Here is a 44,720-nt window from a genome sequence, read left to right as displayed (position 1 = left end):
ATGACCTCCATACAACGTAGAGGTCTTTATACCGTATCTGAAAGATCGTTCAATTGATCGTCCAAATTATTAACTGACCAGTATTAGACCCTAATCCTTGCAATTTTTTACAATACCTTGATAGGGCTATGACTCAAAATGAAGGGTATCAACAATTGCATAAATGAGAAAAAGAACAATATGGATCTTGAATTACTCACCACACTGGCCATTATTCACAGTTTAGCATTAATGAGTCCAGGTCCAGACTTCGCCCTAACGGTAAAAATAGCCACTCAACAAACACGCCCTGTTGCACTGGCGAGTTCATTGGGTATTTCATTTGGCATTCTCATACTCACAAGTTTAAGTTTAACGGGGGTCAGTTTAGTCATTCATAATTCGCTCGTGCTATTTACTTTAGTTCAGCTTATGGGCGCTGCATATCTTGGCTGGTTAGGCACTCACGCATTAAAGGCGGCTTTTTCCCATTTTTCAGCCCAACAAACCACTAAAAATAATACTGTATCGGCTCCAGTTATCAATCTACTTCAAGGGTTTTGGCAAGGGCTGCTGACTAATTTACTCAACCCAAAAGCACTCATCTTTTTTATTACCTTATTTTCAACCCTCATCACGCCAGCCGTCAGCCTTAGCACTCAAGCGGCCAGTGTCGCATTGCTTTTTATCCTCTCCCTTTTATGGTTTAGTCTTCTGAGTCTGTTTCTGTCTAAAGCCCATATTCAAACTAAACTTCAACGCCTGACGCCCCTCATTAATCTGGTAACAGGCATTATTTTTACCGTTATTGCTTTAGGGATTATCTTTGAGATACTCGCCTCCTTAGCGACACACTAATACGATTAGTCACTATCGCCTAAGGGTTAACAATGGGGTAAATCAGACCTAAAACTGTCCATTTCTATTTAAATTTCAATCAATTCAACTTATATACAGCCTATGAAAGTTAATCTTTACATTCAAAAGAGTGCATCATAGGTTCTGTTTGCAACTGAATAAGCAATAAATCTCTATAAGGGAATAGGAACAAACACTCTTTTATGTTTTATGGACAATAAAGGAGCAAGATTCATGGATAATGCCCCAAAATATATCACTTCAAATAAAGTGACCGATTTAACATCCTCTTCAATGAAAAAAAGCGATGTCAAACCCATAGTCAAAACACATATCGCCTTTTGGGTACCCCTATATATTAATAGCCTACATTTTCTCTGCCATTTATTAGGTACCGAGCCGGATCCTGTCAAAAAACGCAAAATCATAGCCAAGGGGATCCGCTGGGAGCGAGTACAGTAACACCTTTTCAAATAAACACTTATTGGCTTAACCTGATGTGATACTCTCCTCACTCACTGCGGCATCACATCAGGTAACTTAAATTGAATTTATATCATCCTTTTAGTCGGCCGCCATCGTCTCAACGCCACAGGCAAGTTAATCCCTTGAGCAGTAATATGATTAATGCGGTTCAAATACGCGGCGCCATAAAGTAAATGTTTAGCAATATCAACTGCATGACGAGATTGGTAATCATCGAGATAACTGCCTTTAGCCCATTGGTTAAAAGCTCCAAGCGCAGGGCCTGCCCAAATTTGATAATCCATTTCTCGGCCCGCTTCCCCTATATTGGACCACCGACTGGATAATCCCAGATACCAACGAAAAATAAGCGCCATTTTTCGTTTAGGTTGACTTCTGGCTCGTTCAAGAACCTTAGGATCACGTTCCTTAAAAAAGTCGACCGTGCCCTGCCACACTTCATCTAAACTTCGCCTAAATATTTGCGTTTCTAACTTCTCTCGCTCATCACTGGGGATCGCTTCAATGGAATCATAACGGCTATAAATATCGTATAATTTATTGGCCCTCATAGGAAAGAAGGTTCCCCGTTTAACCACTTGTAATTTAACGCCCATTTCAAACATATCAGCAGCAGGTGCCATAGTGACATCGGCCATCTCGGTTGTTGATAAAAGCGCTCGTGTATGCTCACTGGCCCCAGCTTCTACACAGGCTTGATTGATTGATCCTGTGACAATATAAGCCGCTCCCATATTAAATGCCGCAAGTGCCGCACTGGGCGTGCCAATACCGCCACCCGCACCAACCCGTAATGGATTACTATATTGAAACTCTGCTTGAATACTATCTCTAAGTGCCAATAGAGTGGGCAACAAGGTGACCAATGGTCGGTTATCTGTATGACCACCAGAGTCCGCTTCTGCAGTAATATCATCTGCCATAGGCACTTTTTGCGCCAACAACATCTGCTGCTTAGTGATCAAACCTTGATTGACTAAATCTTGTAATAGATTAACAGGAGCGGGCTGCATAAAATGTCGCGCCACTTCGACGCGGCTCACTTTAGCTATCACTTTATTTTCAATACATATTTGTCCATCAGGAGTTTGACTTAAGCCCGCCGCTCGATAATGCACAATTTGAGGTGTTAACCCTAAAAAAGCCGACGCTTCCACTGTCCGTACTTTATATTTTAAAAATAATCCAACACTGGCTTTTTCCATCGCAGGCTCACTCGGACTATGCAATAGATTAAACGCATAAGGGCCATTAGGTAAGGCTGCTTGAATGTTTCTTATCGCCTGCTCCACGCGTTCTTTGACTAATCCGCCTGCGCCAAAAGAGCATAAAATACCAGCTTTACCTAAAGCAATAACCAGCTCTTCTGATGAAATGCCATTGGCCATAGAGCCTGCATAATACGCATATTTCACACCATGAACACGTCTGAAATGACGATCCCCTAAACTTTGTGTCCCCAACGCAGGTGAAAAAGCACTGACTGATAAATAAGTATTATGGGTAGAAACAGGCTCTTCATTCAAAGCAGTATGCTTATCAAAATCATGGGGATCCATAACGGATGCTTTTTGACTTATCCCTAAGCCTTTATTATTGTGATTGACCAAATAACATCCTAAACTCAATTTTTTAAGTTGCTTAGACATTTCTGCCAAATCAAAACTCACATTTGAGATATTTATTTGCCAAGGCCATGGAGATAAGGGGTGCTCACTGAGCTTGGTTTTTTCCATCGTTTAATACCTCATTTTATATGGATCTAAGGTGATAGGCTTAATCACTGGCTTCTTCAATACAAATGGCAATATTATTGATCTCATAGATCCGCAAACCATCTTTACTTAAATTCGCTTTACCAATAATGACTTTTCTGCCCAATTCATGACGAATATCGGTAATGTGAACATCCACTGACATATGCGTATTAAGCGGGTTTATTTGACCTCTGTATTTCCATTCAATTTCTGAGAGAATATGGTTAATTTTAGGGTTGTGAAAACTCGCGCCTAAATTTTGATTAATCACATAAACTTGCATTAATTCAATAATCGCTTCGACACCTAAAGAGCCAGGCATGACAGGATCTTGATGAAAATGACATTGGAAAAACCAATCACTGGGATCGATCTTTCGCTTTGCAAAAGCGTAACCCAAGCCATGACTTCCCCCCTTCTCAAGGATATCAACTTCATCAATGAAATGAAGTTGACCACCTGCAAGCCTGAAATAAGGCTGCTCGGCTCGACCAACAAAATAATGTTCAGGCTTTTTCAGCAAGTTAATTTGATGATCGGGTTTACAATCATGTTCATGGTGCCAAGCTTGTGTTTTGCGGCCATTATCCAACCCAAGTTGGTGAGTTAATGCTTCTTGAGTAAAATAACCAAAAGATGCTTCGCCCTCATAAAACACTTCATCATCGCAACTCAATGAAAAAGTAAAACGCTGAATAATATTCTTTCCAGCGATCACAGTCGATAACAGCACTGAACGATTCACTATGGTTTTTCCCCGTAAATCCACTTCACGAAGCAAGCCCCCTTTACCATCTAGATTACGAAAAAATAAATCCTCATCCATTATCGTTAAAGTGGTGCCAATATAAGCAGAAATAAAACCATTCGGCTGTAAGGAAATTTCCATTAAAATCGAATAAGGCATTTTAGCTGGGTGATTATTTTGCCTAAAATACCAAGCATCATGAGGTACTTCATATTCAGCAATACACCATGCCTCAGCATTTATCACACCTCGTGTCCCTTGTATATCAATCACTCTTGTGGTGAGTTGTAAATCGCCACAAGGCGTTCTTGGTTGGATCCTGCCCTTGTAAACTGCAAAATCTTTACCAAAACACTTTTCAATGTCTCCTGTTGCAAATTCAAAGAAATGATAAGGCGTAAAAGGTAAAGTATTGGGCTCACGATTTAAATAATCGGGTATCACTGGTGCGGGAACATGTTTAAACGGAATCACCCCTTTATTTTTATTCGCATGTAAGTCATTCATTTTATGCATTAAAGGCGCGTTATTCGAGGATCTTTGCGGGCCATTAGCAAATAACTGCTGATGACCTCGATAACGTCGACACTCTTGCTCTTCTTTTAACACAATCCCCAAATCCCTAAAATCCACCACCACTTTACCATTCAATAAAATATCAACATTCGCTTTTGCATAGGGCTTAGGCGTCAAGCCAATTTCAGTAATTTCCATTTGATAAGTGAGTTGACCAAATTGTGGCACGACTTGTCCTCGACATCTTACCTTTTGCGTAAGCTCTACCAGAGGTTGAAAGCGGCCCGATTGTGTTAATGTATGCATGCCTAAATACAACATGAAAAACTGCAATAACTGGCCACACCCTTCAGCCATGAGAGACCCCGCCATGACAGGATCATCTTTAAAATGGCAAGGAAAATACCAATGATCTGGCGCTAAAGATTTATGGGCCTCAATAAACCCAAGTCCCCAAGCCCCTCCATTGATATCGACTTGACTGACAGATTCAATCATTAAAAACTGTCGAGATGTAAAACTCAATGACCTTTGCTTAAGCCCATTAACAAGATGACTTTCGCCAAAACACCCAACTAAATTGGCCTCACTCAACTGACAGATCTCATCCAAATTAAAAGAGCGCTTTTCACAATGCAATAAAGGGGTAAACTTTTCTCGAACTTGCTTTCGCGCTTGTTCTCTAGCAGCCATATCTGCCTCAGTCTTAATCACCCCTTTTCCATCGGCTAATTCCCCATCAGTAAAAAAGCCTGCACATCCATCATCCATTTTCAAAATCATAATGTCATCAACAAAACACTCATAAGAGAAAAAGAACAACAAGGTGTCTCCATTACGAGCAAAATGGTTAATTTTAATATCATAGCGTAAGGTGTCTCCCGCTCGAGGTAGATCACCTAGAAAGGTCAAACTGCAATCCAACAATCGATAAACACGCTCGCCTTTATTCTCAAAATCTATGCCTAAATAGCTGATTAACATCAAATCACATTGACCCGACTCAACAGCAACTGCCCATAATATTTGCCCATCCAATAAATAAGGTGCATCGATTGGAATATCGTACTCAGTGGTCATCGAGCTAGGTTTAAATTCATGAATAGTGGCATCAAGTTTGGTTACCCTTGAGACCAGTAAATAATCTGTTGTAGGAAGACGAACGCGACGAGCATAAGTATCAATAATTGCATATTCAGGACCAAATACATTGGCAATATTGCCTTCTGCATATTCCTGTAAATCTTCAAAGTTCCAAATACAGCTTTTCTCTTTTGATGGCTCGCTCACTTGCAAAGAGGGCGTTTGTATTAAGTGATTATGCTCAATACTTGCCTTTAAATCATGCTCGGCTCCACAATACTTCAACTGTAACTCTTTGCTCCTTAATAACAAAGCTTGCTCGCTTGCTGTCAAAAAAGCACTGTGCACGTCTTGCATTGCATGACCTTGTGTTAAATAAGGCGGTAATAATGTCTGAAGATAAGTGTCTCCTTTGCTTTGAGTCAAATGACTGGCACTCAAGCCCATTTTACCTTTCCCTCGCCCCATTGCCTCCATCTCAAGTTCAGTGGCCAGAATACACTCATGATGTGATGCCATTAACTCGAAAAAACGAGACACTGACTTTTCCTGACAAGTCGCTACTGACAGTTTTTCAGATGGCACTATTGGACGACAAGCAAGCCATTCATTAATCTTTAATTGAATTGCTGCTTCTTCTTTTAGTTCGGCATTCAAAAGAGTCTGAAAAATATCTTTTCCTCCTAAGACCACTTCTTTTATGAGTTCTACAGAAGGTTTGTTGGGCTTAAGGTTATCCTCAGGTTTTATGCCAGATAAAACGCGCCTCTCAAGGAATTCTTGCTGCTGTTTAGTTTGCCTAACTAACAGTAAAGATTGTTCATCTTCACTCATCACATTCATCAAGCCATGCACATGATCGCTAATTTGCTGTTTAATAGGGATGGCACGCATGTGCAACAATAAATGCAGTAAACTTGCCATTCCAGCTGCCGCAAAGGTATGACCCGCCCTGTCACTCATTTTAGAATATTGAGCCTCTGGAAATTGCAACTTTAACGCCTCTAACTGAGCATTTAATGGCTTCACATGTAAACTAGGCGCAATACTCGATTCAATACATGACACCTCCTCTAACCTAGCCGCATCGAGATCAGGCTGCATCAATGCTTGCTTTCCATGAGAGACAAACTCTACTATTTCGCCATATACTTGTTTCAGCGCCAGATGATTTTGTGCTTGTACGACAAATGCCCCCGCCCCTTCTCCCACATTCCAATGAGAAGCAGCAGATGCATCAACCGACTCCTTAAGCCCTTTAACGGCATCATGAGGATCAATGGCCACAGGTTGCATTTGATTAGTGGTATACACTTTTTCGATACTGCCACTTAAATCCACAGCCGCAATAACCACGGCTTCTAATGGATCATTATCATCGATTTGAGAAAGCCAGTTATGCGCAATATCAAGGCAACGTGAAACAGACTGCTCCGCGGCCGAAACGGTAAAAGCAGGGCCAGAAAAATTCCAAATAGACGCCACACGAGAGGCCATTATGTTACCGATAAAACTCGTATACTGATTCAACTTAGCTGCAGGTAAAATACTATCCATACTGATAGCTTCTAATGCTTGATACTCTTCATTGGTCAGCGAAATGCCCTGTGCTTTTAAGCTTTGTAGCAATTGAGTGTGAAGATTGACTCTCCCCCTAAACTGATGTAATTCTAATTCAGTTTCCATTGCGACCAATACCGCAACATGCTGGCCGCTTTTCAAACCTGCATCACGTATCGCTTCGTCCGCCACTTTCATTAACAATAACTGTTGCGGGATCAACCTATCGTCTTCATTAGGGGGTAATTTAAAATGTAAAAAGTCTAATTGAAAGCGATCGATATAAGCCCCTTTCGGCACCGCTTTAAGACCGAAGTCAGCCAAAATATCAGCATGCTTATCTATGCCTTTCCAGCGCTGTGTTGGTAAGCGAATAAAACCATCTTGTTTGTTTTTTATCGCACTATCTAGCGCATAAATATCGTCAAAAGGACCAAAATGCGCAGCCAGTCCTGTCACAAACAAAGGTTGTACTGTTTGAACCTCCATTTCGGCTTGACTTGTTGAATCAATGGCAAACGCCTGACTTTCCTCTTCTGACACAGGCTGAAATGAAGACAACACCAAATGAGCATTACAGCCACCAAAACCAAAAACGGACACTCCTGCATTTCTTCTATGGCCATTTTGTTTATCTTTTTTATCAGGCCAATCTATCACCTCATTAAAAACAGAATGTTCAGCAAACAATCCATTAGGTGATGACATCACTTGTTCAATATGAATACTGGGAGGCAACTGACCAGTATTCATCGAATAGATCATTTTCATCATTCCAGGCATGCCTGCGGCGGTGAGCAAATGGCCTAAATTTGACTTCACGGAACCAATTAATGGCGCGGGACTGCCCTCTAACTTATCACTGAAAAACTGCTCCATAGAAGTGAGTTCGACTTTATCCCCTAGGGGCGTTCCTGTCGCGTGACACTCAACCACTTCCACTTCTTTTGGTGAAATACTGCTGGCACAGTATGCACGCTCATAAGCTTTAACTTGCCCTTTAGTATTTGGGCTTAACACAAACTGCCCTTTTCCATCATTAGAAAGTCCCACGCCATCGACAACAGCATAAATATGATCATGGCTCTTAATAGCATCATTGAGCCTTTTCAAAACCAATACACCGGCGCCTTCTCCTGCAAACAATCCTTGGCTACGGGGATCAAAAGGCACTGAGATATCATTATCAGGATAAGCATGAAATAGAGAGAACCCCATATTAATAACAAAAGGATCCGCCCCGGAAACCGCAGCAGCTAACATCACATCAGCTTTATGTTGATGTAGATAATCACAAGCCAGTTTTAACGAATACACTGAACTAGCACAGGCTGCATCTAAATTAAAATGCACACCACCTAACCCTAAGGCATTTGCCATTATTGCAGCATAATCACCACCAGCTGCTTGCGGTATCTTCCATGCCGCTTTATTAAGCTTACGCGTCAAGTTAAGACATTGATCTTTTTTAAGGTCAAAGCGCTTATTCAATGCTTTTTCGATCACTGTGTGATACAAAGGTAAAAAAGCCTGATTGGACAACCTAGTGGGAAAAGACAGTGCCCCCATGACAATGCCAGCTCTCCTTAATTGCGTCGACGATAATGCAATACCTGCATCAATTAACGCCTTACGACAAGTATCCAACGCCCACAATGCACTTTTGTCCAATCCCTGTAAAAGCGTTTCATTCAATTTGTAACCCTTTGCATCAAAATGAAAATCACGTATATAGCTGCCTTTACCGCAATAAAAACGGTCGCTTTGGCCACGTTTGCCGAAATAAGCATTCACATCATCACCTAATTCATTCTGAGTCAGCGCCGTTCTAACATCTTTTTTATCAATTAAGTTTTGCCAAAAAACATCAACATCACCTGCCTTGGGATACAAGGCTGCCAACCCGACAATGGCTACTTTATCACCCGCCTTTATTGGTGTTGTTTTATTAAAATACCCTTGATTACTTGTTGTTCTATTATGAGTTCCCATGCACTTCTCCTCTTTTTTCAACAAAAATCAAGGTTATCTTTGCTGCACTCGTACTGTTGGCGATGTTCTGGCAGCGACCTTAGGATCCGCAGCAATGGCTCGCTCAATACTGCTTATGAAACACGCTAAGTTCATCGGTACTCGATGGCAAATCAATCGAGTGATAAGATGTAAAAGAGTTTGAATATCATCTTTTGATGCATTATTGGCTTCAACCGCATCGTATTTATCTTCACACTTATCCTTTCGATTAATACGATTAATTAAGGTGGTATTTTGCTTATCAGCCCCCACCTCAACAAATAACTTAGCCCCATGTCGTCTTGCATTTTTCAAATGTTTGGGAAAGTCCAATGGGAAACACAAGTTATCGGCCACAGATTTAGCAATTTTCTTTTCACAAAAAGGGTTATGGTGATAATGTATTCCATTCTTTAATTGTGAACTAATAAAAGTAATTTGCGTGGGATCCACACGACGAAATGCCATTGAATCCGTAATTAAACCAGCTGGTGCTAAAATGTCTTGCTTAAACCCGTTAATGGGGCGTAGATACAAATCATAAACCTCCTTATGCACCAACATCGCTGGATCGGTATGTAATGCTGATACACCTGAACTTGTAATGGCCTTTGTGCCTAATGCAGCAATGAATGCTTTACAACTCTCATCACAACCAGAAATAATGCATGTTTCACCTTGATCTATGGCTAGATACACACGAGGAAAATCTTTAATCATTTCATTTAATTCACAAGATGGCTTTCTTAATAAATAACTACTCCATTGCACTCGATCTTCATGAATATCTTCTTTTTGTACTCGCTCTTCATCGATGTCGTTCTGTGATCCTGATCCATTCTCACTCAACCCCCAAGCTTGTCTAACAGCATGCATATTACCGGATACCATAGAGGTAAATAACTGTGTTGCGGCTGTTTCCTCTATCATCTCATATGGGTTTTTCCATACACCCAAACACGTCCACATCGCAATTTCCCCCATGGAGTATCCCATGGCAAACTTAGGTTCCAATTCAAACACATCTGTCAATAATTTAGTGAATACATAACTGCAACCGACACCGGATATCGCCTGCTCAACTAAGTTCATCCCTTTTTCATCAGCACTACTTTGACGTATATGGATTAATTTATCCAAGTTAGACACCTTGCTTGTATTATTAAAAGACACGTTCTTAAGCTCTATGTCCTGATAAATTTTATCTGATTGCAAAGCCGCGCTTAAATCCCCTTCATGCTCTAATTTTTTATAAAGTTGAGGAAAATAAGCATGTAAATGACTAATCATTTTATCGTATACAGTACCTATGCCTGGATACACAAAGGTCAACCCATCTGCATGTAATGGTGTAGGAATGAAATAACTGCCCAGTGGCGTTTTATAATGTTTTTTTAATAGCATCACTTCTGGTAATGCTTTAAAAGCGCTATCAATTTCTTTGTTTAATTCACCAATTGATGTCGCCTGGATCACTAATGCTAAGGGCTTATCTTGGCCTTTTTCGAGATAACGGCTAAGACTGTCCTTCATCAAAGTGAGCAAACAAGGATCTGCTAACAACAAGGCTTTTTTCAACACAAGCAATGCTTGCTGTATTTCACTAATCACGTTGCCCGCAAAAACAAAAAATAATCGCTCAGCATGCACTAACGGCTTTGCTGGTACTTGATAGGTTCCTTGAGTTAAAATAATGCAGCTCGATTGCGCATCGGCAGGCGAGCTCATTTTTTGATAAAAATTCATCGCGATAATACGCGGCTTAAACGGCGATCTAAACCAAAAGTGAGATTGAGTTTCTGTAGTCAATGTACGATTCATTAAATTAATGATCCATTGACAAAAACATTCATACTTTTTCACTTCACTGAGTTGAGTATATGTGACTTTTTTTATTTCACTATGATATTGCTTACCTCTTACTTGGGCCATCGCTCGCTGTTCCACCTCATAAGTAAGCTGAGTCGAAAGCGATTTATCTATCTGAAATGCTGACAATAAAGCATGAGGATGCCATTTAAACTGGGCCGCCGTAAACGCTGATAACATTAATACACAAAAATGAGGCGTGTATAACTTAACGGCCTTTCCCTTGCTAATTAAGTTAATGGCTAATGCCAATGTTTGCTCAAACTCTCTCACTTGAATACTTTCCACCTCAATTGGCTGCTGAGGTAATAATTCAAATGCCTGAGTACTTGTCCTATCAAAGGTGTTATGCTTTGATTGAATAAAAAGGGCAATTCGCAATGCACTATTGGCTGGTTTAACGCCATTTGAGCCACTATGTAAATGATTCATGAGCGCTCCCCTCCAACAATCGATACTCCACCGGACACTAGCAAATCAGGACAAGCGTAGTGCTCTTTAATTCTGTTAAACAAGAAGGCTTCATTTAAACTGTCACTGATGGTCACCACCGCCCCTTTCATGCTAACGCTAAGCTCACCACTTTGATGATACAAAAACACGTTGGCTTTTAATCGATGAGGCTCATGCTCGCTCACTTCTAACTGTAAAATCCCTTTTTCACCTAAACGAAGCGGTTTATAAACCATCAGCTCTTCAATGCTGGTCGGTAAACTAGCAGCATCATATTGATACCGCGCCCAAATTAACATCGCCTGTAATAGCAGATCTTCTGCATAAGGCTGGCAGCCTCCCCATTGATCACAAGGTTTGAAATAACCACAATCTTGAAGCGCCACATTGGGCAACTGACATAAGGCCTGCAAAGAAGTGTCAGTGATCTGCTCAATAGCTGTTATTCCTTGCAGTCTAGGACCATGAAATAATACACCTCTGTTGTACAAATAATTGTCAGTTAATGCATCATCAATTTTATTTCCAAGTTCTAAGCCTGCCTTATCAGCCAAAGAAGGCAGACCCATCACCTGTGATTTGTCATTAACAAAAACAGTTAAACGCGCCGTAGATTGAGGTTTATCATTACAATATAAACGAGCAAAAAACACTTGGCATTGATCGACAATCCTTTCTTCTGGCTTCAATACCAACCTTAATACTTGATCTTCAAAAAAATCAAAAATAACACCTTTAAGTAACTGATATTCTTCTACTTTTACTTGCACTTTACTGTCGTCATTAAATGCTAAACCGCAGGTAGACATCGCCGCCTCCCGCATCCATTGAATCCCAAAGACAGCGGGTAATACTGGATTGCCACCAATACAATGATCATGTAGGACAGGTAAGGTTTGTAAATTTAGTCGACGAGTCAGAATAACGTCTTTAGTCACAGTGGCAATGTTTTGAACAAAAGTGGTATTACTCTCATTTGGTATCAATGAGGTACCTTTTATTTGAGCAGATGTTTTTTCTGTGTAATGAATGTCACTACCAATAATTAACTGTACCGCATTAGAAGATAAAAGCTGTCGAGTAAATAGTTCAGCACCCGTATTCAAGGGAATGATATCAACTCCTCGCCCAAGAAAGAGGGCTTTTATTGCATCTGTCACCATGCCTCCATCCCAAGGACCCCAACCAAAACTCATGATTTTCAATTCAGGGTGATTAATTGACAATTGCAACGCCAACTTATTCAATATTTCATTTGAGGCACTATAATCACTTTGTGCTTCATTACCATAAAATGCTGACGATGATGAAAATAACGCAATCACTTTCAAACGAGACATATCCAATGTATTCATGATATGTTCAAAGCCAATGATCTTTGTTTGATAAACACACTCAAATTCATCGAGAGATTTATTTTGAATATAATTATCGGCAATCACACCCGCACCATGAATGACACCACTAATACCATGTCGATATTGAGTTGATTTACCTCCTTTCAAACTCTGTTTCGCTGACCTCTGTTTCTCTGACCACAGTGTTAAGGCCTGTTTAACGGAGTCAGCATCGATCACATTCATAGTCATGTATTCCGCACTAGCGCCTACTGCATGAAATGCCATTAATGCCTCATCGATAAGTAAGCTGTTTTTTACTGGCGCGATTAATTTTTCCACCTCCATTGGCGTCATTGGAATGCCTTGAGCTTTCACATAAGTTATGGCTGCACTTTGAAGCTCATCAAGCGCTTTATTCAACGCCCATTGTGGTCGATCTTCACTTTTTAAGAACTCACTGCGACCCGCTAATATAAAATGCGCTTTGGTTTTTTCCGCCAATCTTAACGCACAACATTTAGTCACCCCTTTCGCCCCACCTGTAACTAAAAACACATCATCACAAGTTAAAGCTACGGCAGGCTTATAGCTAACATTAGTTGAAGATGCTGTTGGTTGAACACCAGATGCCAATGTTAATGTGGTTCGAGCGCTTGGCGTGATCCCTATATCCACATGAATTTGATCTTGCTCACATAATTCAAGTAATATCGCCTGAGCAAATTCATGACCATTGATTTTAGGTGTGATATCCAAGGCTTTACAAAAAACGCTAGGCCATTCATGGGCTAAGGTTTTAGTTAATCCTGTTAATCCTGACTGATTTAATTCGGCAGTCTTAAACTCATCCCGATCCACAAATCCAAAACCACCATCGAGTCGACTAACCGTTATGAAACAATGCCTAGCTTGTGCCTTTACCTGTGTTAACCTAGGTTGAAGTAATTTTGCCCACAAAAAGGCCTGCTTAACATAAGCTAGGCTTTTCGTATTCAAGGTAGTGATCATCTGCTCAGTCTGTTGCGCTACACTGCTATTTGGTTGTAAATAAATAAACCCGGCAATATGAGGGAAGGTGTGATAAATTTGATCTAGCGTATCCTTGAATGCTGCTTCATCATCACCTTGAGGCTGAAAACTCTCTACCTCAGCGCTTAACAATGATTGCTGCTCCCCTTTAAGTAACCGGATCACAGCCACTTGCAATTGTTGAGCACGCAATACTGCGGCCAATTCACCAGCATTATATCCATCGTCAACAATAATAATGCAGGCATTTTGCGGATAAGCACCCAAATTTTTACAAGCCAATGCAGGCAAAGCTGTCAGCGCAACATCACTGTGCTTAGGTAAAGTCAGGGTCTGTGCATCCTCTGATGATATGTTTGCTGTGTTTGCAGACAACATGTTCGGCTCTGTATTATGCTTTTGCCCACACTTGGGTTGATCAACCTTGACTGACAGGGAAGATAATTGCTCTGTTAAATAAGTCACTATCTCACCCAGAGTACGACACTCAGCCATTTCCTCTGGATTCAATTCCGGCAGGGATGTTGCTTGGGTCTGCACTGTTCCTAAGATTTCAACACGCTTGATGGAATCTATGCCTAAATCCGCTTCCATGTCCATATCAAGGGCGAGCATTTCAGCAGGATAACCGGTTTTTTCTGCCACCACTTGCAACATTAAGGCCTGTAAGTCTTGCTCCGCTATTTCACCCTTTACAGCCTTATCGGTCTGAGGTGCCGCGGTATTGGCCGCTACAGGCTCATCTTTTGCAGTGCTTTGATTGGCATCATAAATAGCCTCAACAACCGACTCCATTGATACATTATCATCCAAAGAGGTAGATACATTATTAGGCACTGTATCACCATCATCTTGCGTTGAAGGCAGCTGATCACAGTCTTGCTCCAGTACTGGTTCAATTCCTTGCTCAGAAAGCTGGGCATTAAGATAAATGACGATATCCCCTAGAGTGCGGCATTCTGCCATTTCCTCGGGGTTCAACTCAGGTAGAGATGTTGCTTGAGTCTGCACTGTCCCTAAGATTTCAACACGCTTGATGGAATCTATGCCTAAATCCGCTTCCAAGTCCATATCAAGGGCGAGCATTTCCGTTGGATAACCGGTTTTTTCTGCCACCACTTGCAACATTAAGGCCTGTAAGTCTTGCTCAGCTATTACACTCTTTCCAGCCTTATCAGTTTCAGCTGTGGGTGCCGCGGTATTGGTCGCTACAAGCTCATCTTTGAAAGTACTTTGATTGGCATCATAAATAGCCTCAACAACCGATTCCATTGATACATTATCATCCAAAGAAGTAGATACATTATCAGGCACTGTATCACCATCGTCTTGAGTTGAGGGCAGCTGTTCACTGTCTTGCTCCAATACTTGTTCGATTCCTTGCTCAGAGAGCTGGGCATTAAGGTAACTGACGATATCCCCTAGAGTACGGCACTCTGCCATTTCCTCGGGGTTCAATTCCGGCAGGGATTGTGCTTGGGTCTGCACTGTTCCTAAGATTTCAACACGCTTGATGGAATCTATGCCCAAATCTGCTTCCATGTCCATATCAAGGGCGAGCATTTCAGCAGGATAACCAGTTTTTTCTGCCACCACTTGCAACATTAAGGCCTGTAAGTCTTGCTCAGCTATTTCAGCCTTTCCAGCCTTAACGGTCTGAGATGTCGCAGTATTGGCCGCTACAAGCTCATCTTGAGTTGAGGGCAGCTGTTCACTGTCTTGCTCCAATACTGGTTCGATTCCTTGCTCAGAGAGCTGGGCATTAAGATAAATGACGATATCCCCTAGAGTGCGGCATTCTGCCATTTCCTCGGGGTTCAACTCAGGTAGAGATGTTGCTTGAGTCTGCACTGTCCCTAAGATTTCAACACGCTTGATGGAATCTATGCCTAAATCCGCTTCCAAGTCCATATCAAGGTCAAGCATTTCCGTTGGATAACCGGTTTTTTCTGCCACCACTTGCAACATTAAGGCCTGTAAGTCTTGCTCAGCTATTACACTCTTTCCAGCCTTATCAGTTTCAGCTGTGGGTGCCGCGGTATTGGTCGCTACAAGCTCATCTTTGAAAGTACTTTGATTGGCATCATAAATAGCCTCAACAACCGATTCCATTGATACATTATCATCCAAAGAGGTAGATACATTATCAGGCACTGTATCACCATCGTCTTGAGTTGAGGGCAGCTGTTCACTGTCTTGCTCCAATACTTGTTCGATTCCTTGCTCAGAGAGCTGGGCATTAAGGTAACTGACGATATCCCCTAGAGTACGGCACTCTGCCATTTCCTCGGGGTTCAATTCCGGCAGGGATTGTGCTTGGGTCTGCACTGTTCCTAAGATTTCAACACGCTTGATGGAATCTATGCCTAAATCCGCTTCCATGTCCATATCAAGGGCGAGCATTTCCGTTGGATAACCGGTTTTTTCTGCCACCACTTGCAACATTAAGACCTCAAGCTCATTACTCATATTAACGTTATCCGCTTGCTCTTGAAGAGGCTCGATGTTATTCGCCGATATCATTTGGTTATCGCTTTTACTATCACCTTTATTTGACTCTATTTTTTCTGTGACCGTAGGAGATACACCTTCTTGCACTAACATTGAAGATTGACGTAGTTGACGTGGCTGATGTGGTTGACGTAGTTGACGATATGCTTGTTCTTGTAATGCTAAATATTGTTCGTGTTGCTTTAACGTATTAGCATGTTCTTGATGGTAGCTGTCTAACGTTTTTTGTAATTCTGGTGAGATCTGTCCCCCTTTTTCAGTTAACGCATTCTGCTCCGCCATTAACTGAGTGACCGTCTCATTATATTGTTTCGGTATGGCCATAAAAGCCTTGTGGATCGCTAACATTCGCTCCTGTGATAACAATAACGCCTCAGTATTGGGTGTCTCTTGAGACTTTAACTCAGTCTCTTTAGTGGCTTGATTATTGTGTGAATTAACAGTGCTTAATGCTGACTCTACTAACACTTTTTCGTCATCAAGCCGAGGCTTGCTTTCAATATCAGCAACACCTTCTTTAATGTCACTAGGTTCTTTGATTTCACTAGGAACCACTGAAAAAGAGACTTTACCCGACTGTAAAGATTGCATCATCTTTTCTTGCGTCGCTTGACTAATATAATTTGCTGCCGTTAATTTGACATGCATAGGAGTTAATTTTTCAGGCTTTCGTTTGGGTCTTTGATAAGGATCCAATTCAATGATGGGCAGACCGGCAACAGCCATATTCACCGCGGCAGACCTTAATTGTGTATCACTGTTTCCCTTTGCCTCGCCGTTCATACTGATCAAGCAAACATCTTCAGCCTTATCGGCTAATGTTTCTTTAACTAATTTTTGAAGAATGTTTTTAGGGCCAAACTCAACAAATATACGCGCACCAGCCTCATACATATTTAATATTTGTTGACTGAAATGAACCGATTGAAGCATATGCATCTTAAAGCTATTTTTAATCTGCTCTCCCTCGTTAACATATTGCTCACCCGATACATTACTGTAAATGGTTTTTTCAGGAGATGAAAATACCGCTTTATCAATGGCGCGACCAAATGGCTTCTGAGCATGACTCACCAATTGAGTATGAAAAGCCGCTGAAACAGGCAAGCCAATAATACTAAACCCTAATGCCTTTAAAGCCTGACTGGCTTTGTCAACGCCATCACTGGATCCTGCTATCACAACTTGAGTGGGAGAATTATAATTGGCAATACTGACATCATTGAAATCAGCTAAGCAAGATTCAAGTTGCGCTATCGATAAGCCCGATTTGATCACCACAGCACTCATCACACCTTTATCTTCAGTGTCACAGGCTTTACTTGCCATTGCCTCACCACGAGCATAAGCTAACTGGTAATAATCGGTTTGCTCTATCACTCCTGCCGCACACAATGCCGTCAACTCACCAAAACTATGGCCAGCAAACATATCGGCTTCAAAACCTGCAGCTTGCATCAATTCATATTGACCTAAAGAAAGCGCACCAATCGCACTTTGTGCATTGAGTGTATTGGTTAAACACTTTTCTTGCTGTTTCACTTCAGATAGCTCAAAAACAGGTTTAGGATACACTTGCTCAGAGAGAAGTGATTTACCATGTTGATGAAACACTCGATCAGCATAAGAGAAATGCGTTCTGATCTCTGGAAAGTGGCACGCTAATTCACGCCCCATATTTAAATACTGACTCCCTTGTCCCGCAAATAAAGCAGCAACCTTCTTGCTGTTATTGCTTGAGTTGACTAAAGCTTGAGAGCGATACTGCATTCCTCCCATCCCTTGCCAATTATCCGCGTCATTATTCTTAAACATGGTTAAGGCTTGAGTAATCGCAGCGTCAAGTTCAGCGTTATTTCTTGCGACGAATCCCAATCGCGGTTCACTATAATTTAATTCCCTTAAACCATGGGTCGCAGCAATATCATCAAAAGTTTGGCGATTTTCTTGGCACGTCTGTTGAGTTTCATTCAATAATTGAATGAGCTTTTCTTTTGTTGCTTGGCTAAATAAGAAAGTCGCAGCAACCTGACGACAACGATATTGAGTATGTGATTGTTGACGTTGATGTTCAGCACAATATTCTTCTAAAACAAAATGAAAATTTGTGCCACCAAACCCAAAAGAACTGATCCCCGCTCGACGCGGAGTCGTCTCATCTTTGCGAAACCAAGGTCGCGTTTCTGTATTGAGGTAAAAAGGCGATGCGAAAATATTCAGTTTAGGGTTCGGCTGAGAAACATTGATAGTGGCAGGCAAGACTTTATGGTGTAAAGCTAACGCCGCTTTCATCAACCCCGCCGTTCCCGCCGTTGCTTTAGTATGCCCAATTTGAGATTTGACCGATCCAAGAGCAATATGTTGTAAACCGTCAGAATATTCTTCAAAAACACGCTTTAATCCTTCAAACTCAGCTACATCACCAGCCGCGGTCCCCGTGCCATGTGCTTCAACCAACCCCACACTGTGAGGAAGTATACCTGCATCATCATAAGCACGCTTTAGCGCCATAGCTTGTCCTTCTGAACGTGGAGCATAAATACTTTTAAATTTTCCATCTGATGAAGAGCCTATGCCCTTGATCACTGCATATATTCGATTATCATCCCTTTGTGCATCCTCAAGTCGTTTCAAGGCGACCATACCAATACCTTCACCTATCATCATACCTTTAGATTCAATATCAAAAGGCTGGATCACCTCTTGCGTCGTAAAAGCGGGGGTTTTAGAAAAACTCATATACATAGAAGGCGAATTATCAGTGCACACTCCTCCAGTTATCATCATTTCACTTCGGCCATCAACCAGTTCACTGATTGCCATTCTCATCGCTGCTAATGAACCCGCACAGGCAGCATCCACAACGCAGTTCATTCCACCTAAATTAAAGCGATTAGCAATACGACCAGCGATAACGTTCCCTAATGATCCTGGAAAGGAATTTTCTTCCCAATGAATATACTGATCTTGAAATTTTTTGATCAGCATCTCACTATCATCATCACTGATCCCACTATGCTTAAAGACTTTTCTAAGAAGAGGATATTGCAAACGCGCGGTTAAACTGTGAACGATCTTCTGCCCTCCACCGACACCAAGGGCAATACCAATATGCTCCCTACTGTCTTCATCATGAACTTGAGCGTCAGCCAACAATTCTTTCGCAACCAGTAAAGAGAGAAGTTGAGACGTATCGGTTAATTCTAAAATATTAGGGGGTAAGCCAAACTCCATAGGATTAAAATCGACTTCAGGTAAAAAACCTCCTCGCTTGCAATAACTTTTATCTGGTCTTTTTTGATTTGTATCGAAATAATCATCAACATTCCAATGAGTGTCAGGTACATCAGTGATCGCATTCACTTTGTCACTGATCAGATCCCAAAATTGCTCTAAATAACGAGCGTGCGGAAATAAGTTAGCCATTCCGACAATGGCGATAGGTGAGTCTTTTAAACGTTTATTTAATCGTGGATCATCCTGATTAACGGATTGTTTAATCTCATTATTCGATTTCATTACTACTCTCCAATCATCATCAACGATTTAATCGTTAAATGGATTCACCAATGGATTAGAAATTAACGTTTACACTTTGCCAAATGACTTCAATATCAATATTGAGACTTTAAGTTATTACAAATAAATAGCCCTTCACTCGAGGTTTAAGTACAAGAATACGCGAAGCACATTACTGCCCATTACTGTCTCTATCAATCAAACCATCCAAGTCCAAGTGAGAAGACTTGATGACTATAAATGATCACAAATTAATAACCATATAAAAACCTTTATTTAATACTTAAAATCATACTTAGCTAATACCTTCACTAATACTAATGAAGACAAACAGGCATTAATTGAATAGCAACTAATACTAAATAATTAGCCTAATTATTTAATCCATTGATTAATAATGAAAATTAAATTGAAAAATATAAAATGAAGAATAATAGTATTAGGGCCTGTTTATCTTTGGTGATGATTTCTGCAGCATTTTGTGGGTTCTTTATACAAGGCAGAGCTTGCGTGTTGTAGTTATTCTACATAAACAAGCGATAACGCCGTAGAAAGGAGCCACAAACGCTGTCCGTAGGATCCGGCTAAACGTGTTTTACTCTTTGTTGGGAGCCTCTTCGTTAAAGAAAGAGGGCTTAGATCACTAGGCTTCATCCCTCCCGTCGCGATTAAAACACGTTTATCTCGGACATAATTTAACCACAAAAGATCAACAGGCCCTGGAAAATGACAAAATAGAATCTTATAAAAAGAAGGGAAAAGTATGTATACACTTATTATTTGTACATTTTGAAATTTCAGTTTATTTGTTTTTTATTATGCAAAATCAAAATCATAATTATCATTTATATACATACTAAAAAAGACCAAACTGACACAAAACTCTACCTTAGAGTCATGAGAGAATAATGTTTTTCTTCCTTGTATTATGTTTGATTTATTATTTTTATGGATATCCAACAAACTAAGTTGCCGACACCCATTAAAATAATAGCAGTGAATGAGAAGTATATTTACTCTTATTTTATAGTGCGTTAACTCTTAATTGATACTAAAATAAAAAAGATATTGTTATTTAAAGCTAATTAGAACCCTGCTCGTCTTAATGATGGCACTAAAAGAGCATGAATTCCTATTTATTAAATGATGAAAAAATGAGTCAATATCCGTTACATCGCCATATCCACTCTTACGGATCCTTGTAAATAAACCACCCTAACTTCATCATTAACATTAAAAATCATATTGGGATCTCTGTCTTGCAGGATCATAATTTCTTGGCCATTATCTTGTTTTATCATCAACTCAACTAAAGCCGTTTGTTGATAGTAATCACTATTGCCAAGATTATTGCCGACACCTGCTCCGACCAGAGCACCTAAAATAGTGGCAACCGTTTGGCCGCTTCCACCACCAAATTGATGACCAATCACTCCACCAACTAGGGCGCCTCCAAAGGTTTTCCAACCTCGATTCTGATCTTCAATTAATTGTTTTTGAGTAATATTTCTGACAGAAATGACTTGCCCATATTCCACTTTTTCAACAGGAACAGCTTGATTACGCTCATAAGCTGCCAGCACAGGAAAAGTAGCTGTTAACAATAAAAGAATACATGCCCAGCTAAGATTAGGTTTCAACATATGGATTTTTCCGCTAACTTAATAGGTAGTCAGTAGCATTAATAATACCCAATTTGAACACTCTGTCCTATTTAAATAATGAACAGCAAGCCTTTCCTCCAACAGATCAGGCTTTAACTGAACCTAATGGTTTGCTAGCTGTCGGAGGAGACTTAAAACCTCAACGCTTACTTAATGCCTATTACAACGGCATTTTTCCTTGGTTTAATGACAATGATCCCATTTTATGGTGGTCACCGGATCCTCGCGCTATTATTCCCGTTGGCCAACTCAAGATTAGCCGAAGCCTGCGTAAATATCTCAAAAAACAAGATTGGCATTATAGCATTAACCGTGCATTTGAGCATGTCATTCACGCATGTGCCATGCCGAGAAAAGCGCAAGAGGGCACTTGGATCACACGTGATATTCAAGCCGCTTACACCGCTTTGCATCAACAAGAAAAAGCCCATTCCATTGAAGTATGGAATGGAAATAGACTCATAGGAGGTTTATACGGCATTGCTGTCGGTCAAGTTTTTTGTGGTGAATCCATGTTCCATATCGAAACCAATGCATCAAAAGCCGCAATGGTTTGCTTACAGCAGCATTTATTAAACGCTAATTTCACCCTGATTGATACGCAACTGGTTAATCCACATTTAACTTCTATGGGCGCTCAAGCTGTTTCACGCAACCAATTTATGCACCAGCTGGTACAATTAAGAGATAAAGCTGTCGCAAGCCATTGTTGGAAGTCTAAAGAGGTGTCAGTTGAGCTCTAAAGCACAAAAGTTTTCCGTAGGAAAAACCCAAACTTTCAATTGCAGCTATCTCAGTGAAGAAATGGAGCAATTGCTGGTAATACAAGAACAAGGGCTCAATCCAAGCTTATTTGAACAACTGTTATCTTTAGGCTTTAGACGCAGTGGGAGCACCATTTACAGGCCTGATTGTCCTCACTGCCATGCCTGTTTACCCATACGTATCCCTGTCAATTACTTCACTCCCTCAAAAAGACATAAGCGAACACTCAATCATAATAAAGACGTCACTTGGAAAATTGTGGATCATCATACTAAAGCGCACTATGCCTTATATGAGCGGTATATTAATGAACGCCATCGTGATGGTGGCATGTATCCACCTTCACCAGAGCAATATCATAATTTTATTGCTGCAAATTGGTTATCACCTATGTTAATAGAATTGACTTTAGAGAGTCGACTCATTGGTGTCGCCGTCACCGACATTTTACCAAACAGTTTTTCAGCAATTTACAGCTTCTTTGAACCAGAAGAGCATAAACGGTCATTAGGCAGTTTTCTTATTTTGTTACAATGCCGTATTGCTAAAATGATGCAGAAAGAATTTTTATATTTAGGCTATCAAATTGATGAATCTAGAAAAATGGCCTATAAACGCAACTACAATCCCCACCAAATCCTCACTTCGTCAGGCTGGCTTCCTGCCGTTCCTTCAAATCCTAAACCATAAATAACCCTCCTTTAATAAGAGATTCTCAGCTTTCGAGGGAACTTTTCTTTACAGGAGCCCTGAATTCCGGCATCATGCTTGCGTTTTTATCATTTGAAGGCTAACAGGATAACTGATTAATGGCGAAAGAAGACAACATTGAGATGCAAGGGACGATCCTTGAAACCTTACCAAATACAATGTTTCGAGTAGAACTAGAAAATGGTCATGTCGTGACTGCACACATCTCAGGTAAAATGCGTAAGAATTACATCCGTATTCTGACGGGTGATAAGGTTACCGTTCAACTAACCCCATATGATTTGAGCAAAGGACGCATCGTCTTCCGTTCACGCTAAAGTTAGTCCTAAACGATTTATTGCATACAAAAAAGCCGAGATATGAATATCTCGGCTTTTTTATTCATTTTATGGCAAAAAATATTAATGGGTGACTTTTTCAAGCGACTGCGTATGTATCACAATATCACCCTCTTTAACATCCACATGAGCAACACCACCTTTTTCTAACTGACCAAATAAAATTTCGTCTGCCAGTGGTCTTTTGATAGATTCGGTGACAACACGAGACATTGGCCTTGCCCCCATACTTTTATCATAACCTTTTTCAGCTAGCCAAGTTAAGGCTTCGTCACTCACTTCTAAGCTCACCCCTTTCTCATCAAGTTGTGCTTGTAGCTCAACAAGGAATTTATCAACCACTTTCGCTATCACTGTCATATCTAAATGATTAAACCAAATAATGGAATCTAAACGATTGCGAAATTCAGGTGAAAAGAGTTTATTAATTTCAGACATGGCATCTTCACTATGATCTTGCTGCTTAAAGCCCACAGACTTACGGATCGTTTCCCTCACACCTGCATTGGTAGTCATCACTAAGGTCACATGCCTAAAATCAGCTTTACGCCCATTGTTATCGGTTAATGTCCCATGATCCATGACTTGCAGCAGTAAGTTGTAAACATCCGAGTGCGCTTTTTCAATCTCATCAAGCAACACAACACTGTGGGGATGTTTTATGACCTCATCTGTTAACAAGCCACCTTGATCATAACCCACATAGCCTGGTGGTGCGCCAATTAAACGAGAAACGGTATGACTTTCCATATATTCTGACATATCAAAACGAATAAACTTCAAGCCTAAGCATGACGCCAGTTGACTCGTCACTTCGGTTTTACCGACACCGGTAGGTCCCGCAAATAAAAAGCTACCAACGGGCTTAGTCTCGGCATTTAATCCACTGCGAGATAATCGAATAGCTGCGCTCAAGCTCTCAATCGCACTGTCTTGACCAAACACCACCATCTTAAGGTTACGCTCTAGGTTTTTCAATAACTCCTTATCAGAGGTGGATACGGACTTTTCAGGGATCCGCGCCATTTTAGCAATAATGGCCTCAATTTCACTCTGACCAATGGTTTTTTTACGTTTACTCTGAGGCTGCATAGCCATTTTTGCGCCAGCTTCATCAATAACATCAATGGCCTTATCCGGAAGCTGCCTGTCATTAATATGCTTGTCTGATAACTTAGCGGCAATACTCAGCGCCGCCTGAGTATATCTCACGCCATGATGTTCTTCATATTTTGATTTCAATCCTTTAAGGATTTTTGTGGTTTCAGCAACAGAAGGCTCGGTAATATCAATTTTTTGGAAACGACGGGCCAATGCATGATCTTTTTCAAAAATACTCTGATACTCTTGATAGGTTGTCGACCCCATACACCTTAAGTGACCACTAGAGAGTAAAGGTTTAAGTAAATTGGACGCATCCATGACACCACCGGAAGCCGCACCAGCCCCAATAATAGTATGAATTTCATCAATAAATAAAATAGCATCTTGATCATTTTTAAGTTCTTTAAGTAAGCCCTTAAAACGCTTTTCAAAATCACCACGATATTTAGTTCCAGCCAATAATGCCCCTAAATCAAGAGAATACACTGTCACTTGACTCATAATCTCTGGCACTTCCTCTTTCACAATCCGATAGGCCAGCCCTTCGGCAATCGCTGTTTTACCGACACCTGCTTCCCCGACCAATAATGGATTGTTCTTACGTCGACGACACAAAATCTGTATAGAACGTTCTATCTCTTCACTGCGTCCAATTAATGGATCAATATGCCCCTGCTCAACGGCATGATTCAAATTGAGCGTAAACTGAGACAGCATACTGCGATCTTCTTCCTCGCTTTGATCTTCAAGGCGATCCATGCCGGGTGCTTGTTCTTGAGCATCGTCTTTTTTAGAGAATCCATGGGAAATGAAATTCACCACATCGAGACGTGTAATGGCACTATTGCGAAGTAAATAAACGGCTTGAGATTCTTGCTCACTAAAAATGGCCACTAATACATTGGCCCCTGTGACTTCGTTACGCCCAGAAGATTGCACATGAAACACGGCGCGCTGTAATACTCGTTGAAAACCTAATGTGGGCTGTGTCTCTTTCTCTTCTTCTAAATCGGCAATAATTGGCGTGGTTTGTTGTATAAAGCTAGACACCTCTTCTCGTAGCTTATCGAGATCTGCACCACAAGACACTAACGCTTCCTGTGCTGAGGGATTATCAATTAACGCTAACAAGAGATGTTCTACCGTCATATACTCATGACGTGCGTCCCTGGCTTGTTGAAAGGCCAAATTCAAGGTGATTTCAAGATCTTTGTTTAGCATAAGCCCCCCTAAAAATTAACGGTTATGAACTGACTAGGCTTTTTCTAAAGTACACAATAATGGATGTTGATTTTCTCTTGCAAACTGATTAACTTGAGCTACCTTTGTTTCTGCAATACCAAAAGGAAAAACCCCACAGACTCCCTTTCCTTCATGATGAATCGCCAACATTATCTCTGTAGCTTGCTGCTCATCCTTATTGAAAAACTGCTTCAGTACATCTATCACAAAATCCATCGGCGTGTAATCGTCATTATTTAAAATGACTAAATACATAGAAGGTCGCTTAAATTCAACCTGTTCACTTTCTTCTATGTGTTCGATATGTTCTGTTCTACTCATGCTTCAATCTTAGCCCTTAGTTATCGCATATACCAATCTATTTCGATCTGTTCGATGCTTTTTCAATCGATACTTAGGTAAACACTTTAAATGTTAAATTTTAAAAATTTGTATATTTTTTGTTAATTTTGTCTTGACATTCTCTTTTTTTGCTTTCATTCTGTTATCTAAGCGCTGGATTTTTCATCGCTTTAATTTGGTTTTACTATCTTACTGGTAAGTAAACAACAGAAGGAAGTGAACGTATGGCAAGCGGAACTGTAAAATGGTTCAACAACGCCAAAGGTTTTGGGTTTATTTGCCCTGATGCCGGTGGTGAGGACGTTTTTGCACATTATTCTACCATTGAAATGGAGGGCTATCGAACGTTAAAAGCGGGCCAACCTGTCACATTTGAGGTAGAAGCGGGCCCGAAAGGAATGCACGCATCTGCAATATCACCGTCTAATTAGTCAATAAAACGCAAAAAAAGCAGGGCTTGCCCCTGCTTTTTTATTGCCTTAAAAACACCTAGCAGCTAAAAATCAACCAAAAACAGCATTTAATGTGGCACTTGGACGCATCACTTTTGTTGCCTTAGCGCTATCTAAACGATAATAACCACCTAAATCCACTGGCTCACCTTGCGCATCATTCAACTCTTGAACGATAACCGACTCATTCTCTGTTAATGTTTTTGCAATACCTGCAAAATGAGATTGTAATTCACTATCACCAGTTTGAGCTGCCACCGCTTGAGCCCAATACAGACCTAAATAAAAATGACTGCCTCGGTTATCTAACTCACCAACACGACGTGAAGGAGATTTATTGCTATTTAAAAATTGGCCGATGGCTTCATCAAGGGTGTCAGCTAACACTTGAGCTTGAGTATTTCCCGTACTTTGACTTAAATGCTCTAACGACGCGCCTAATGCGAGAAACTCACCTAATGAATCCCAGCGTAAGTGACCTTCTTTTTCGACTTGTTGAACATGCTTAGGGGCACTGCCACCGGCACCCGTTTCAAACAAACCACCACCATTCATCAACGGCACAATCGACAACATTTTAGCACTGGTTCCAAGTTCTAAAATAGGAAACAAATCCGTTAAATAATCCCGTAATACATTCCCGGTTACAGAAATGGTATCAAGCCCTTCCTTCACTCGGTTTAAAGTAAAGCGCGTTGCTTCAACCGGTGACTTAATATGCAATTCTAATCCCTCGGTATCATGATCTTGCAAATAAGCTTTTACTTTTTGGATCATTTGTACGTCATGGGCACGTTCAGGGTTTAACCAAAAAACAGCTGGCGTGTTTGATAAACGAGCGCGATTCACTGCTAACTTCACCCAATCACGGATCGGTGCATCTTTAACTTGACACATTCTGTAAATATCACCGGCTTCAACAGCGTGTGACATAAGCACATCACCATTATTATCAATCACATTGACAGTACCTGCTGCAGGTATTTCAAAGGTTTTATCGTGACTGCCGTACTCTTCCGCTTTCTGTGCCATGAGTCCCACATTAGGCACACTGCCCATAGTGGTTGGATCAAATGCACCGTGCTCTTTACAAAATGTTATAGTTTCTTGGTAAACCCCGGCATAACAACGGTCTGGGATCATGGCTTTCATGTCTTTGAGCTTGCCATCAGGTCCCCACATTTGACCCGAGCTACGGATCGCGGCAGGCATAGAAGCATCAATAATCACATCACTCGGAACATGTAAATTGGTAATGCCTTTGTCTGAATCAACCATAGCAAGCTGCGCTTGCTTTTCATAAACAGCCGCAATATCCGCTTCAATTTCGGCTTTTTTGGCATCAGGCAATGTGGCGATTTTCGCATAAACATCACCCACACCATTATTAACATCAACACCTAACTCATTGAAAAGTTCACCATATTTAGCAAATATATCAGCATAATAGACTTTAACAGCATGGCCAAATAAAATAGGATCGGACACTTTCATCATAGTGGCTTTTAAATGCAAAGAAAGCAGCACATCTTCTTGCTTAGCATTTGCCGTTTCACGGTGATAAAAGTCCACTAATGCTGCTTGGCTCATCACAGCAGCATCAACCACTTCACCAGCCTTTAATGACAAAGACTCACGTAATACTTTTTCTGAGCCATCTTTTTTCGTCAGAACAATATTCACATTGGCTGCTTGAGACACAGTCACTGATTGCTCACTACCAAAAAAGTCACCTTCGCTCATATGGGCAACGTGTGACTTAGACTCACTTGACCAAGCCCCCATAGAATGAGGATGCTTCTTCGCATATTTTTTCACCGCACCAGGCGCGCGACGATCAGAGTTTCCTTCACGTAATACAGGGTTTACCGCACTGCCCTTAATTTTATCATAACGCTTCTTGATCGCCTCTTCAGCAGCACTTTTAGGCTCATCAGGATAGTCAGGTAAATCATAACCTTTGGCTTGTAACTCTGCTATACAAGCTTTAAGTTGAGGGATCGAGGCACTAATATTAGGCAGTTTGATGATATTCGCTTCAGGTTTAGTGGCTAACTCGCCTAATTCAGCAAGTGCATCCCCAATTCTTAATTCAGGTGCTAAGTGATTGGGAAAATTAGCAATAATGCGTCCAGAAAGAGAAATATCTCGAATTTCAACATTCACACCAGCCGCTTGAGTAAAGGTATTAATAATAGGTAATAAAGAGAGAGTCGCTAATGCAGGCGCTTCATCTGTTTCTGTGTAAATGATCGTTGACTTATCGTTCATATCTTATCCTACTTTGAATGACAAACTAAAAAATTAATGCAAATCAATATCTAAAATGATTTTAAACATGTATAAAGAAGCGGCTTATGCATGTACCGCAATGCAGAATTCTGCTGGAATTATTAAAATAACGGTCCATATCCCCCCTTCTCTCTTATCCATGACTAAAGCAGAGCTAGGTAATCTCATTCAATGACATCACCTTACCTCACTATTTAAAACAATAAATTAAAAAAGACTATGACATTTTAGACACCCATCATAGAGCATTCCCTGTAAGATTCAAATTTCGCTTCATTGAAATGGCAACTAAGCTGTACAATTAGCACTTTTCATTAATCTGAGATTATCGGCGTGGCACAATCTTATACAAATAAAACGCTTCCTCCTTCCCTTAAACGCGCGAAGCGAAAACCTCGTCAAGCAACGAATGTCAATGCCGCTAGCTACCAACGCCCCATTAAAAAACCCGTTGTTGATCCTAAACTCATCTTGTTTAATAAGCCTTTTGATGTCTTGTGTCAGTTTACCGATGACGCTGGCCGTCAAACATTAAAAGACTTTATTTCCATTCCAAATGTTTACGCAGCGGGACGACTCGACAGAGACAGTGAAGGCTTATTACTGCTAACGAATGATGGAAAACTCCAAGCCAAAATAACGCAACCTAATAAAAAAACAACTAAAGTTTATTGGGCTCAGGTTGAAGGCATACCTACTGATGAGCAATTAGAAGCGCTCAGACAAGGCGTCACACTCAAAGATGGCCCGACGTTACCCGCTACAATAAAACGTATTGATGAACCGCAAATATGGCCAAGAACTCCGCCCATCAGAGAGCGAAAGAATTGTCCCACCTCTTGGCTTGAGATTGGTATCATTGAAGGTAGAAACCGCCAAGTTCGACGCATGACAGCCCATATTGGTTTTCCTACACTCAGATTAATCCGTTATAAAATAGGGCAATGGAGCCTGAAAGATCTTGCTTTAGGTGAATATCGCTCACTGCCGATGAAGGCTAAAAATGATCAGTGAAACAACATCAGTGAAACATCACACAAATTCACACGTAGATTCGACACAATAAAACCAGATAGAGCCATGCATGACTGAACGTTATAAACCTAACACAACCGTCGCCTGTATTATTCACTTCAATAACCAATTCTTGATGGTGAAGGAAAGTATTAACGGCCAAATCCAATACAATCAACCCGCTGGACACCTTGAAAAAAACGAAAGTTTAATCAAGGCTTGCCAACGGGAAGTGTGGGAAGAAACAGGGTTAACAATCTTACCCGATGCCCTAGTGGGTATTTATCAATTTAGCGCAACCCCAGAACTTGCATTTGTGCGGTATACATTTTGTGTCGACCTTGATAAAAAAATCACGCCCTCACCGCAAGATCATGCCATTTTGAATGCCATCTGGCTCACTTTCGATGAAATTTTGACACTTAAGAATCAACTTCGTAGCCCGCTAGTATTGCAATCTATTCAAGATTATCAAACTCAACCCCATTACCCACTTGATCTTCTTAACGATAAATATTTGTCAATTTGATCATTTTATTTCAATTTTATTTTCATGGGCACTAAGATGACTCCACAGGTTAAGGCATGCTAGAATAATGCGCCACAAAATGCTGTGGCGTTAATAAGATGTTATGAAGAAAACGACAATATTTTTATGTTAAAAGTAACATCGTCACTCTTTTATACAGCTCACTTTTACGGTTTTTAGGATTTATGACAGCTATCGAACCTTCGCATCTTGGTAAAAAAGTCATTGTCGGCATGTCTGGCGGTGTGGATTCATCAGTTTCAGCCTACTTATTACTTCAACAAGGTTATCAAGTTGAAGGCCTATTTATGAAGAATTGGGAAGAAGATGACACCGATGAATATTGCGCGGCAGCCGAAGACTTAAAAGACGCACAAGCGGTTTGTGACAAACTGGGGATCACCTTACACACAGTCAATTTTGCTGCTGAATATTGGGATAACGTGTTTGAATATTTTTTAGCTGAATATAAAGCGGGTCGCACACCTAATCCTGATATTATGTGCAATAAAGAAATTAAGTTTAAAGCCTTTTTAGACTTTGCCGATGATATCCTTGATGCCGATTTTATTGCCATGGGCCATTATGTGCGCCGCCGCGACAGCAATGATAAAAGCCAAATGCTACGGGGTATCGATAACAATAAAGATCAAAGCTATTTTCTTTATACCTTAAGCCATGAGCAAATTGCCCGCTCTTTATTTCCCGTTGGTGAACTGGAAAAAAGTGAAGTCAGAGATATCGCTAAAAAAATGGGCTTAATTACCCATGATAAAAAAGACAGTACCGGTATTTGTTTTATTGGCGAACGTAAATTCACTGATTTTTTAGCCACCTTTTTGCCCGCTCAACCTGGCAATATTGAAACCTGTGAAGGTGAAGTCATTGGCACTCACCAAGGCTTAATGTATCACACATTAGGTCAACGCAAAGGTTTAGGGATTGGCGGCATGAAAGACAGCAATGATGACCCTTGGTATGTGGTCGACAAAGATCTTAAACGCAATGTCTTAATTGTGGGCCAAGGCGGCCAACATCCTCGCTTAATGTCAATAGGGTTAATTGCAAATCAATTACATTGGGTTGATAGAAAAGGCCCCAAACACGGCACTAAATTAACAGTCAAAACCCGCTATCGCCAACAAGATGTTCCTTGTACTGTCACCTATGATGATGACAAGCACATTCGCGTTATTTTTGATGAAGCCGTTGCCGCCGTCACTCCTGGTCAATCTGCCGTTTTTTATGATAATGAAATCTGTCTAGGCGGTGGCATTATCGACTCACTGATAAGAGAATAATAACTTGAGCGATCAACTAATTGAAAGAACAATGGCATTAGCGGGTATTTTACAAGCTATCAGTCAAGTACAACATCTTACAAGGCAAAGCAATGCGGATATGGATGCCATTGCCGCAAGCTTAAATGCCATTTTAGTGACTAACCCTGACACCACCAGCGATGTATATACGGATAAAATAGCCTTAAATAAAGGTTATCAACTCATTGTCAGTCAGCTCGGTGATAGTCAAAACAAGGATATGGAAATCACCCGTTATTTAGTCGGCATTTTAGCCTTAGAGCGCAAACTCGCCCGCTCTAACAATGCCCTTGCCATGCTCTCTGAGCGAATTAATCAAGTACATAGACAGCTGAGCCATTTTGAACTCACAAGCGATCAAGTTATTGCCAATTTTGCAGGGATCTACAGCGATATTATTAGCCCATTAGGGCCTAAACTGCAGATATCAGGCAATCCAGAATTTTTAAAACGCCCACAAACTCAAGAAAAGATCCGCGCATTGTTACTCTCTGCTATGCGTAGTGCAGTGCTTTGGCGGCAATTGGGTGGAAAGCGTCGCTACTTAATCTTTAATCGAAAATCAATCATAGATATTGCTAAAAACAACCTTACCCTATCATAAGTCAAGTTCATCAAGGAGCTTACAATGGAATTTTCCGCACTAACTGCTATCTCTCCAATAGACGGTCGTTATGCTAGTAAAACCGCCTCATTAAAAGGGATTTTCAGTGAGTACGGCCTGACCAAGTACCGTGTTCAAGTCGAAATAAACTGGTTAAAAATGCTGTCTAACTGTCCAGAAATTAAAGAAGTGCCTGCCTTTAGCAATACAGCACTCTCCGTACTGGATAAGATTAACGATCAATTTAATGAAGCTGATGCTCAGCGAGTCAAAACCATTGAAGCCACCACAAATCATGATGTGAAAGCCGTTGAATACTTCATCAAAGAACGTATTGCTGACAACGCAGAACTTAATGCTATCAATGAGTTTGTTCACTTTGCCTGTACCTCGGAAGACATTAATAACCTTTCTCACGGGTTAATGTTAACAGAAGCAAGAGAGCAAGTGCTTGTTCCCTATTGCCAACAAGTTATCGATGCCATTAAACAATTAGCCCATGAATATCGCTTAACCCCCTTAATGTCTCGTACACACGGTCAACCCGCTTCACCTTCTACACTCGGTAAAGAAATGGCCAATGTCGTTGTGCGTCTTCAGCGTCAATTAAAACAAATTGAAGCTGTTGAAATCATGGGTAAAATCAACGGTGCTGTGGGTAACTATAATGCACACATTTCAGCCTACCCTGAAGTCAATTGGCATCAAGTTTCCGAAAACTTCGTGATCAGCTTAGGCCTGACTTGGAATGCTTATACCACTCAAATCGAACCTCATGATTATATTGCAGAGCTTTTCGATGCAATTGCCAGATTCAACACTATTCTTATCGATTTCGACCGCGATATTTGGGGATATATTGCGCTAGGTCACTTTAAACAGCGGACTATTGCGGGTGAAATAGGTTCCTCAACCATGCCCCATAAAGTGAATCCTATTGATTTTGAAAACTCAGAAGGTAATTTAGGTATTGCTAATGCATTAATGCAGCATTTGGCCGCCAAACTGCCCGTTTCCCGTTGGCAGCGAGATTTAACCGATTCTACCGTGTTACGTAACTTAGGGGTTGGAATAGCCCATGCGGTTATTGCTTATCAAGCTACCTTAAAAGGGATCAGTAAACTGCAAGTTAATGAGGAGCAGCTACTCACTGAGCTCAATAGTAACTGGGAAGTACTAGCTGAGCCCGTGCAAACCGTGATGCGCCGCTATGGTATTGAAAAGCCTTATGAGAAATTAAAAGAGTTAACCCGTGGTAAACGCATTGATGGTGAGCAACTTGCTCATTTCATTAATGGTCTTGAATTACCCGAAGCAGCCAAAATCGAGCTGAAAAAATTAACACCGGCCAATTATATTGGCCGTGCTGAAGCCTTTATTGACGAGCTTGATTAACGCTACCGCTTTGAATCACTCCGTTTAACTTCATTCAAATATAGGACAGTGATATGGCTGTCCTATTTATTCTTACTATTTATTCTTATTATTGATAAAGTTCAGAATGAATACACGCGCTAAACCAAAGATCCCTTTACTTATTTCATTTCTCACTTTCTAACCACTGCACATGGAATTCAAATGTACACTTTGGACCTAAATACCCAAGATTTTTTAACCCATTATTGGCAAAAGAAACCCTTAGTCATTAGACAAGCTTTTCCAAATTTTGAAGATATTATCACATCAAATGAACTGGCGGGTCTTGCCTGTGAAAGTGAGATCAGCTCTCGTGTCGTTGTCACTACAAAAAATGACTGGGAAATTCATCAAGGCCCCTTTGAAGATTATACCCAATTTGGAGATAAGAACTGGCAATTACTCGTCCAAGCGCTCAATCATTGGTACCCTGATGCCACTCCTTTTATTGATGCTTTTCGCTTTATTCCCGATTGGCGGTTTGATGATTTAATGGTGTCATTTGCCACTAAAGGCGGTGGAGTTGGCGCACATATTGATAATTATGATGTCTTTATCGTACAAGGCGAAGGAAAGCGTCAATGGACCGTGGGTAATAAGGGGAATTATGCCAAAAAAAATAACAGCATAACAACACCATTGATTGAAGGATTTGACCCTATTATTGATGTGGTGCTTGAAAAAGGTGACATGCTCTACATTCCTCCAGGCTTTCCTCATCAAGGTCAAACGCTCACCACAGCCATGAGTTACTCAATTGGATTTCGCGCCCCTAGCCAACAAGAACTATTCAGCGAAATTGCAGATAATTTAATTGACAATAATACTGGCCTGACACGGTTTACCTCCCACGATGAACCCGCGTTAGCAGGGATTATCAGTCAAACACATCAACAAGGCATGGTAGATTTATTACAAGACGTATTACAAGATCCTAATCATTATCAAGCACTGTTAGGTAAGGTTCTGAGTCAAAACCGTTTTGAGTTGGATATTTGTGAGCCAGAAGAAGCCTATACTCATCAAGATTTACTCGATGCTTTAACACAAGGGGCCAGTTTACATCGAATAGGTGGCCTTAAAGTCTTACGCGTTGAAAACGATATTAGCCCGCGTTTATTTATTAATGGTGAGCAAATCGATTGCAGTAAAATAGAAAAAGACAATCTTGACAGTGTGATGTCAACATTAACTCAGACCTTGCAATTTGATAATGAAACCAGCAAAACATTAATCAAAACCCCCAATATTTCGCCCATTTTGCTGACTTTGCTGAATAAAGGTTATTACTACTTAGCACTATAATGTCATTTAAAAATGAGTCACTCAAGATACAGTGAGTGACTCAAGCCTAGATCTCAGCAATAAGCTGGTGCTGCGTCATAAATCCAAACAGCAGGTATTGATTATTGCCATAATTTTTCATCATTATGTATTTGATATAAACTTTCAGCACGAGAGATCAATAATTGGGCAAATTTGATCTGAGTAGGATCATTAGCCAGTGAGGACTGACGAATATTCTCCGCTTTCATTTGCCACACCATAGAAAAATGACGCAAAGCTTCTCTTGCTGTTGCTGCCACATTAATATCAACAAAATCTGCAGGTAAATCCCCAGACATCACCCAAAATGTTTGTTTAACGGGTTTTTTAGATTCGATTTTCCAGATAGCCACAAAAGGCGCAAGATAACGGCTCGAATCTGGATGCACTTTAGACGGTATAATACCTTTCTCGGCAAGAAACTTATTTGCTTTTTGAAATTGTGTTTGGATCCATTTTTGACGCAATTTATCTTGCGCTTCTGGTGACACATGATCAATGACTTCTTCTGCCATCATCTACTCCTTTCTTTCTTATTATGTAAAACTCAACTATATTTAAAGATTATAGAGAGGGAAGCTATTTATTTCTTACGTTAACGTAAAGTGGAAAGCAAAACTTCCAGCTCTCTTAAAAAAAAAACCCTTTCTTTACTTGGATGAGGGTATCGCTAAATGCTATCGTTCTGCAAATAAATATAACAAGCTGGCCCTCTTAAGTGGCTAGCCCTTTAAAGCTTAAACGGAGATCAGCACGTGGCTGTATTAAATCATATCTCTATTGACGAACATGAGCAGGTACTCACTTGCCATGATGAAGAAAGTGGCCTTAGAGCCATCGTCGCCGTTCATAATACCAAATTAGGACCTGCTGTCGGTGGTTGCAGGATGTGGAATTATGCTTCTGAAGCTGAAGCCTTAGATGATGTTCTACGCTTATCTCGCGGTATGACTTACAAAAATGCTTTAGCAGGCCTGAAAATGGGTGGCGGAAAATCAGTCATTATTGCCGATCCTAAAACCAAAAATAGAGAAGCCCTATTTCGCGCTTTCGGACGCTTTATTCATACATTGGAAGGACGTTATTATTCAGCTGAAGATGTGGGAACGACCACATCGGATATTATGATCGCCCACCAAGAAACACCTTATATGGCAGGTCTTGAAGGTAAGAGTGGCGATCCTTCCCCTTATACTGCACTAGGCACTTATTTAGGCATAAAAGCCGCCGTTAAACATCAGCGTAATCTAGATTCATTAAAAGGCTTAACCATCTCTGTACAGGGCGTTGGGCATGTGGGTTATTATTTATGCCGACATTTGCATGAAGATGGCGCTAAGCTCATCGTCACAGACATTCATCAAGCAAATATTGATAGAGTCGTTAACGAGTTTGGAGCCCTAGCCGTCAAACCCGATGACATTTATCACCAGAATGTTGATATTTATGCACCTTGCGCATTAGGTGCAACGATTAATGACCATACTATACCTCAACTAAAAGCAACCATTGTTGCGGGCTGTGCCAATAATCAATTGAGCGAGCCACGTCATGGGGAGCAACTTAAATCATTGGGGATCCTCTACGCCCCTGACTACGTCATCAATGCGGGCGGGATCATCAATGTTTCTTTTGAAAAAGATTACAATGCCGACCTCGCAACGAAAAAGGTGAAAGAAATTTACCATACGTTATTGAGTATTTTTCAACAAGCCGATGCGGAAAACAAAACCACAGCGGAAGTGGCGGATGATATGGCACAATCTATCATAGCAGCAGCCAATCAAGATGTAGTTTAAGTCAACACAGCAATACAAAACCAGGCACTCCAACTTTGTCTGGTTTTTTTATCCCAGATAACCATATCATTTACAATAGAAATACAATTAGACACATAATATTCATTTTTCTTAGCTAGAAAAACACTTAAAAAGCTGCTTAAATATCACTCAAATCTTCATTCATAGGATTATACTTAAGTACTATTTTAACGGTGCGGAAATCTGCCAATAGACCGCCGTATGTTATTAAATATGACTTAAGTGATACTGGGGGAGTAGCATGGTAAAGTTTCAATATGACGTTAATCAACAATCAATTGAAATTAATGCCAGTAATTGGTGTGGATTAGAAAAAATCTATCTCGATGGAAAATGTGTCTCACGAAAAATCAATTTTACTCAACAAAGCGAACACAGTATTCGGCTTAATAATGGGGAAGCAGCGAATTTTCAGCTTTATCTCGATCCCGTCACAAAAGCGCTAAATTGCCGTATTTATAATCAAGACCATTTGGTTACCTGCTTACACCAAACAAAAAGTGAAGTGATCCGTTGCCGACGATTCATTCAAGATTCCATTCTCGTTAGTGCATTACTGTGTGCTTTTCTATTGTATCTTAACTGAAGAGTAAGCTTGTATTAACCTAACCTGAACTCGGGATAAGCAGCGCCGCTTAATAGCGCTATTTTTGCCCCTATCTGTGTTGTGCTTTCTACTAATAGCCTGCTATTAGATACGAAATCTCGCCTTGATATCGACAAAAATTGCAGTATTAAGCCAAGTTCGAAAATAAAGGATAACCCAATTTCATTTAATTTACTGATATTAAATGAATTTAATAATATTGTTGACACTCATTATCCCGAGTTCAGGTTAACCTATTTTCACCTAGGCTAATACAAGTGCTATCTTACTAAACTTTCAAATGCTGATTAATCGGTAAGTCTCTGATACGTTTTCCTGATAAAGCAAAAATAGCGTTAGTGACACTGGGCGCAACCGGTGGCACGCCAGGCTCTCCCACACCGGCAGGCGCTGCATTTGATGGAAGTAAAATCACATCGATATCTGGACATTGCAACATTCGAAGCACAGAGTAATCATGAAAGTTAGACTCTTGTACTTGCCCTTTTTGAAAGCTTATTTTTCCCGTCAGCGCAATACTTAACCCATAGATGACGGCTCCTTCCATTTGAGATTTAACCCTATCGGGATTAATGACCCTTCCAACATCAGCTGCAATGACGGTTTTTATGACTTTAACTTCATTTTGTTTTGGCATTTCAATTAAGGTGGCAACCGCCACATAGCTCACAAAACTACGATGAACGGCAAAACCCCATGCTTGATTATCATTGACTTTAGGTCTCGACTTTACCGCTTTTTCTACCGCACTCATTACCGATAAATAGCGATTAATATCCACTGGGTATGCAGATAATGTTTCACCATAATTACCGTACTCAAAATTCTGATCAACAAAGGTTTCCTCTCTCCTTGGCCCCAACAACAAGCGCCACATATCAAAACAAGTCATGCCCGCATTCTGAGCCAATTCATCAACAAAGCTACCAACGCCAAATCCATGTTGAATATTACACACTGAACGCATCCAACCAATACGGGTATGAGAAGAAGATTTAACGGCTTCATAGCGCATATTTTTTAAAGCAAAAGGCACATCAACAAAACCTAAGTCTAATTCGCCAGCGGAGGGATATTCGATGCCTTCTGAAAAGGTTGAACTGATGGAAGGAAATCCCGTTCTCGCCAATAATGCTATCGGTTTTTTTGCCTCATCGAGCTGTGCTTGATACAACTGTGCACTCGTTGCATGATAATATCCATGCTGCACATCATCTTCACGGCTCCAGCAAACTTTCACCGGACGTTTTACCGCTTTCGCTAAAATAGCCGCTTCTACACTAAAATCAGGTTTAGATTTACGACCAAACCCTCCTCCAAGTAAAGTCACATTCACTGTCACTTGCTCATCTTTAAACCCTATTGCCATTGCTACATTCTTTTGAGTACTTTGCGGTGTTTGAGTCGATGCCCATATTTCACAACCTGTTGCTGTCACCTGAGCCGTCGCCACTGGGGGCTCCATTGGTGCCTGCGCTAAATATGGAAGGGTATAAATGGCACTCAATTTATCCACTTTATTCCAGGCAATATTCTCATTGCCCACTTGACGAACCACTTTTCCTGGCTTTTGTACTTGATCCATAAGTATTTTGGTATCTTCTTCTGAATCATATGCGCTATTACTTACCTGAGTCCAACTCACTTCAAGCGCTTGCCGACCTTGTAATGCACTCCATAAATTCGTCGCAATAACGGCAACGCCCCCCAAAGGTTGAAACTTAGGCGCACCTTGCAATATCGGCATAGGGATCACATCGATCACTCCCGCTATTTTTCTTGCCTGCGTCTCGTTTAATGCTTTAATGGCACTGCCAAGCACTGGCGGACGTAAAATACTGGCATACACCATGTCTTCTAACCTAACATCATACCCATATTGCGCACGACCATTGAGCATAACTTGCATATCAACAATGGGCTGAGACTGACCAATTAAATTAAAATCACGACTGGACTTTAATTTGATATTATCGAGATCAGGAAGGGGTAATTGAGACGCCGCAACAGCCAATTCTCCATAGCTCAACTGTTTATCAGTCTTCATATGATAAACATAATGCGCTTTCGCAAAAACGTCAGTAATAGGTACCTTCCACACCTTAGCCGCGGCTTGCTCTAATAAGGTTCTGGCCATGGCTCCCATTTGTCTCATGGTATGATAATGCTTACGGATACTGCGACTGCCATCGGTGTTTTGACTTCCTAAACGTTCATCCGCTGGTGCCTGCACTACTACGACTTGATCCCAATCAGCAGCGAGCTCCTCTGCCAGAATTTGAGGGATCCCGGTTCGAATACCTTGACCCATCTCTGAACGATGGCAAGTCAAATACACTTTATTATCAGTGCCTATGGCCACAAAAAGGTTCAACACAGACTTTTTTTCTTGTGCCATCAGCATAGGACTCCATCCCATAGCACTGGCGCCTAATACTAACCCTCCGCCAACTAAACCGAACATTTTTAGCACATTTCGACGGTGAATATTTTCAACAGCTGTGAAAGTCGTCATGTTAAGACTCCTTATCACTGTAATTCAACATGGCAGCTTTAATTCGCGTATAAGTGCCACAACGGCAAATATTTCCGGACATAGCCTCATCAATTTGATTGGAAGTTGGACGAGCATTTTGCATCAATAATGCCGCCGCAGACATTAATTGACCCGATTGGCAATAACCGCACTGAGGCACATTATATTCAACCCATTTAGCAATGAGCTTGGGATTATTTAATCCTTCTATTGTTGTAATGGCTTTGCCTTGTATTTGCTGCAAACTCGTTAAACACGATCGTATGGGTTTCCCCTCTAAGTGCACGGTACAAGCACCGCATACCCCCGCCCCACAACCAAATTTAGTGCCTGTTAAGCCTAATATATCTCTCAATGCCCACAATACAGGCATATTAGGATCCGCATCTAAAGTATAAGAACGCCCATTTATCGTGACTTCTTGTGCTGTTTTTGACATAAAACTCCCTGTTGAGCCTATCACAGCTTAAGATTGGCAAGATAATAGTGATGAAGTGTTGACTTAAAAAACCAACATCAGCGAACAGTATTTAACCACATAAAAATTAAAGAAAATAGGAAAGTTAATTTATTAACAGCAAGCCTGTTTTGATTCAAGCCGCTAATGGAGCATTGACAAGCAATTAGAATCGATTAATTCTATTTAAAAGAGACAATAATACCTCTCTCTCTTCTTCAGCTAGTTCACTGAGAAAATGCTCATTGACACGTTCGGCTTCTCTAATCAAATCATGTTCGAGTGCTTTTGCAATATCAGTCAAAAAGATTTGAAAAGTACGGCGATTATCCGCTTCTTGATGACGAATAATCAGGCCTTGTGACTGTAACTGATCCAAAAGCCGTGTCATAGTGTAATGTGCGACATCACATCGCTTAGATAACACGGTTTGAGACACGCCTTCTTCTTCCCACAAAGAAAAGAGAACGGGCCAAAGTTTAATATCTAATTGATAACGTTTTAGTCGTTGATCTAGCGCATTTTGCAGCTCAACATTCAAGTGAGCAACTAAATAGCCTAAGCTTTGATTGCGATCCATTCAGTCACTCCTCTATGCAAGCCAACACATTCCTTAAATATAACTCATATTAAGAAAAAAATTCTAGACTTTAATCGGCTATAAATAGAACAATATGTTCAATTATCTTCTAAGGTTCAGTTTAAAAAGCAATGACCTTATACGAAATCATTAATAAAACGGTAATAACATGCTCTATTTAATGTCGCGATTAAGCCTCTATCTAACCCAACAGTTACCGACTCCTCACCACAAATGAAATGGGATAATAATTGCACCTCATAGTGTGTATTCAAGCTGGTCGTCACAGTAAACGCACTATGATGATCCATATTTTGTATGGTTTCTCCTTTGTCATAATCAAAGTGACAAGTGTAATCAACTATGCTGATTGGCGCCTTAGCAACTGATACTCTTAACTTTTCTGAAGGAGTAATCAAAAAATGTTCATTATCGATACAATACAAAATCCTAGAAAATAATCGACTAAATTTTTGAGGTAACGGGCTCTTTAAATAAAACCATTCTCCATGAACATCGATATGAAAAAAAGCATCATCACTGCATAGTGCGGTTTGTTTAACTAGTGCATTAATCGCTTCTTGTGCTGCTTGACTCATAGTGATCCCTTTGGCAGTAACTGCAACAAAGCTTCAACAGGATGTAAAGGTTTAAAACCACTAAAACGTTTCACCTGACTTCGGCAAGAATAGCCCGACACAAGTACTTGGGATTGCGGTGTGCCGTCTAACCTTTGTTGCCACGACAAATCGAATAACTGACGAGAGCGAACTTGATTGTCAACTTCATGGCCATAGGTGCCCGCCATACCACAACATCCTAGGTTTGCAATAGTCAGTTTAGCGCCAAAGTGCTCAAAAATCTGTAACCATTCTTTACTTGCATTAGGCATAGCCGTCGATTCAGTACAATGACTAAATAAAGTAAACGCAATCTTGGTATCTTTTCGATTTATCTCAAAGGGATCCCATTTATTCAATTGGGACACTAACCATTCATTGGCTAATAATACGTGAAAATCTCCTCTGGCCTCCCCCAGAGCCTCCTTATACTCGTCTCGATAACAGAGTACGAGTGCAGGATCGAGTCCTACCATCGGCATCCCCAAGGCAAAAACTTGATTAAAAAAATCAGCCGCATTTTTTGCCGTTTGAGCAAATTGTGCTAAGAAGCCTTTAATGTGCTCAGGTTTTCCATTAGGTTTAAAAGGAAGTAAAATAGGCTTTAAACCCAAACGCTCGATCAGCTGTATAAAATGGTGAACTGTACTGGCTTCATAAAAGCTATTAAAAGGATCTTGCACCACCAACACATATTGTTCTCTTTCTGACTCATTAATGGACTGTAACGCAGCAAGATCATAACCTCGACTGCTATGGCCATCGAGTCGCTGTTTAAGTGTGGGAACAGATAACGCTGGGGAGTCAACATAACCAATTGTTTTTTCGATGACCCAACGACTTAAAGGGTTTTGAGACATTCCATTAACCAATCTTGGCATTTTTGCCATCAAAGGCAATGAAGCTTCAATTCCTGCCACTAGATGATCTTTGGCTGGTCGTAAATAACGCTGATAATAAATATTAAAAAATTGCGAACGAAATTTAGGCACATCCACTTTCACAGGACATTGGCTCGAACAAGACTTACACGCTAGACATCCCTGCAATGATTCCATCACCTCATGTGAATAATCATATTCCTGATTAAAGAAAGTATTTTTGACTCTCATCACAATATTACTGGGTTTTGCCTTAGCTAGTGCATTCACATCCACCCCTTCCGATCCCAACAAACGCAACCATTCCCGCATTAAGCTGGCTCGTCCTTTTGGCGAATGAATTCTATCTCCCGTGACTTTAAACGAAGGGCACATGGGAGATACACTGCTGTAATTAAAGCAAAGTCCATTACCATTACAATTCATCACATCCGGAAAAGCATCGCGCACCGCCACCGGAATTTGACGGTCAAAATACCCTCTTTTTTGGCTATCCACTCGATAAAATAATGGTTGCTTTTTCTTGGGGGTTACCAGCTTTCCAGGATTTAATTTATTACAAGGATCAAATAAATGCTTTATTTCACCGAGTAAACCATATAGGTGCTCACCAAACACGGCCGGCGCATATTCTCCTCGCACCCCTTTACCATGCTCTCCCCACATTAATCCGCCATACTTGAGGGTTAAACTGGCCACTTCATCAGAAATCACTTTCAGTCGTTTTTCATCTTCGACATCACACATATCCAAAGCAGGCCTGACATGAAGCACACCAGCATCAACGTGACCGAACATGCCATACTGTAAATTATATCCATCAAGTAATGCTCGAAATTCCATAATAAAATCGGCCAGCTTTTCTGGAGGGACAGCAGTATCTTCAGCAAAGGCCAATGGCTTTCTTCTGCCTTTGGTGGCGCCCAGTAAACCAACCGCTTTTTTTCTCATGGCATAAATGGTTTGAATACTGTCTCTATCAGACACCACTTGATAGCCTAATAAGCCTGCTTTTTCTTGTTGAAGTTGACTAGTTAACATCTGTTCAAGCGCAGCGAGCTTTTGCTTAACCTCTGTCTCATCACCTGCAAATTCAACCATATTCAGCCCTTCTATTTCATGATCGGGCACAGCCTTAATGAGATTTGAAACAGAATGCCAAATAATATCTTTTTTAGCCAAATTAAGGACTTTAGAATCTATGGTTTCCACCACAGTAGCCTTGGCTTTGACAAGATCCGGCGCATGCCTTAACGCCGCTTCAAAGGAATCATATTTAATATTGAGCATCATGCGACACTGAGGTAAAGGCGTGAGGTTAAGCTTAGCTTCGGTGATCACCGCCAGCGTCCCTTCTGATCCCGTCAATATTCTGGATATATCACACCGATTAAGCTCATCATTCCAAACATGCTTTAAATCATATCCCGTTAAAAATCGATTCAAATTTGGAAATTTATCGTTAATTTCATCTCGATTATCTAGACAGAGCTTAGCCACTTCCATGGTAATACGTTGACTTAAGGATTGGGATAAGACTTCATCAACCACTTTCATGTTATCTAAGACCGTTTTATCGATAGGGCGCGTGTCCATCACACTACCATCGAATAACACACTACTTAAACCAAGGACATGATCCGATGTTTTTCCATAGACAAGTGAACCCGCCCCCGAGGCATCGGTATTAATCATGCCCCCGATGGTTGCACGATTCGATGTCGATAAATCTGGACTAAAAAAGAAACCATGAGGACGCAATGCATCATTAAACGCATCTTTCACTATGCCAGCTTCGACTCTCGCCCAACCTTCCTCGACATTGATCTCTAATACTCGATTCATATAACGAGATAAATCAAGGATAATCCCATGTGTTAATGATTGACCGTTAGTTCCCGTTCCACCGCCGCGAGCACTAAATACCACCTCAGAAAACAATGGTTGAGACGCTAAATTCAATGCAGTTTGCACATCTTGTTGGTTTTTTGGGTAAATAACCGCTTGTGGAAGAAATTGATACACAGAGTTATCGGTTGCTTGAACCATACGTGCGCTGTAACGGGTATCAATATCCCCCGAAAACTCGCTTCGACTTAGTGCCTCAATAAAAGACAAATAGATGGGCTCAAGTGTTTGTTTATGCGATAACTGAGGTAACATGAAAAGCTCTATCAGAGTAATTAATTTGGTAAAATCTATTATACTCAAGCTTACTAGAATAGCGAGGAACACACTTAACAAATCCCCTCATGAAAACTGAATAAGTTATTCAAAACATTCCTTTCGTCATCATTAACTAACCTGAACTCGGGATAAGAAATTGAACTAATAGCCCTCTTTGTGATCAGATCTTTCGACCAAGATTAATCAATCA

Annotated in this window: 28 protein-coding genes; 14 read left to right on the top strand and 14 right to left on the bottom strand. The window is 40.7% G+C overall.

Going from position 1 to position 44,720, the window contains the following annotated elements:
* The first annotated feature begins 180 nt into the window (after positions 1–180).
* On the top strand, positions 181–837 hold the full coding sequence (locus Q0791_RS12240; RefSeq protein ID WP_299006624.1) for a LysE family transporter: 657 nt from the start codon (positions 181–183) through the stop codon (positions 835–837).
* Between the two features lie 234 nt (positions 838–1,071).
* A complete protein-coding gene (locus tag Q0791_RS12235; RefSeq protein WP_299006620.1) occupies positions 1,072–1,299 on the top strand; it encodes a hypothetical protein in 228 nt (75 codons plus the stop codon).
* Positions 1,300–1,388: 89 nt separating this feature from the next.
* On the opposite strand, the gene Q0791_RS12230 is transcribed toward Q0791_RS12235, so the two are convergent.
* The 5 genes from Q0791_RS12230 to Q0791_RS12210 all read right to left on the bottom strand — a co-directional run bounded on the left by Q0791_RS12230 (position 1,389) and on the right by Q0791_RS12210 (position 21,364).
* Positions 1,389–3,059 (bottom strand): PfaD family polyunsaturated fatty acid/polyketide biosynthesis protein, encoded by a 1,671-nt coding sequence (locus Q0791_RS12230; RefSeq protein ID WP_299006618.1) that lies wholly within the window; start codon positions 3,057–3,059, stop codon positions 1,389–1,391.
* A 40-nt stretch (positions 3,060–3,099) separates the two neighbouring features.
* Positions 3,100–8,979: a beta-ketoacyl synthase N-terminal-like domain-containing protein gene (locus Q0791_RS12225; protein ID WP_299006616.1), complete on the bottom strand. Its 5,880-nt coding sequence runs from the start codon at positions 8,977–8,979 to the stop codon at positions 3,100–3,102.
* A 33-nt stretch (positions 8,980–9,012) separates the two neighbouring features.
* Entirely contained in the window at positions 9,013–11,301 is a 2,289-nt protein-coding gene (locus Q0791_RS12220) for a PfaB family protein (RefSeq protein WP_299006613.1), read from the bottom strand.
* The gene (locus Q0791_RS12215) at positions 11,298–19,721 is read right to left on the bottom strand and encodes a type I polyketide synthase (protein WP_299006610.1); all 8,424 of its coding nucleotides are present in this window, start codon (positions 19,719–19,721) and stop codon (positions 11,298–11,300) included. The genes Q0791_RS12220 and Q0791_RS12215 overlap by 4 nt, the downstream gene beginning before the upstream one ends.
* A 1,169-nt stretch (positions 19,722–20,890) precedes the next feature.
* Positions 20,891–21,364: a glycine zipper 2TM domain-containing protein gene (locus tag Q0791_RS12210; protein WP_299006607.1), complete on the bottom strand. Its 474-nt coding sequence runs from the start codon at positions 21,362–21,364 to the stop codon at positions 20,891–20,893.
* Between the two features lie 53 nt (positions 21,365–21,417).
* Here Q0791_RS12210 and aat point away from each other — a divergent pair, with 53 nt between their 5' ends.
* The 3 genes from aat (at position 21,418) to infA (ending at position 23,178) form a co-directional block, all read left to right on the top strand.
* The gene (gene aat, locus Q0791_RS12205; RefSeq protein WP_299006604.1) at positions 21,418–22,128 is read left to right on the top strand and encodes a leucyl/phenylalanyl-tRNA--protein transferase; all 711 of its coding nucleotides are present in this window, start codon (positions 21,418–21,420) and stop codon (positions 22,126–22,128) included.
* Positions 22,118–22,840: an arginyltransferase gene (locus Q0791_RS12200; protein ID WP_299006601.1), complete on the top strand. Its 723-nt coding sequence runs from the start codon at positions 22,118–22,120 to the stop codon at positions 22,838–22,840. The genes aat and Q0791_RS12200 overlap by 11 nt, the downstream gene beginning before the upstream one ends.
* A gap of 119 nt (positions 22,841–22,959) precedes the next feature.
* Positions 22,960–23,178: a translation initiation factor IF-1 gene (gene infA / locus Q0791_RS12195; protein WP_005500725.1), complete on the top strand. Its 219-nt coding sequence runs from the start codon at positions 22,960–22,962 to the stop codon at positions 23,176–23,178.
* Between the two features lie 84 nt (positions 23,179–23,262).
* On the opposite strand, the gene clpA is transcribed toward infA, so the two are convergent.
* Both clpA and clpS read right to left on the bottom strand, forming a co-directional pair.
* Positions 23,263–25,524: an ATP-dependent Clp protease ATP-binding subunit ClpA gene (gene clpA / locus Q0791_RS12190; RefSeq protein WP_299006598.1), complete on the bottom strand. Its 2,262-nt coding sequence runs from the start codon at positions 25,522–25,524 to the stop codon at positions 23,263–23,265.
* 33 nt (positions 25,525–25,557) lie between these two features.
* Positions 25,558–25,866 carry an ATP-dependent Clp protease adapter ClpS gene (clpS, locus tag Q0791_RS12185; protein WP_299006596.1) on the bottom strand — a complete coding sequence of 103 codons (309 nt, stop codon included), beginning with the start codon at positions 25,864–25,866 and terminating at the stop codon, positions 25,558–25,560.
* 245 nt (positions 25,867–26,111) lie between these two features.
* Between clpS and cspD the strand changes: the two genes are divergently transcribed.
* A complete protein-coding gene (gene cspD / locus Q0791_RS12180) occupies positions 26,112–26,318 on the top strand; it encodes a cold shock domain-containing protein CspD (RefSeq protein WP_248942196.1) in 207 nt (68 codons plus the stop codon).
* Positions 26,319–26,390: 72 nt separating this feature from the next.
* Here cspD and Q0791_RS12175 read toward each other — a convergent pair whose 3' ends face one another.
* Complete coding sequence (locus Q0791_RS12175) at positions 26,391–28,610, bottom strand: NADP-dependent isocitrate dehydrogenase (RefSeq protein WP_299006594.1); 2,220 nt, start codon at positions 28,608–28,610, stop codon at positions 26,391–26,393.
* Positions 28,611–28,964: 354 nt separating this feature from the next.
* On the opposite strand from Q0791_RS12175, the gene rluE reads away from it, so the two are divergent.
* From rluE to Q0791_RS12145, 6 genes are all read left to right on the top strand, one after another.
* Positions 28,965–29,645, top strand: coding sequence for a 23S rRNA pseudouridine(2457) synthase RluE (gene rluE / locus Q0791_RS12170; protein ID WP_299006593.1), 681 nt, complete (start codon positions 28,965–28,967; stop codon positions 29,643–29,645).
* 70 nt (positions 29,646–29,715) lie between these two features.
* Positions 29,716–30,174 (top strand): NUDIX hydrolase, encoded by a 459-nt coding sequence (locus Q0791_RS12165; protein WP_299006591.1) that lies wholly within the window; start codon positions 29,716–29,718, stop codon positions 30,172–30,174.
* Between the two features lie 185 nt (positions 30,175–30,359).
* On the top strand, positions 30,360–31,475 hold the full coding sequence (mnmA, locus tag Q0791_RS12160) for a tRNA 2-thiouridine(34) synthase MnmA (RefSeq protein WP_299006589.1): 1,116 nt from the start codon (positions 30,360–30,362) through the stop codon (positions 31,473–31,475).
* A 4-nt stretch (positions 31,476–31,479) separates the two neighbouring features.
* Positions 31,480–32,100 carry a high frequency lysogenization protein HflD gene (gene hflD, locus Q0791_RS12155; RefSeq protein WP_299006587.1) on the top strand — a complete coding sequence of 207 codons (621 nt, stop codon included), beginning with the start codon at positions 31,480–31,482 and terminating at the stop codon, positions 32,098–32,100.
* Between the two features lie 24 nt (positions 32,101–32,124).
* Positions 32,125–33,495, top strand: a complete 1,371-nt coding sequence (gene purB / locus Q0791_RS12150) for an adenylosuccinate lyase (protein WP_299006585.1) — start codon at positions 32,125–32,127, stop codon at positions 33,493–33,495.
* Positions 33,496–33,678: 183 nt separating this feature from the next.
* Complete coding sequence (locus tag Q0791_RS12145) at positions 33,679–34,821, top strand: cupin domain-containing protein (protein ID WP_299006582.1); 1,143 nt, start codon at positions 33,679–33,681, stop codon at positions 34,819–34,821.
* A 101-nt stretch (positions 34,822–34,922) separates the two neighbouring features.
* On the opposite strand, the gene Q0791_RS12140 is transcribed toward Q0791_RS12145, so the two are convergent.
* On the bottom strand, positions 34,923–35,357 hold the full coding sequence (locus Q0791_RS12140) for a DUF4826 family protein (RefSeq protein WP_299006622.1): 435 nt from the start codon (positions 35,355–35,357) through the stop codon (positions 34,923–34,925).
* Positions 35,358–35,597: 240 nt separating this feature from the next.
* On the opposite strand from Q0791_RS12140, the gene Q0791_RS12135 reads away from it, so the two are divergent.
* The gene (locus Q0791_RS12135) at positions 35,598–36,641 is read left to right on the top strand and encodes a Glu/Leu/Phe/Val dehydrogenase dimerization domain-containing protein (RefSeq protein ID WP_299006581.1); all 1,044 of its coding nucleotides are present in this window, start codon (positions 35,598–35,600) and stop codon (positions 36,639–36,641) included.
* Positions 36,642–36,903: 262 nt separating this feature from the next.
* A complete protein-coding gene (locus tag Q0791_RS12130; RefSeq protein WP_299006579.1) occupies positions 36,904–37,248 on the top strand; it encodes a hypothetical protein in 345 nt (114 codons plus the stop codon).
* Between the two features lie 289 nt (positions 37,249–37,537).
* Here the strand turns inward: Q0791_RS12130 and Q0791_RS12125 are convergent, their stop codons facing one another.
* From Q0791_RS12125 to Q0791_RS12105, 5 genes are all read right to left on the bottom strand, one after another.
* A complete protein-coding gene (locus Q0791_RS12125; RefSeq protein WP_299006577.1) occupies positions 37,538–39,784 on the bottom strand; it encodes a molybdopterin cofactor-binding domain-containing protein in 2,247 nt (748 codons plus the stop codon).
* A gap of 1 nt (position 39,785) precedes the next feature.
* Entirely contained in the window at positions 39,786–40,244 is a 459-nt protein-coding gene (locus Q0791_RS12120; RefSeq protein ID WP_299006575.1) for a (2Fe-2S)-binding protein, read from the bottom strand.
* A gap of 184 nt (positions 40,245–40,428) precedes the next feature.
* Positions 40,429–40,842 (bottom strand): MarR family transcriptional regulator, encoded by a 414-nt coding sequence (locus Q0791_RS12115; protein ID WP_299006573.1) that lies wholly within the window; start codon positions 40,840–40,842, stop codon positions 40,429–40,431.
* A 137-nt stretch (positions 40,843–40,979) separates the two neighbouring features.
* Complete coding sequence (locus Q0791_RS12110) at positions 40,980–41,441, bottom strand: DUF1285 domain-containing protein (RefSeq protein ID WP_299006571.1); 462 nt, start codon at positions 41,439–41,441, stop codon at positions 40,980–40,982.
* Positions 41,438–44,506 carry an FAD-binding and (Fe-S)-binding domain-containing protein gene (locus Q0791_RS12105; RefSeq protein ID WP_299006568.1) on the bottom strand — a complete coding sequence of 1,023 codons (3,069 nt, stop codon included), beginning with the start codon at positions 44,504–44,506 and terminating at the stop codon, positions 41,438–41,440. The genes Q0791_RS12110 and Q0791_RS12105 overlap by 4 nt, the downstream gene beginning before the upstream one ends.
* Between the last annotated feature and the right edge of the window lie 214 nt (positions 44,507–44,720).

The organism is uncultured Shewanella sp., from assembly GCF_947495455.1.
Classification (GTDB): domain Bacteria; phylum Pseudomonadota; class Gammaproteobacteria; order Enterobacterales; family Shewanellaceae; genus Shewanella.
This window is presented reverse-complemented; position numbering and strand designations above follow the sequence as displayed.

Coding starts and splice junctions, on each gene's coding strand:
- clpA (WP_299006598.1), bottom strand. CDS start 25,524: ATGCTAAACAAAGATCTTGAAATCACCTTGAATTTGGCCTTTCAACAA.
- Q0791_RS12240 (WP_299006624.1), top strand. CDS start 181: ATGGATCTTGAATTACTCACCACACTGGCCATTATTCACAGTTTAGCA.
- Q0791_RS12145 (WP_299006582.1), top strand. CDS start 33,679: ATGTACACTTTGGACCTAAATACCCAAGATTTTTTAACCCATTATTGG.
- Q0791_RS12230 (WP_299006618.1), bottom strand. CDS start 3,059: ATGGAAAAAACCAAGCTCAGTGAGCACCCCTTATCTCCATGGCCTTGG.
- purB (WP_299006585.1), top strand. CDS start 32,125: ATGGAATTTTCCGCACTAACTGCTATCTCTCCAATAGACGGTCGTTAT.
- cspD (WP_248942196.1), top strand. CDS start 26,112: ATGGCAAGCGGAACTGTAAAATGGTTCAACAACGCCAAAGGTTTTGGG.
- Q0791_RS12225 (WP_299006616.1), bottom strand. CDS start 8,979: ATGGGAACTCATAATAGAACAACAAGTAATCAAGGGTATTTTAATAAA.
- Q0791_RS12215 (WP_299006610.1), bottom strand. CDS start 19,721: ATGAAATCGAATAATGAGATTAAACAATCCGTTAATCAGGATGATCCA.
- Q0791_RS12130 (WP_299006579.1), top strand. CDS start 36,904: ATGGTAAAGTTTCAATATGACGTTAATCAACAATCAATTGAAATTAAT.
- Q0791_RS12120 (WP_299006575.1), bottom strand. CDS start 40,244: ATGTCAAAAACAGCACAAGAAGTCACGATAAATGGGCGTTCTTATACT.
- infA (WP_005500725.1), top strand. CDS start 22,960: ATGGCGAAAGAAGACAACATTGAGATGCAAGGGACGATCCTTGAAACC.
- Q0791_RS12165 (WP_299006591.1), top strand. CDS start 29,716: ATGACTGAACGTTATAAACCTAACACAACCGTCGCCTGTATTATTCAC.
- Q0791_RS12175 (WP_299006594.1), bottom strand. CDS start 28,610: ATGAACGATAAGTCAACGATCATTTACACAGAAACAGATGAAGCGCCT.
- Q0791_RS12140 (WP_299006622.1), bottom strand. CDS start 35,357: ATGGCAGAAGAAGTCATTGATCATGTGTCACCAGAAGCGCAAGATAAA.
- mnmA (WP_299006589.1), top strand. CDS start 30,360: ATGACAGCTATCGAACCTTCGCATCTTGGTAAAAAAGTCATTGTCGGC.
- Q0791_RS12220 (WP_299006613.1), bottom strand. CDS start 11,301: ATGAATCATTTACATAGTGGCTCAAATGGCGTTAAACCAGCCAATAGT.
- Q0791_RS12110 (WP_299006571.1), bottom strand. CDS start 41,441: ATGAGTCAAGCAGCACAAGAAGCGATTAATGCACTAGTTAAACAAACC.
- clpS (WP_299006596.1), bottom strand. CDS start 25,866: ATGAGTAGAACAGAACATATCGAACACATAGAAGAAAGTGAACAGGTT.
- Q0791_RS12235 (WP_299006620.1), top strand. CDS start 1,072: ATGGATAATGCCCCAAAATATATCACTTCAAATAAAGTGACCGATTTA.
- Q0791_RS12115 (WP_299006573.1), bottom strand. CDS start 40,842: ATGGATCGCAATCAAAGCTTAGGCTATTTAGTTGCTCACTTGAATGTT.
- Q0791_RS12125 (WP_299006577.1), bottom strand. CDS start 39,784: ATGACGACTTTCACAGCTGTTGAAAATATTCACCGTCGAAATGTGCTA.
- Q0791_RS12105 (WP_299006568.1), bottom strand. CDS start 44,506: ATGTTACCTCAGTTATCGCATAAACAAACACTTGAGCCCATCTATTTG.
- Q0791_RS12210 (WP_299006607.1), bottom strand. CDS start 21,364: ATGTTGAAACCTAATCTTAGCTGGGCATGTATTCTTTTATTGTTAACA.